Below are 57,671 nucleotides of genomic sequence, written 5' to 3'. Positions count from 1 at the left end.
GTCTGCGGGAAGATGATCCTTTTCAGGACCTGTCCGTGCGTCATTCCCAAGGAGTCAGCCGCTTCCCACTGGCCTCTCGGGATAGACAGGATTGCGCCACGGATGGATTCGGCCGAATAGGCACCGCTGTTCAGCGCGAAAGTCAGGATGGCAGCCGTCCACGCATCCAAGGTGATGTTCAGCTTCGGCAAACCGAAGAAGACGATGAACAATTGGATCAAAAGCGGTGTGCCGCGGAATACCCAAACGTAGAACCAAGCCAGCCCTTTCAACAACCTGCTTTTCGAAATCCGCATGACTGCAGTAAGGACTGCCAGTACAAGGGACAAAGCAAAGGAAATCAGCGCCAAGGGGATGGTGACGGTAAATCCTGCTTCCAGAATTGGCCATAGGGCGTTTTCGATTATGGATAATGTATGCTGCAAAATTTACTCACCGTTCCTTTTTATATTAAAAATTAAAAAACTATTCAATGTCCAAAAGCGCATCACCGCAAGTGGTTCACGAGATACCAAATTGTAACACGCATCCAACGATGATGGCTAGCTTCAAGGATTAACCATCCATAAATCAGATAAATCGTACCGATTGAGCTCTAATCTGCGCAATTGGTACGATTTCGTATATGTGAGACGGAACGAGCCCGTTCAGCTTTTCTTAGTTGTTCGCGCCGACGCTGATGTCTTCGCCTAGGTATTTTTCGAAGATTGCTTTAAAAGTGCCGTCTTCTGTGCGGGCTGCGATGATTTCATTCAGTTTAGTCTGGAAATCTGTGTTTTCCTTTTGCAGGATGATGCCGACTTTATCGTTTGTAGGCAGTTTTTCATCAATCAGACGCAAAGTGGAGTCTGGATATTCTTCAAAGTAAGTCAAGAAAGTGATGTAATCATTGATCGTTCCGTCAGCTCTTCCTGAAGTGATCAATTCAACTGCTTGATTGAAGCCGTCGACAGGGACGATTTCAGCACCCAGGTCACGGGCGTTCTGTGCGTAATTGCTTGTAGTTGATTGGGCTGATTTTTTGCCGCTGTAGTCATCCAAAGTTTGAATGTCGGAGTCTGCACTGACCGCCAATTGGCCATAGGACTCGAAATAAGCATCGGTGAAGTCGTAGACCGCTTGTCGTTCTTCGGTCACGCCGACGTTGTTGATGACGATATCGTATTTATTGACGTCCAATCCGGCAATCAGGGAATCCCATTTCGTTTCGACAAAGACAGGTTCCACACCTAAATCTTCCGCAATGACTTCTGCGATTTCCACTTCGAAACCGACTAAGTCTCCGGTTTCTGTATCATGATAGCTGAACGGAGGGTAAGTGCCTTCCACACCGATGCGCAATTGTTTGTTTTCTTCGATTGTCTTCAAGACATTTGCTGTTGCGGCAGTGCTGGATGCTGTAGAGGCACTGTCCGAACTTGAGTCGGTTGTTGTTGCGCCGCAAGCCGCCAAAGCCAAGCCGGCTGTACCCACGAATAAGATTTTTGATAGTAGTTTCTTCATTATATTCACTCCTGTTGTTTTTTTTTGAATAGTTGCCGGTCATTCGACCGAAAAAACGCCCCACATGGTTATTGCTGGTGATGGTAAACCGTAAACCGACATTCCTTACTTTTTGTCGCTCGAAGGCATGAGGAAATCTTATCACCAGCGTATGTAAGAAGCAAATAGTTAAAAACGAACAGTATTGATAGGTAAAACCGATCACCTAAGTATTATGCATCATGAAAATCATGCCGCGATTAAGATGCTTATCGGCCCCCACGAGAATCGTGTATAATATAAGAAAAAACAAGAGATTCGCTGATCAAGAGAGCGAAATGGAACCAGGGGGAATTTGTATGGGAGATGGATTGAAAAGGTTGATCCAAGCGGCGCAACAACTGGAGGAAGCGGATCTTATCATTCAAAATGGAACCATAGTGGATGTGTTTTCGCTTGAGACCTTTGAGGCTGACGTCGCGATCCGGGACGGTCGTATCGTCGGCATCGGTACCTACCCGAACGGAAAGCAAGTGGTGGATGCTACAGGCAAGTTCATTCTGCCGGGTTTTATCGATGGGCATATTCATATTGAATCGACGATGGTGACACCGTCGCAATTTTCACGGGCGCTCATCAAACACGGTATTACGACCGTTGTGACCGATCCTCATGAAATTGCGAACGTCGCAGGGACAATCGGAATCGACTTTATGCTCGAGGACGCCGCCAATGCCGACATGGATATTCTAATGAAGCTGCCTTCGTGTGTGCCGGCAACGCCCTTCGAGCAGAACGGCGCGACGCTGACTGCGGATGATCTCCGCCCTTATTTGACCCATCCGACCGTCATTGGCCTGGCGGAAGTGATGGATTATCCAGCTGTCTTGGATGCAGACCCGGACATGCTGGAAAAAATCCGCATGACGACAGAAGCTGGGATGATGGTCGATGGACATGCGGCCGGTTTGACTGATACTGCGCTGAATGTGTACAGCACAGCCGGAATCCGCAATGACCACGAGGCGGTGACGGCGGAAGAAGCAATGGCACGCGTACGCCGTGGCATACACGTATTGGTGCGCGAAGGTTCAGCCGCGAAAGATTTGCTGGCGTTGTTGCCGGCCATCAACGAAAGGAACAGCCGTCGTTTTTCATTCTGTACGGATGATAAGCATCTAGACGAGTTAGCCGAAGAGGGAACCATCAATTATGCCGCCCAGCTTGCGATCCAACAAGGCTTAGATCCGCTGATCGCGATCCAGATGGCTACGCTCAACAATGCGGTGTGTCACGGTATCCAGGACAAAGGCGCCATCGCACCAGGTTATGTTGCGGACATCTTGATTACGGACAGTTTAGAGAGGCTGAGCCCGGAAACGATCATCAAAGACGGGCGCGTGCTGAATTTGGATGAGCTGAGAAATGTCCATGCTGTTGTCCCGCAAGCTGTACGATCATCGCTTCATTTAAAGAAAGTAACAAAAGTCGACTTGCAGATTCCACTCTTGGAAGGCCAAAAAGCTTGGGTTATCGGCATTGTGCCGGGAAGCATCATTACACAGAAAAACGCAAGGGATGTGCAGACGGAAGACGGATTTTTTGTTGCGGATCCGCAAAATGATCAACTGAAGATGGTTGTGTGCGAGCGCCATCACCAAACCGGCAGCATCGGTGCTGGCATCGTCAGTGGTTTAGGTCTGAAACGGGGCGCAATCGCTTCGACAGTAGCCCATGATTCGCATAATCTGGTCGTGGCCGGAACCAACGATGAAGACATGCTGCTGGCGATCGAGGAAGCGGAACGGATGCAAGGCGGACTCGTCATCGTGGATGGCGGCAAAGTATTGGCTTCAGTCCCGCTGCGGGTCGGAGGTATTATGTCGGAAAAACCGTATGAAGAAGTGATTAAGGAATTGCATCAGTTGCACGGGCAGTTGGCTACGCTGGCGGAGGAAGGACAGAACATTTTCATGATTCTTTCGTTTCTGTGTCTCCCGGTCATTCCGCGGCTGAAATTGACGGATAAAGGATTGTTTGATGTGGATTCCTTCCAGCATATCGAAGTGGGGATTCCGATGTAAGGTCACTTACTTCAGTGCGGTCCGGAAAGGCGGTGGTCCTTTATGGCGATTTCATTTGGTGCATTCATTCAGTTGCTGCTGACGAGCCCGGCTATTGCGGTGACGGTGATCTTGACGTTGGGCGTGGTTTTGGTGAACGGGTGGACGGATGCGCCGAACGCCATCGCCACTTGCGTTTCGACACGAAGTATGACCCCGCGCAATGCCATCTTGATGGCGGCAGTGTTCAATTTTTTTGGTGTCTTTGCGATGACCGCAGTCAATGCGAAAGTTGCCCAGACGATGGCGAAGATGGTTGATTTTGGCGGAAATACGGAAGATGCGGTCGTGGCGCTGTGTGCGGCGCTCTTTGCGATTGTGGTATGGGCCACTGCCGCTTGGTATTTTGGCATTCCGACAAGTGAAAGCCATGCCTTGATTGCTGGGGTGTCTGGGGCTGCGATTGCGTTGCAAGGCGGTATCGATGGAATCAATGGTGCGGAATGGATCAAGGTGCTTTACGGTTTGGTGCTTTCCACCGTTCTTGGATTGTCTCTGGGATTCCTTGTCGTGAAACTGGTCGGCGCGCTGTTCAAGGACATCGAGCGGCAAAGCACGACAACTTTCTTCCGCAACAGCCAGATCGCCGGTGCGGCGGCGATGGCCTTCATGCATGGGGCCCAGGACGGCCAGAAGTTCATCGGGATTTTCCTGTTGGGCATCGCTTTGTCGCAAGGGAATGCCACGACTGATTTCATGATTCCTGTCTGGCTGATGCTGTTGTGTTCCACAGTCATGGCCTTAGGAACGGCAATCGGTGGTGGGAAAATCATCAAGACGGTAGGGGTCAATATGGTGAAGCTGGAGACCTATCAAGGATTCAGCGCTGATTTTGCCGGGGCCTTGAGCCTCTTGACGGCATCGCTCTTGGGGCTGCCGGTGAGCACGACCCACACGAAGACGACGACCATCATGGGAGTGGGCGCAGGCAGGCATCTGTCGAGCGTAAACTGGTTGACGGTCAAGGAAATGGTTTATACGTGGGTGTTGACCTTTCCAGGTTGCGGCCTTGTCGGTTATCTGATGGCAAAGCTGTTCATTCGGATATTCTAGGGGGTTTCGGTTATGTTCAAAAAGAAGACGGAAAAGTTGGATTATTTCGATGAGTTCATCAGGCTTGCCGAATGGGGTGTCCAATCGGCGGAATTCCTGAATCAGGTTTTGGCGGAATATCCGGTCGCTGACCTTAGCCAAAAGTTGGATGAGATGCATGAGATCGAGCACAATGCCGACCTCGCGAAATACAGGTTGATGCGCTATATGTACAACGATCTGTTGCCGCCTTTCGATAGGCAGGATGTGATTGCGTTGGTCACCAGTCTGGACCATGCCATCGACATGATTGAGGACGTCATGATCCATATTGAGATCTATCAACCGCAGAATATCACACCGGAAATCAATCAATTTCTGGATCTGGTCAAAAAATCAGCTGAAGAATTGCTAACGGCGGTGCGGCTACTGAAAACCTACAAAAAGTCACAAAAAGAGATCCATGCAGTCATCCACCGGATCAATGCCTGTGAGAAGGAAGGCGATCTTCTCTACATCCAATCCATGCGCGATCTCTATCAGAGCGATGCGGATGCTGTTAGCATCGTCATCCGGAGCAAAATCTATAAATCGTTGGAGGATTGCTGCGACGCCTTCAAGGACGTGACCAAATTCGTGGAAGAGATTGCGTTGAAGTACGCTTGATCTGTGGTGGTTGTCCGATAATGTGGAAGAATCGAACAATCAGAGCGAGTTGGTAGCGTGAATGCCCGCCATAACTGTTTTAAAGGGTTATTTCTGAGCGTAAAATCAAGTCCCATACATAAATAAATAGGGCGGCATCAAAACCAGAATAATACTTTCTGGTTTTGATGCCGCCTTATTTAGCTATATGGTCAAAAAGATGCCATCAACTATAATCTGTTGTCCATGTACCGAAATTATTGGTCTAAGGATGGATCCAGTTCTCCAGTGGAATAACGGATATGTCCGTCCCAGTTTCTTGCATGCATACTGATGCCGTTCATGTGATGGTCGTCTTCCGTGTGGTGACGGAGATGAGTGGCATGGCTACGTACATACTGACCGTGATTTTCATATGTCACCGTATCCATCATCGCTGCATCTACGGGAGTTGCGACAGCAAAGGTTGTCAAGGCAGTAAAAGAAATCAGGCCAATCATCAAATATTTTTTCTTCATGAATAAGTTCTTCCTTCCTATGTATACTGACTATAGTTTATGCGGCTGTTTCATTCTTGTTGATCGGACAAAAGAAATGATCAGCAACACGGGATCGCTTGATCCTTCTTCAGTATACTAAGGAAGTGTGTAGAACAGATGTAGTTAAAAAATAAAATATATGGATTCGCGATTAGTTGAATTTTGCGCAAGGGTATGACATAATATATTTGAAAATTAAATAACTTCTTTATCAAGAGAGATCGAGGGACTGGCCCGATGACATCTCAGCAACCGACCAATGCGCGAGCGCAATGGCACGGTGCTAAATCCTGCAGAGCAATCTGAGAGATAAGAAGAGCAAAGCGACATTCCCGACTCTTCTTGTTTAAAGAAGGGTTTTTTGTTTTCAAAAAAACAATTTGGAGGGAAACACGATGACAATGACAAAGGAACAATTCGAGCGCTGCGAAAGAAGTTGCAAAAGAATGGAAGCGGCAGGCGGCCCAAAAAGCCAAGCTGAGGCCATGCTCTATCATCAGTACAAGCAGCAAAAGGCTGCTGTTGCAGAAGCGCTTAAAATGGGTAAGGAGAACTATCAAGCGAAACTGCTGGCCAGAGTAGCGGAAGTGCATCGGCTTGAGGAAGAAATCGCCAATTTGCAGCAGCACCTTTACCTGGAGAAGGTACAAGTGGATAAGATGATGGAACTGGTGGCCCAGTTTTAAAGCAGTAAATGGGAGGAGAATGGACATGGAACTGAAGATGAAGCGTATCTACGAATCTACTGAGGAAACAGATGGCTTCAGGATCTTGGTTGATCGGTTGTGGCCGCGTGGAGTCAAGAAGGAGGCCGCGCAGTTGGATGCATGGCTGAAGGATAGCGCACCGTCCCCGGATTTGCGTAAATGGTTCGACCACGATCGGGAAAAATTTAACACCTTTAAGGAACAATATGAAGAGGAATTATTGACGAATCCGCCGACCGCTGCTGCCGCAGCAGAGATTCTGAAACAGTTGGAAGCGACCGATGTCACATTGGTCTATGCCGCGCGGGATCCGGAGATCAATCATGTCGTTGTGCTGCGGGATTTTTTGGAGAGCCAGATGAAATAGCACTGAAAAATAGATAATGCCTTTCCCAGATGCCTCACCTGTTAAACCGTAGCAAGAAAATCATGTAAAAACAAAGCAAGCCGCCTGCGATAAGGAATCATAGGCTGCTTGCTTTTCATTCTGATTTACGTTTCTGTACATAAATTTCTCCAAAAGAAATAGCCAAAGTTACCCAAACTCCGATATTGTCTAAACCTATGCCTGAAGCGGAATTTCCGCCTAGAGCGGTCAATAAAATCAACACAGAGAACAGATAGAATAATGAAAATATCTGTCCATTTATATTTTCCGCATTCTTGGGACGCCGGAAACGTTCGAACAATATGGACACAAGATACAAGCTTAATATGATTCCCGCATTCAATTCTATTGGAATCCAATCGGATAAGAACGAATCAGGGAAATAGTCATAAATCATCAAAAGTGTTAATAGAACATAAAAAATAAGATTACTATATTTTAAAAAATTCATATTTAGATACCTATTTTCTTTGATAGAGTCAATAGAAACGTGAATCCATTTTTTGTGAGAATTGCATAATTAATCATGAAATATTATTTTCTTGCGATGGTAAATACAAAATAGGTTAGTAGACACGACAAAACAAGCTCAAACAGAAAAATCAAAAAATAAAAAAGTATAATGCTGGAATCCTCAATAGTGGGAAGAGGTATCCTGTTGCCAAACAAAAACGAAACCACTTCATTAATGACGAACCAAAATACGAAAGTCAAACTGATTTTTGCAAATGATCTTAAAGAGTTTCTCAAAATACCTCAACTCCTTCAATTTTGGATGAATAGATAATAGGAATTGAAACGGCTAGCTTACAACACCGCACTTTATAGTTGCATATCTCAAGTAATTAAATTTCTTTCAACACCACGCGGTAATAATCATCGTCACCCTTGAATATCAGTTTGATCTGCAGTTCTCTTTCAGAAAGTTCCGGATCGACAAAAGTATTCGTTTCGTCGGATACTTTTTCTTTAATGTCGTCGAGGGAATCGTAATAGGCTACAATAAATGGCTCATGCTCCGCATCAAAATCCGCAAGTTGTTCCAAAAAGGCCGTTTCGTTGTCGATAACTTCCGTGCTCTCGCTGATTGAGGATTGAGTGACTTCGGGTTGGGGAGTTTCGTTTGATTCGTTCGAACAAGCCATAAGCAATAATGCAACCGGAAGAGCAAAATAGGCTTTCGTTTTCAAGTTGATTCCTCCTATTTTCGAATTGTTTCAATATTAAGTATAAACTAGTTATACTGAGAATAGAAATAATGTTAATAATAAGAAACAAAAAAGGCTGGAGTAATTTAGCGCTTCCTATCGGTTATCGCTTGACTTAACCTTAACTTTAAGGAGTATGCTCTTTCTACAAGAGCGTGCACGCTGCTTTTGAATTAAAAGCATAATGGAGGAAAAATAGATGGTACTAGCGAGAGCAAGAGCAGTCGACGGTCCGGACAAACCGTTCCGATTTGCTGAAATCAAGAGACGGGAATTGGATGAACAGGACGTTCTGATCGAAATCAAGTTTGCGGGTATCTGCCATTCGGATATCCATACAGCCCATGGTGAGTGGGGACATGTGCACTATCCGCTCGTTCCTGGGCATGAAATCGCGGGATTGGTCACCGCAGTCGGTCCTGGCGTAACGAAATATAAAATTGGGGATCGCGTTGGTGTCGGCTGCATGGTTGATTCCTGCGGAGAATGCGAAAATTGTTTGCGCGGGGAAGAGCAGTACTGCCTGAAAGGCAATGTCCCGACTTATGCCGGAGTCGATAAATACGGCGAACCGACACAGGGCGGCTACTCGACGCATATCGTCGTGACCGAAGATTTTGTTGTGCGCATTCCGGACAACATCGGTCTGGACGCCGCAGCGCCGCTGTTGTGCGCTGGCATCACAACCTACTCACCATTGAACCGTTGGCAGGCCGGCCCCGGCAAGAAAGTCGCCGTGATCGGACTGGGCGGATTGGGGCACATGGGCGTCAAAATCGCGCATGCGATGGGGGCTGAAGTCACCGTCCTTTCGCAAACGTTGAGCAAAAAAGAAGACGGACTGAAGTTCGGGGCGCAGCATTATTACGCCACCAAGGATCCGGAAACATTCAAGGAATTGGCCGGCAGCTTTGATTTGATCATCAATACGGTGAGTGCCGTGATCAATCTGGACGCTTACCTGGGCTTGTTGAAACTCGACGGCACGCTGGTGAACGTCGGGGCTCCAGGAGAACCGCTGTCAGTGAATGTGATGTCCTTGATCGGGCATCGCCGTTCCTTTGCAGGTTCCATGATCGGCGGCATCCGCGAAACCCAGGAAATGCTGGACTTCTGCGCCGAACACAGCATCGTTCCGAATATCGAAGTCATTTCAGCCGACCAGATCGACGAGGCCTATGAACGCGTCTTGGCTTCCGACGTCAGATACCGTTTCGTGATCGACACCAGCACAATCTGATGAAAAATTAGTTCTCTGATGTTCAATATTTTTGGGCGCAAGGGTATATGGAAGCTACAGAATAAATAGGTTTGTGCAAACAGGCTAAAAAAGAATGAAAAAGAATGCAAAGTTTATGGCGACTTTGCATTCTTTTGCGTTATACTTTTTGCAAAACCTAATATTTTCAGAGAACTATCATCAGGGGGGACACATTGAATGGAATTTATTTCTATAGTTGAAATAATCGGAACGATCGCCTTTGCGATGTCAGGGGCATTGACCGCGATCGAGAAGGATCTTGATTATTACGGGATCGGGATATTTGCGATCACGACTTCGGTAGGCGGCGGGATCGTCAGGGATCTGCTGATTGATCGCCCTTTGCCGGCATCATTGGAAAACCCGCTCTATGCACTCATCAGCTTGCTTTCCGCCGGCTTTGTCATTCTTTTCTATACGCACATCAACAAATTGGCGAAGAAACTGCAATTTTTTGATGCGATCGGTCTTGGGGCATTTACTGCTATCGGAGCGGAGGTGGCTGTGCGGCTGGGCTTTCAACAGTGGTACGTGGTGGTGACGTTGGCGGTATTGACCGGAACCGGTGGCGGACTTATCAGGGATGTGTTCGCTCGGGAGATTCCTTATATATTCCGCAAAGAGGTGTATGCGATGGCGTCCATCCTTGGGGCCATCCTGTACATTATCGTGTTTCGCTTAGCCGGAAGTCAAATGGCGTTATACAGCTGTTTTTTGGCAACCACTTTGATCAGGCTCTACTGTATGGAGAATGACGTGCACTTGCTGAAAGTCGGGAAGGTCACACTTGAATAGTCATCCGTTCCAAAGCTGTGTGCATTATTCGATACAATTACCCAAATATTTTTTTTACCTGGAAATAAGCTAATTGAATGTTAAACCGCAATGAAGGGCTTGACAATGCCTAACATTGCGGTTTTTTGTGTTAAATGAATCAAATTCCGCACGGGGTGAAAGCGCTGCAAAATCGCTTGACACTTCTTTGTTGTGGGGTTATAATTCATTTAGTTAATATTTAGTAAAAATAACAAGTAAAAATTTATCAAAAACAAGAAGGAGCGGATGAAGATGGAATTGACAGGGTTGAAGCAAAAATTTGAGGAATTATTCGACAAAAAGGATTACACAGCATTTTTTGCACCGGGACGGATCAATCTGATCGGCGAGCACACGGATTACAACGGCGGGAATGTCTTTCCTTGCGCCATCACATTGGGGACATACGCTATCGCGGCAAAAAATGATCTGAAGCAAGTCCGTCTTTACTCGGAAAACTTCCCAGAAGCCGGCGTCATCAGCTTCGATTTGGCCGATCTTGATCACAAAAAAGCTGACAGCTGGGCGAACTACCCGAAAGGCATGCTGCGCTATCTGAAGGAAGCCGGTCATGCCATTCCGGAAGGCATGGATATGGTCATTTTCGGAAATATCCCGAACGGCTCTGGTCTGTCCTCATCCGCATCCCTTGAACTGCTGATGGGTGTCGTTTTGGATAATCTGTTCGATTTGAACGTGGACCGCTTGGACCTCATCAAAACAGGCAAACGCGTGGAGAACGAGTTCATCGGCGTAAACAGCGGCATCATGGATCAGTTCGCTGTCGGCATGGGCGAGGAAAACAAAGCGATTTTGCTGGACTGCAATACGCTTGAATATGAAATGGTTCCTGTAGAATTGGGCAATCACGCAATCGTTATCATGAATACAAAAAAACGTCGCGAATTGGTCGACTCCAAGTACAACGAACGCCGCAGCGAATGCGAAGAAGCGTTGGCGAAGCTGCAGACAGTCGTCTCGGTCGGCAGCTTGGGCGAACTCGATGAAGAAACCTTCGAAAATGCGAAAGCAGTTCTGGAGAGCGATGTTTTGTACCGCCGTGCACGTCATGCGGTAACAGAGAACCAACGCACCTTGAAAGCCAAATCGGCCTTGCAGGCAGGCGAATTGGAGGCATTCGGCCAATTGATGAACCAGTCGCATATTTCTTTACGGGATGATTATGAAGTGACCGGCATCGAACTGGATACCTTGGTTCAAGCTGCATGGGACCAACCGGGTGTCTTGGGAGCGCGCATGACCGGAGCTGGATTCGGTGGCTGCGCAATCGCCATCGTCGAAAAAGATGCGATTCCGACCTTTATCGAAAATGTCGGTAAAACCTATGAAGCAGCGATCGGTTATCCGGCAGAATTCTACATCGCCGAAATCAGCGACGGCGCAAAACGGTTATAAGGAGCGGTTGGTATGACGATAAATGAGACAGCGTACATGATCGATCAAGCTGTTGTCGATTTCGTGGAAACGGGCATCGCAAACGGCGAAACGGAAGCGATGGACAGGATTGCGCAGCGCAATCTGCTGTTGGCCATGATCGGCAAGGAAGATTTGGACACAAAATTGGAGCCATCGCAAATTTTGCCGGAGCGCTTGGATCTGCTGGATCGCTTGGTGGATTGGGCGGTCGCAAACGGTAAAATCGCGGACTACCAATACGCGAGGGAGACGCTGGAGGCGCAGATCATGTCTTTGATCACGCCGATGCCTTCCGTCATCAATAAGCATTTCTGGGCAGTCTATGCAGAAAATCCGGAAGCGGCAACTGACTATTTTTACGAGCTCAGCCAAAACAATGATTACATCAAAACCCGCAGCATCGCCAAAAATATCGCGTTTCAGCACCGTACTGATTACGGGGAGCTGGAGATTACGATAAACTTGTCCAAACCGGAGAAGGATCCGAAGCAGATCGCTTTGGCGAAAAACGTACCCGCATCAGCTTATCCGGCTTGCCAACTCTGCATGGAAAACGAAGGCTATGCCGGGCGCATCGACCATCCGGCCCGCGCCAACCACCGCATCGTCCGCATGCCGTTGAACGGTGAAAAGTGGGGGCTGCAGTATTCGCCCTATGCTTACTATGAGGAGCACTGCATCTTTTTGGCCGAGGAGCACAAGCCGATGAAATTGGATAAGCATACTTTCGAGAAGTTGCTTGGGATCATCACGCAATTCCCGCACTATTTCGTCGGATCGAATGCGGACCTGCCGATCGTCGGTGGATCGATTCTATCGCACGATCATTATCAGGGCGGACGGCACACCTTCGCGATGGCGGAAGCGCCGGTTGAACAGCCATTTGAAATGGATCGATTCGCTTCGGTTCAGGCTGGCATCGTCAAATGGCCGATGTCCGTCATCCGGCTTGCCGGTAAGGACGTGCATGAATTGGCGGAGGCGGCATCCTTTATTCTGGATGCATGGCGGGGCTATTCGGATGAAGCGGCCGGCATCCTGCATGTCACCGAGGGCACTCCGCACAACACGATCACGCCGATTGCGCGCATGAAGGACGGCTTGTTCGAACTGGATCTGGTGCTGCGCAACAACCGGACTTCGCCGGAGTTCCCGGACGGTATTTTCCATCCGCATCCGGACGTGCAGAACATCAAGAAAGAGAATATCGGCCTGATCGAAGTGATGGGGCTGGCGATTTTGCCGCCGCGCTTGAAGGATGAATTGAGCGAAATCGAAAAGTATCTCAATGGAGAAACAGCAGAAATCGCTGCTTACCATCAGGAGTGGGTTGCAGGCTTGGTGGACAAAAAGGCGAGGACCGGTGCCGATGCGGCAGAAGTGGTGCAGGATGCGGTAAGCGAAGCCTTTTTGCGGGTGCTGGAGGATGCCGGTGTGTTCAAACGTACCCCCGAAGGCCAGCAAGCGTTTGGCCGTTTCGTCGAACAGTTGCGTTGATTTTTGAAAGGAAAGTGGAGGGGATAAAATGTCAGTATTAGTGACTGGAGGCGCCGGCTACATCGGCAGCCATACCGTAGTGGAATTATTGAAAGCAGGTCAGGAAGTCGTTATCGTCGACAACTATTCGAACAGCAAACCGGAAGTGTTGAACCGGATCGCAACGATCACCGGCAAAGCACCGACTTTCTATGAAGTGGATGTGTTGGACCGCGAAGCCTTGGACGCCGTTTTCGCAAAAGAGGAAATCGACTCGGTCATCCATTTCGCGGGCTACAAAGCAGTCGGAGAATCCGTGGCGAAACCGATCGAATATTACCACAACAACATCACGAGCTCTTTGGTATTGTGCGATGTGATGCGCAGCCACGGCGTGAAGAAGATCGTCTTCAGTTCTTCGGCGACGGTCTACGGCATGAACAACGTGTCACCGCTGACGGAAGACCTGCCGACAAGCGCAACGAACCCTTACGGCTACACAAAAGTGATGATCGAACAGATCCTGCAGGACGTGGCATTCGCCGATTCCGAGTGGAGCATCGCCTTGCTGCGCTACTTCAACCCGATCGGTGCGCATGAGTCCGGCCTGATCGGCGAAGACCCGACCGGCATTCCGAACAATCTGATGCCGTACATCACGCAGGTGGCGGTCGGTAAATTGCCGCGCCTGAGCGTATTCGGTGATGATTACGATACACCGGATGGCACAGGCGTGCGCGACTATATCCATGTCGTCGACTTGGCTTTAGGCCACATCAAGGCTTTGGACAAAATCAAGGAAACGGAAGGCGTTGGCATCTACAACCTAGGAACAGGCACCGGCTACAGCGTGCTGGACTTGGTGCATAACTTCCAGGATGCCAATGGTGTCGAGATCCCTTACGTAATTGTCGACAGACGCCCCGGTGATGTCGCGACTTGCTACGCGGATGCGACGAAAGCCAAAGAAGAACTCGGCTGGACCGCCCAGAAGACATTGGCGGACATGTGCCGCGATTCCTGGAATTGGCAAAAGAACAATCCGAACGGCTACGAATGAAAAAAGTGAAGGACAGCCCCCATTTTTCCGGGGCTGTCCTTCACTTTTTCAATTAGTTCGGTAATAGAGTGTTTGAGCGCCTGAAGGTTGTCCGATAATCGCGAAGAATCGGACAACCAGGCAGCGTTAGCACTTGGAGTTGTCCGATAACCGGAGAGAATCAGACAATCAGGTAGCATTAGCGCTTGGAGTTGTCCGATAACCGGAAAGAATCGGACAACCAGACAACGTATGACCTTGGAGTTGTCCGATAACCACGAAGAATCGGACAACCATTTTGGTTGTTATTTTTTTCGCACTTCCGAGGGCAAACAGTGGAATCTGTTCTTATAGCACGTATAGAAATAGGTCTTGTTCGAAAAGCCGACTTCGGTCAGGATCGTCTGGATCGGAATTTCGGTGGATTCGATGAGCAGGTTGGCCTTCAGCAGCCGCTTTTCGTTCAGCAGTTCCGTGAACGTCTGCCCGCTGCGCTTCTTGATCATGTTGCTCAAGTAGTTTTTGTTGAAGTTCAGCCGTTTGGATGCCGCGTCCAAGGTCAGGGTCGTGAATTCGGCATCGATCAGCTGGAGGACCTCGTAAAAGGGGTCTTTTTTGCTGAACGTTTCGCTGTACTCGTGCGGCAGGGAACGCGCCAATTCGTAAAGCAGAATCGGCAGGTAGCTGCTGATGATCTTTCCGGAAAAGACTTTCGGGAAGAAATATTCATCGGCCATGTTGTTGATGATCTGCTTGATGTGTTCGTTTTGTTCATTGCGGAACAGGATGAAATTCGCTGCGTGCGTGTCCAGCGGGTTGTTCGTCAGCAAAATTTTGTAGAGGATGCTGTCGTTGTGGTTCATGTTCATCAGCCAGTTGATCGAGATGCTTTTGTTGTTGAAAAGGATGTTCAAAAGCAGATCGTCCTTGCCGAGCGCTTCGATGGAATGTTCGCTGCCCGTGTCCATCAACAAAATATCGCCTTCCTTCAACAGATAAGGGACCCCGTTGATGATCTGGCGGCATTCGCCCTTCACGATGTAGTTGAGCTCGAGGAATTGGTGCGAATGCCCTGGGTAGGCGGCGTAGCGGTTGTGTTTGCTGATATAGATATCCTTGTTTTCGAAAAACAGATGCTCCTTGATCTTTGGCGCTCGAGTCGCCTCCCCTTCCAGTTCCGGCAGATCGGGCACAAATTTATGGCGCTTTTTTTGTTCCTTTTCGATGACAGATTCCTGCGATAACAGCGCAATCAGATCCATTCGAACACCTCCTGTATATTTGGTACTCACAACTCATTCAGTGACATTGTAGCATACATCCAGAAGTTGTTTAATAGTAATGTAAACAATTACAAGGCGGAGGTGTGAAACAAGTAAATGAAGTACTATACGATGATAGATATCGGAGCCTCCAGCGGGCGGATCATGCTGGCGGAAATAGATAATAAACAATTGGCGTTGCAGGAAGTGCACCGTTTCAAAAATGGCTTCAGCCGCATCGACGGATCCGACAGATGGGATATCGAAACCATTTTCGAAGAAATCCTGACTGGACTATCCAAACTGAAGGCACTCGGCGTGACGGAATGCCATCTCGGGATCGATACATGGGCGGTCGACTACTGCCTGATTGGAACGGACGGCCAATTGCTGCAGCTGCCGATCAGTTACCGGGACGAACGCACGAAAGATACGATGGAAAAAGTGGCGCAAGAGATCGACAAAGAGACAATCTACGCCAAAACGGGCATCCAGTTCCTGAACTTCAATACTTTGTATCAACTGTATGAAGAGGACAAGGACTTGTTGGCCAAGACGGACAAAATTTTGATGATACCGGATTATATGGCGTACCGCTTGACCGGGGAAATGGTCGGTGAAGTGACGAATGTGTCCTCTTCGCAGATGTTGAATCTCGAAACCGGGGAGTTCGATGCCGACCTGCTTGAACTTGTGGGCATCCCGAGAGAGAAGTTCCCGGAACTGGTTGTGCCAGGAACGAAAATCGGCGATGTGAAGGCTGATCTGACGGAAAGCTATGATTTGCCCAAAATCGAAGTGATCGCTGCAGCGACGCACGATACGGCATCCGCCATCGTCGGCGTGCCGGCGCTGGGCGGTAAATGGGCCTACCTCAGCAGCGGCACTTGGTCGTTGATCGGTGTCGAAAACGACGCACCGATAAATGACCGTCCCGCCTACGAAGCGAACTTCACGAATGAGTGGGGCGCTTACGGGACCTATCGTTTCCTGAAGAACATCACCGGCATGTGGTTCGTGCAGGAAATCGCGCGCAACCTGGATTACAGACATTCCTACGGGGAAATGGCGCAGATGGCTTATGCAGTCGAACCATTCCTGCAGTATGTCGATCTGAACGATCCGCGCTTCCTCAATCCGGCAAATATGATTGCGGAAATCCAATCCTATTGCCGTGAACGGGGCGAAATCGTTCCGGAAACGACCGGCGAATTGGTGATGTGCGTGTACAGCAATATGGCCTTGGCCTACGCGCATGAACTGAAGAAAGTCGAAGCACTAACGAAGGAAACGATAGATGTGTTGCACATCGTCGGCGGCGGAGCGAATGTTAAATTGCTGAATCAGTTGACTGCCGATGTCACCGGGAAGCTGGTCGTTGCCGGACCTACCGAAGGCACCGCAATCGGAAACTTGCTTGTGCAGATGATCGCAACCGGCGAATTTGCTGACCTGGCGGAAGCCAGAAAATGGCTGAGAAGTCAGATCCACGTTGAAGAATACCCGCCAAACCCGATCGCAGACCGGGAGCACCTAAAAAAATACGAAGAAAAGATTGGAGTATAGACAAATGACAAAACCTATTGAAGAAGCATACGCTTTAGCGAAACAAAAATACGCCGCCATCGGTGTGGATACGGATGCAGTACTTGAAAAATTAAGCCAAATCAAGGTTTCCTTGCAATGCTGGCAAGGGGACGACGTATTGGGATTCATGTTCCCCGATCAAGCCTTGACCGGCGGGATTTCCGTCAGCGGCAACTACCCTGGCAAAGCAACGACGCCAGCGCAATTGCGTGCCGATTTGGATAAAGCCTTAAGCCTGATCCCTGGTAATCATAAAGTTAATCTGCATGCCATCTACGTGGATACGGACGAAAAAATCGACTTGGATCAGATCGAACCGAAGCACTACGAAAAATGGGTAGAATGGGCAAAAGAAAAAGGCCTTGGACTGGATTTCAACCCTACTTGCTTCTCCCATCCAAAATCGACAGACGGCACATTGTCCAGCAATGACCCTGAAACACAAGCGTTCTGGATCGAACACGTGAAACGCAGCCGCAAAGTGGCCGCTTACTTCGGCGAAGAACTGAACCAAACTTGCGTGAACAACATCTGGATCCCGGATGGCTACAAAGACAATCCAATCGACAAAATGTCGCCGCGCGTACGCCTGCGTGATGCTTTGGATCAATGTTTGGAAGAAAAATTCGATGATGCGTACATGCTGGACGCAGTCGAAGGCAAACTCTTCGGCATCGGTGCAGAAAGCTTCACGACCGGTTCCAACGATTTCTACCTGTCCTACGCTTTGACAAGGGATATCCTGTGGACAATCGATGCGGGACATTTCCATCCAACCGAGGATGTATCCGATAAATTCACGGCCTTCCTGCCTTTCGGTAAAGGCTTGATGCTGCACGTGAGCCGTCCGATCCGTTGGGATTCCGATCACGTGGTCATCTTGGATGAAGCGACTACCCGCATCGGCGAAACATTGGTTCGCAACGATTTGTTGGACAAAACTTTCATCGGCATGGACTTCTTCGATGCAACGATCAACCGTGTCGCAGCCATGGTCATCGGCGCACGCAGCACATTGAAATCCTTGCTGTTGGGCATGTTGAGCCCGATCGAAACATTGAAGGCTGCCGAAAGCACAGGCGATTTCACAACCCGTTTGGCTGTCACGGAAGAAATGAAATCTTATCCATTCGGCGCTGTCTGGGAATTCTATTGCCAACAACAAAATGTACCAGCTGGTACGGAATGGCTGACTGAAGTGAAAAACTACGAACAAAAAATTCTTACGGAACGCAAATAAGGGGGAAATCATAAAAATGAAAAACATTTTAGAAGCACCATTCATCAAAGAAGTCATCCTGTTGACGGACGTCATGTACAAATTTGGCTGGCACGAAAGAAACAGCGGCAATTTGTCCTACTTGCTGAAAGAAGAGGAAATTACGGAATATCTGGATCTGAACGAAGTGAAACGCAACATTCCGATCGCTTTCGACGGAAAAGCTTTGGCCGGGAAATATTTCCTGGTCACCGGAACAGGGAAATTCTTCAAAAACGTCATCCATGATCCGGCTGATGTCTTGGGTATCCTGAAAGTAACTGCGGAAGGAAACAGCGTAGACCTGTTATGGGGATACGAAAATGGAGCGGCTCCTACAAGCGAATTGCCTGCTCATTTGATGTCGCACATTGCGCGCTTGTCAGTCGATCCTGAAAACCGTGTCGTTTACCACTGCCACGCCACCAACCTGTTGGCGATGTCCTTCTCTTGCGAGTTGGATGAAAGAAGCTTCACGCGCATCCTTTGGAAAATGTGCACCGAGTCATTGGTCGTGTTCCCAGAAGGTGTGGGCATCTTGCCTTGGCTGATGCCTGGAACGAACGAAATCGGCGAAGCGACTGCTGAAAAAATGAAGGAATACCGTCTGATCGTATGGCCACACCACGGTTTGTACGCAGCCGGAAAAGATTTGGAAGAGTGTTTCGGTTTGGTCGAAACGGCTGAAAAATCAGCGACTGTCTACACACTTGTTCAATCGCAAGGCGGCATCAGACAGGAAATCACTGACGAACAACTGAGCAATCTTGGCAAACGTTTCTCGGTAACCCCAAGAGCGGGCTACTTGAATATCTAATCCATCTGATTTTTAACAAAAGGAGATAATGGAAAATGGCAACTTTTTATGTACCAGCAATAAACCTTATCGGAAAAGGCTGCATCAAGGAATTGGGCAGCAATGTGAAGGAACTTGGCTACAAGAAAGCTTTGTTCGTAACGGATAACTTTTTGGCCAAAAGCGAAATGATCGACGTTGTTTTGGCAGAGTTGGACAATGCGGAAATCGACTATGTGATCTATGCGGATGTCGATCCGAACCCGACCTGCAAAAACGTAAACGAAGGCGTGGCGATGGCACAAGCGGAAAACTGCGACTTCATCATTTCCTTCGGCGGCGGCTCTCCTCAGGATGCAGCGAGCGCCATCAGCATCATCCTGACGAACGGCGGCAAACCGCAGGATTACGAAGGCTTGCACAAATCCGCTAAAGCCGGCTTGCCGGTTGTGGCGATCAATACGACTGCCGGAACATCTGCTGAAATCACGATCAACTACGTCATCACCGATGAAGACCGCAAAGTGAAGATGGTTATGGTCGACAAAAACAGCTTGGCGAAGATTTCCGTGAACGATCCTGAATTGATGTTGACGATGCCGAAATCATTGACTGCAGCAACCGGAATGGATGCTTTGACGCATGCGATCGAATCGATGGTAACGCCTGGCGCTTACGCTGTGACGGAAGTTTTGGCTTCCGGAGCGATCGAACTGATCCGCGAATACTTGCCGAAAGCTGTCGAAAACGGCACGGATCTCGATGCGCGCGACAAAATGGTCAATGCCATCTTCTTGGGTGGAATGGCCTTCAACAATGCCGGTCTGGGATATGTGCATTCGATGGCTCACCAATTGGGTGCCGTCTACCACTTGCCGCACGGCGTTTGCTGCGCGATGCTGTTGCCGATCGTGGAAGCTGAAAATGCCAAATTTGCGCCTGAACGTTTCCGCAAAGTAGCGAAAGCATTAGGCTTGGCAGTGACAGCTGACATATCCGATCAAGCCTGTGCAGATTACACGGTCGAAGAAATCAAACGTTTGTCCAAAGTCGTTGGTATTCCAACCTCATTGAATGAGTTGGGCATCAAGGAAGAGGAATTCGATTACGATTACCTGTCCAAAAATGCCATGATCGATGCCTGCGCACCAGGAAACCCATTCACGCCGACATTAGAAGAAACGATTGCGATGTACAAAAAGTTGTTCCAATAATCCACACCTGAGCTAAAATTACTAAGTTTTCAAAGAAATGCAGATAATCCGAATTTGTCCAAAACAAGATTGTCGACAATAAAGAAGAGCCGCCTCGATTTTTGAGGTGGCTCTTCTTTGCTGTGCCAAAAGACGGTTATAGAAATGGATGTCGGCTGTTGAGGATACCTTGAATAGCGAAAAGCCGACAGAAGTTTGATCTCTCGACAGTTCGCGATGTGAAATGCTCAAAACAGCCGACAAAACCCGGTCCAACTCCAGTCAACTAGGATCAGGCCGCACGATGTTATAGAGAAGAGCTATAACTGCATATATTTATTAAGTGTTATCCTATATCTGGATTCCGTGGCATACTGAAACCACCTTCTGATGAATGATGATCAGCAAACAGTACAACACTTAAAAGCATGATTGATAGTTTTGCAGCAGGAACCAAAAAATGAAATGGAGGAATCAAAATGAACAGTTCAGTAATCGGTTTTCCAAGGGTCGGTAAATTGCGCGAATTAAAGTTCGCATCCGAAAAATATTTCAAGCAGGAAATTTCAACAGAAGAGTTGGAGCAAGTCGCAAAGGGTTTGCGGGAGATGCACTGGAATCTGCAGCAGGCTGCCGGCATTAGCCACATCCCTTCGAATGATTTTTCATATTACGATAACGTGCTGGATCTGACGGTCCTGTTGAACGCGTTGCCTGAAAACTACAGACAGCTCGGTTTGAGCGAGCGCGACACTTATTTTGCGGCTGCGCGCGGATACCAGGGCGTAGCGGGCGACGCCAAAGCCTTGGCGATGAAGAAATGGTTCAACACCAACTATCATTATTTGGTTCCAGAACTGTCCGACAATACCGAAATTAAATTGGTGGGCGATAAGCCTTTTGTCGAGTACGAAGAAGCCAAAGCAATCGGTGTGCTGACGAAACCGGTCCTCATCGGCGGATTCACTTTCCTGAAGCTGGCCAAATACAAAGGCTCGAAAACAATAAATGATTTTGCCGACCAAGTGGCAGATGCCTATATCGCAATCCTCGATCGGTTCAACGAACAGGGTGTGGAGTGGGTGCAGTTCGATGAACCGAGCCTGGTCACCGATCTGACGCAAGAAGATGTAGCGCTGTTCACGGCCCTTTACGAAAAAGTCTTGGCGCATAAGGGTAACGTAAAAGTATTGCTGCAAACATACTTCGGCGATATCAGGGACAGCTATGAAGAAGTGGTCGGGCTCGATTTCGACGGCATCGGCCTTGATTTCATCGAAGGCAAACAGACTGTGGAACTTTTGGAAAGATATGGCTTTCCGGCTGATAAAACATTGTTTGCCGGTGTCCTGAATGGGAAAAACATCTGGAAGAGCGACTACAAAAAGGTCATCACGTTGGTCAATGGGTTGAAGAAATACAGCAACGACATCGTCATCAGCACTTCCTGTTCGTTGCTGCATGTTCCCTACACGCTGGAAAACGAAACGAGCTTGCCGGAAGAAGTTTCCCAGTATTTCGCTTTCGCGAAGGAAAGGCTGCAGGAAATCAAAGAGCTGACGGAGTTGATCGGCACATCCGGATCCGGATATGAAGAGCAGGCAGCTTATCTTGCGAATCAAAAAGTCTTTTCAGCGGACCGGGTCTACGAAGACAAGCACGTGCAAGCATCCGTAGCGAGCTTGACGGAAAGAGATTTTGTCAGAAACGTTCCGAGACAAAAACGGAGAGCGATCCAAAAAGAGAAACTGCAACTGGGTCTGTTGCCGACAACGACGATCGGTTCCTTCCCGCAGACGAGGGAAGTCAAGCAGAACCGCAGCAAGTACCGCAAAGGCGCGATCTCAAAAGCCGAATACGATGAAAACATCAAAGGCTTCATCAAAGAATGCATCGATCTGCAGGAGGAACTGGGGCTGGATGTGCTGGTCCACGGCGAATCCGAGCGCAACGACATGGTTGAATTCTTCGGCGAAAACCTGGCTGGATACGTGTTTACCGAAAAAGCTTGGGTACAGTCCTACGGAACAAGATGCGTCAAGCCGCCGATCATTTTCGGGGACATCCGACGCGAAAACCCGATCACCGTGTTCTATTCGGAATATGCGCAGAGTCTTTCCGACAAACCGGTCAAAGGGATGCTCACTGGTCCGGTGACAATCTTGAATTGGTCGTTCCCGCGTGAGGACATTTCGCTGAGGGAGATGGCTTTCCAGATCGGTCTGGCGATCCGCGAAGAGGTTCTCGATTTGGAGGAAGCGGGCATCAAAATCATCCAGATCGATGAAGCGGCTCTGAAGGAGAAGTTACCGATCCGTAGAGAAGAATGGGCGAGCGAGTACCTTGATTGGGCGATTCCGGCATTCCGCCTTTGCCACAGTGGCGTGAGGCCGGAGACGCAGGTGCATACGCATATGTGCTACAGCGAATTCGAGGAAATCGTAAAGGATATCGACAACATGGATGCGGACGTCATTTCTTTTGAAGCCTCCCGTTCCAAACTGACGATCATCGATGCCTTGAAGGCGAACCAGTTCGAAACGGAAGTCGGACCGGGTGTTTACGACATCCACTCGCCGCGCGTGCCGAGTGTCGAAGAGATGGTAGCGGTATTGAAGAACGCGCTGACGAAGATAGACGAGGAAAATCTATGGATCAATCCAGATTGCGGACTGAAAACAAGAGGCATCAAGGAAACAAGAGAAAGCCTGGCCAATCTTGTGGCGGCGGCGAAAATCATCAAAGACGCAGTTTTGGTCTAAAAAAGAGGTGAAGGCTGATGAAAATCGAATCCAAATTCCAAAAGAAAAAACCGGTGCTTTCCTTCGAAATTTTTCCACCGAAGCGCGATAAAGCGATCCAGAACATCGATGAAACGCTTGCGATCCTGAGTGAACTGAATCCTGATTTCATCAGCGTCACTTTTGGTGCTGGTGGAAGCCACACGGACAATCAGACTGTTGAATTGGCCAAACGCATCAAGCAACAATACGGAATCGATCCGCTGGTGCATCTGACTTGCTTGAATTCTTCGAAATTCGAAATCTGCGAATTGCTGGAGGAACTGAAAGAGGCCGAAATCGATAGCATTCTTGCCTTGCGCGGGGATAAAAATCCGGCCGTGGAAGAAAAGCAGGACTTCCGGTACGCCAGCGATCTGGTCAAATTCATCCGGCAATACGGTGATTTTTCCATCAGTGGCGCCTGTTATCCGGAATGCCACACGGAATCGAAGAACAAAATCGAGGATATCGCCTATCTGAAAGAGAAGGTGGACAGTGGGGTGCAGCATCTGATTTCCCAACTCTTTTTCGACAACAATGCCTTCTATTCCTTTCAGGAACACATCCAGATCGCAGGTATGCACGTTCCGGTCGAGGCGGGCATCATGCCAGTCATCAATAAGGCGCAAATCGAAAGGATGGTGACGCTCTGCGGCGCCTCCTTGCCGGAAAAGTTTTCCAGAGTGATGCACAAATACGAAGACAACAAAGAGGCACTTTTCGATGCCGGCATGGCCTACGCGATCAATCAGATTGTCGATCTGCTGGCGCATGATGTGGATGGCATCCACATCTACACGATGAACAATCCGATCGTCGCAAAAAGGATCTGCGACGGAATCAAGAATCTGATTTGAACGTGAACTTCGTTTGGACGTCGCTTACCGGAGAAGGTGGTTTCCTCCGGTGAGCGCCCCTCTCAACGGAGTTGCGGTCCCCGGTAACAGCTGTTCTCCTGCGAGCGAATGTTTGCCGGAGCTAAGTGCGGGGACGGAGGCTGATCTCCGTCGAACGAAGGCTTGACGGAGGTGAGCGTTTTGCGCACGTGCCAGCTCCTGCGAAGCCAACCCTGGTCGGAGAAGGTGCTTTCCTCCGGTGAGCGCCCGTCTCAACGGAGTTGAGGTCCCCGGTAATAGCTGTTCTCCTGCGAGCGAATGTTTGCCGGAGCTAAGTGCGGGGACGGAGGCTGATCTCCGTCGAACGAGGGCTCGACGGAGGTGAGAGTTTTGCGCACGCGTCAGCTCCGACGAAGCCAACCCTGGTCGGAGAAGGTGCTTTCCTCCGGTGAGCGCCCGTCTCAACGGAGTTGAGGTCCCCGGTAACAGCTGTTCTCCTGCGAGCGAATGTTGGCCGGAGCTGAGTGCGCGGACGGAGGCTGTCCTCCGTCGAACGATGGGCTAGTCGAAGGTGAGAGTTTTGCGCACGCGTTAGCTCCGGCGAATCCAACCCTGGTAGGAGAAGGTAGTTTCCTCCGGTGAGCGCCCCACTCAACGGAGTTGCGGTTCCCGGTAATAGCTGTTCTCCTGCGAGCGAATGTTTGCCGGAGCTAAGTGCGGGGACGGAGGCTGATCTCCGTCGAACGAGGGCTCGACGGAGGTGAGCGTTTTGCGCACGCGTCAGCTCCGGCGAAGCCAACCCTGGTCGGAGAAGGTGGTTTCCTCCGTCGAACGAGGGCTTGACGGAGGTGAGCGTTTTGCGCACGTGCCAGCTCCTGCGAAGCCTCCGTTCCCCGGAGCAAAACGTTTCATCCCGCCGCATTCATCAGTTGTGTCATAAAAAGAGAGCTCCCGCCATTTCCGGCGGGAGCTCTCTTGTCTGTCATTTGCTTTGCGTGTTTTGTTTAGTTTGGAAACGCGGTCTTTGTGCGGCTTTTTGGCCGCCTCTTGGACCTTGTTGGTTTTTGACACGAGTTCCGTTATTGCGCGCGGCAATCGGTTTTTTCGGCTGTGGTGCAGCTGCCTTAGTGCCTTCTTTCAACAGGAAAGGCTGATCTGTTACGACCGGAACTTTTCTCTTGATAAGTTTTTCGATGTCTCGCAACAACGATGCTTCGGTTTCATCACAGAATGAGATAGCTTTTCCGCCGCGTCCTGCGCGTCCAGTCCGTCCGATACGGTGAACATAGGTTTCCGGAACTTCAGGCAGATCAAACAAGATGACATGCGAGAGCTCAGGCACATCGATACCACGGGCTGCGATATCTGTCGCTACAAGAACGCTGGTTTTTTTGGTCTTGAAGTTTTCCAAAGCACGCTGACGCGCAGTCTGGGATTTATTGCCGTGGATCGCTTCAGCTGAAAGTCCAGCCTGCAAAAGCTTTTTGACGATCTTGTTGGCGCCGTGCTTCGTTCTTGAGAAGACAAGCGAGCGTTCCACTGTATCTTCCTTCAACAGGTGGATAAGCAAGTCAGTTTTGTCGGTCTTGGCTACAGGATAAACGCTCTGGTGGATGACTTCTACAGTCGAGGAAACCGGAGTCACTTCCACTTTCACCGGATTTGACAAAATAGTCCCCGCAAGTTTTTCGATTTCAGTCGGCATAGTGGCTGAAAAGAACATGCTTTGGCGTTTCTTAGGCAATTCGCGGATGATGCGGCGTACATCATGGAGCATCCCCATATCCAACATCATATCCGCTTCATCCAGGACAAAGAAATCGACTTGGTTCAGTTTGATGTAGCCTTGTCCGATAAGGTCCAACAGTCTGCCTGGCGTCGCGACCAGGATATCCGTTCCGCGTTTTAGCGCGGTTGTCTGTGGATTCTGGGAAACACCACCGAAAATGACTTGGATCTTCAATGGAAGGTATTTTGCGTAAATTTGGAAGCTTTCCCCGATTTGCAGGGCAAGCTCACGGGTAGGGGCAAGGATCAGCGCTTTGATGGCGCCTTTTCCAGCGGTTTCTTGTTCCGTTAGGTTCTGAAGAATCGGTAGGGCAAAGGCAGCGGTCTTACCGGTACCAGTTTGGGCGCAACCCAACAAATCCTTGTTGTTCATCAGATGCGGAATGGCATCTTCCTGGATGGGCGTCGCTTTCGTGTAGCCTGCCTCTTTCAGTGCGCGCAGCAGGTTTTGATTCAATTCTAGTTCTTTAAATAACAAATGGTTCTCCTTCAGCATGTTCTACATGCATTTGATTTTAGTGGGTATGTTTCGGGCCAGGCCAGTTTGGGAAAGAGAGTCGGACTCTCGTTTGCCAAATTCCTCACCGCGAAACGTTATATAGGTTCTCTGAGCAACAGCGTGACTCGCCTACTATATCACAAATGAAAGCAAAAGTCATAGCATTCCGCTTTTGGGTGGAATAATGAGTGGGTTAACAAGGCGAGGAAGCGTTGAGGCATCCGAAATAGCCCGCAAAAAAAACCGCACCGAAATGGATTCGTTCATCCATTTCGGTGCGGTCTTGTTTTTGTTGTAATTTGTTCTTCGAACATCATGCAGTCAATTCATGACTGACTAGTCCTGGATTTCATCCAATTTCTTCAGATGCTTTTCGGCAATCTTTTTCACTTTGTCGACGCGGTTCGTGTATTTTTCGATATCGCTGAGGTAATCGGTCGTCATCCAAGCCGTCACGATTTCAAGCGCCAATGCCGATCCGATGATCTTTCCGCCGAGGCAGAGAACATTCGTGTCGGAGTGGGAACGCGCCAGTTTCGCGCAGAAAGGATCTTGGCAGACAGCCGCATAGACGCCGTAGATTTTGTTGGCGATCAGGGCACTGCCGTAACCGACGCCATCGACAAAGATGCCGCGGTCGGCTTTTCCTTCTGCCACAGCCAGTGAGGCAGGATAAACATAATCGCACAGGTCACAAGGTTCTTCGTTGTAAGGTCCGAAGTCGAGCACTTCATGGCCTTCTTGTTCGAGTAAAGCTTTGACTTCTTCTTTCAATGCGAAGCCGGCATGGTCGCTGGAAACGGCAATTTTCATCTAAATCCCTCCATTATCTATCATTAACCAAAAGTATAAGCCAAACGGCGAGAGGAGTACAGACTGAGTTTACAGATCAATCCAGAACAAACCTGTGATTTGAACAGTAGCCACTTTGATTCTGCCATTGTTCGGGATGCCTCAATTATGTAAGATGAAGATGTAAACTAGGATTCTTCGAATGGAGTAGACAAATGGGCGAAATAAAAGGACTGGTATTTGATTTGGACGGTGTCATCACTGATACAGCTGAACGGCATTACTTGGCATGGAAAAGGATAGCGCATCGATTGGGCATCGCGATCGACCGCGAATGGAACGAACGCCTCAAAGGCATCAGCAGAACGGAATCTTTGGAACTTATTTTGGCTGAGAATCCGACACTTCTCCTTGATTCGGAAGAAAAAGCACAGCTTTTGAAAGAAAAAAATGCGCATTACTTGGAGTTGATCGCGGAAATCACAGCAGCGGACATCCTGCCGGGTATTCCGGAACTCCTGGAAGAGGCAAAGAATGCAGGCTACCGCATGGCGATCGCCTCCGCCAGCAAAAATGCGCCGCTCATTCTGGAAAGACTGGGTCTATCGGCTATGTTCGATGCCGTCGTCGATCCGGAATCGCTGAAACAGAACAAACCGCATCCAGAGATTTTTGAAAAGGCTGCTCAGGCTTTGGGTCTGGAAACACAGGAATGCATCGGTTTCGAAGACTCATTGGCTGGTATTGAAGGGATCAAAAGGGCGGGTATGCCCGCTGTAGCCATCGCCATCCCTATCTTTGCTGAGTGGCTTCCAGATATCGAAGTGGCGGCTACAAAAGACTTGAAATTGAAAGAAATTGTACGCGAAGTGACGATGAAGGAGCGTGTTGAAGGATGATCGATTTGAAGGGGAATCCTTTTTATCTGAAGGATGAGCAAATAGCATGGGTAAACCGGATGTTGGCAAGCTTGACGTTGGATGAAAAAGTGGGGCAGCTATTCTGCCCAATCGGCATGTCCACGGACGAAAAGGCACTGTTTGACTTGGCTGTGAACAAAAAAATTGGAGGCTTGCTGTTCCGTCCTGGAAAAGGCGAAGAAGTGCAGCAAGCCCACCGCTATCTGCAGCACCAAGCTAAGGTTCCGATGCTGATCGCAGCCAACCTAGAAGCGGGCGGTACGGGAAGCGCTATTGACGGTACGCGCATTGGCAATCCGATGTTGTTGGCGGCTGGTCAGGATGCCGAATTTGGGCACCATCTTGGTGAAGTATGCGCCAAAGAAGGTTCGGCGGTAGGCGTGAACTGGGCCTTCGCGCCGGTCGTGGATATCGACTACAATTTTCATAATCCGATCACGAATGTGCGCACGTACGGCAGCGATCCCGAAACCGTCCTCAACTATGCAAAAGGTTTTGTTGAAGCCGTGCAGCAAAATGGAGTAGCGGCTTCGATCAAGCATTTTCCTGGGGATGGCATCGATTTCCGTGATCAGCATCTGGTGACGACAGTCAACACTTTGCCGCTTGAAGAATGGCGGAGTACCTATGGTAAAGTCTATTCGGGTCTCATCGAAGCAGGCTCATTATCGGTGATGATCGGCCATATCGCTTTGCCGGCGGTCCAGAAATCAGAAGAAGATGCTTTTCTGCCGGCCACCTTATCTCCTGTTATCATGCAGGGACTGTTGCGCGAGGAACTCGGATTCAATGGCGTCATCACAAGTGATGCGACGCCGATGGTCGGTTTTTGCGCGGCGATGGAGCGGCGTTTGGCCGTTCCGACAGCAATCGCTGCCGGTTGTGATATCTTCCTGTTCAACAAAGACTTGGAGGAGGATATCCGCTTCATGAAGGAAGGGATTGAAAATGGCATTCTGAAGTTGGAACGCATCGATGAAGCCGTCACCCGTATTCTGGCGATGAAAGCAGCATTGAAGTTGCCTGAAAAACAGGCGGAAGCACGGTTGGTTCCTCCAAAAGAAGACTTGGCTGTCCTGAAGGGGGAAAAACACGTCGAGTGGGCGAAGCAAGCAGCCGATAATGGCATAACGCTCGTCAAAGATACAGCCGGTAACCTACCGCTACGGCCGGACGCGACGCCTCGTCTGTTACTGCAACTGCTCGGGCCTTACGAGGAATCGAATACCCAAATCTTTTCCAAGGTGCTGCCGCTGTTGGAGAAGGAAGGCTTCCAGGTGACGTTGTATCAGCCGGAAGATTTCACGACCGGATTCGAATCCGTTTCCCAGTTCCGTTCCAAATATGATGCCGTCCTCTATCTGGCCAATGTCGAAAACCGCAGCAACGCCACAACGACAAGAATCAACTGGTACACCTTCTTCGGTCTAGGGAACAATATCCCATGGTTCGTCGACGAGGTGCCGACCATATTCGCGAGCCTGGGCAATCCCTACCATCTGATGGATGTGCCGATGGTGAAGACCTACATCAATGCCTATGATAATCATGAGGCGGTAATTGAAGCGTTTGTCGCCAAACTTATCGGCAAGAGTGATTTCAAGGGCGTGAGTCCGATTGATCCATATTGTGGGTTGATGGATGCCCGCAGATAGATTTTATGCACCCAACCCGATGAGTCCGGTTGGGTTTTTCTGTATAATGGTGGAGGAGACAATGAGAGAGGGTGAGCCGCAAAATGTTTGAACTGGACCGTATTTTAAAGGAAGAAACCAAAGTTGAAAAAGAGCAACGGAAATCCGGGTTTAATGTGACGGATCCGGACATTCTAGATGAATTAATTTTGAGTGGGAATAAGTTCCGCTTGAATGGCAATTTCCTACTGAGTGAGGAAATGTTCTTCAAAAAAGGGGACGTCCATATCCGTAAGCACAATCGTTATTCGGATATGCCCTTGCACCACCATCAGTTTTTGGAATTGAACTATATGTATTCCGGTTCCTGCACCCAAGAAGTGAGCGGTGAAAAAATTGTCCTCAATGAAGGTGACATCATCATGCTAGACCGGGGCAGTTCGCATTCCTTCCAGGCGTTGGGCGAAAACGACATCCTCATCAATGTTCTGTTGAAAGTGGAGACGATCAACACCAAAATTCTTCAGCAACTTGTGAGGAAACGTGGGGTATTGACTGAGTTTCTGGTACTGGCAAGTCAACGCACTCATGAAGAGGATCAGTTTTTGGTATTCCGGACGGGAGAAAATGCAAAAGTCCAGACTTTCATGCAGTACATCCTGGAGGAATACTACGGCGGAACTGAACCGAATACCGAAGTGATCCACCTCTACCTGCCATTGTTGTTCATGGAACTGGCGCGCACGTTCGAAGAGGAAACGAAAGGGCAACAAGGCCACCAGAATCAGGTTGTCACGGAAGCGTTGGCCATCATCGAAAAAGACTATCGCACGCTTTCTTTGGAAATGTTGGCGCAGCAATTGGGTTTCAACAAGAATTATTTAGGGAATCTGATCAAGAAAGAGACGGGGGACACTTTCAAGCAGTTGCTGCAGCGCCAACGCATGCTGCACGCGCATCATCTCCTGGTCTTTTCAAATTATTCGATGGAGGAAATATCCGAGGAAATCGGCTACTTGGACACGAGCTATTTCTTCCGCTCATTTAAAAAAATGCATGGCAAGACGCCGGGGCAGATCCGTGAGGAAGCTTGGCAGAGGGACCTGTAGTTTGACCACTTTGTTCTGTTTGCACGACATTGTAAGCCTTTGCCGAAAGCGGTTTAATAAGGGGGTAAACAAAACAGAACAAAGGAGAGAATAATTATGGCAACTGAAACAAGAATTTTGGATCAAACAGACGAAAACAAGCTGCCGATTAGCGAGAAGTTGACGTTCGGCTTCGGGAATCTGGCGGCCAACCTGATGCTGACAACGGCCAGTTCCTTCATCACTTATTACTATACCGATGTGGTCGGGTTGAGCGCAGTCATCGTCGGCAACATCCTCTTGTGGGCACGACTTTTTGATGGCGCTTCCGACTTGGCAATGGGTGCGATCGTCGACAAGACCCGTTCGAAACACGGAAAGGCCAGACCTTGGATTTTATGGATGGCGATCCCTTATGCATTGGCAATGATACTCTTATTCACTTCTCCGGATTTCCTGGGATCGACTGGCAAAGCCGTCTATGCTTTCGTGACTTATGTGATTGCTTTGGCTGGTGTATACACAGCGACGATGGTTCCCTATAACGCAATGATCGGTACTACGACATCGAACCCAGTCGATCGCGGCAACCTATCGACATCACGCACCTTAGCTGGATTCGTGGGGGCGATGGGAGTGACTGCAGCGGTTTTGCCGATCGTAAACTTCTTCGGTGGCGATAAACAGGCTTGGACATGGATGGCCGCTCTATTCGGGGGTATCTCGACAGTGCTGTTGCTGATTCTGTTCAAAAATTCTAAGGAACGCGTCATCGAGACTGCTGTTGCTGTCGAAAAAGTTCCTTTGAAAAAGAATCTTAAGGCGCTGTTGCAGAATAAATACTGGGTCATCATGATTCTATATATGCTAATGAGTTTCATCAGCTCTGGTTTGGGTGGCATCAACATTTTTTATGCCCAATGGATTTTGGGAGATCCTGCAAAAGTGGCAGTAATCGGTATTCTTTCTTTTATGCCGATTGCGGTAGGTGCAGTGTTTATGCCTGTTCTGTTGAGCAAATTCAGCAAAAAAACGATCACCTTGATCGGAGGCATCGTAATGATGATAGGTCTGTTGATCATCGCGGTGTTCCCGGAAAACTTTACGATGATTATGGTTGGTTTGATCATCCGCGGACTCGGTATCGCGCCGGGAGCTGTCGCAGGCTTCGCTATGTTGGGTGACGTTGCCGATTACGGTGAATGGAAAACGGGCATCCGCAGCGAAGGTTTGATTTTCTCGGCAGGAACTTTTGCCGAAAAAGTCGGCTCCGGAGTGGGCGGGCTGATTCTGGGTGTCGTTTTAGGACTTGGCGGCTATGTGTCGCAAGGGGCAACGCAATCAACAGAAGCTTTATTCGCGATCAAGGCAATCTTCGCCTATCTGCCACTCGCTTTCACAGCAATCTGCATTTTGTTGATTCTGTTCTATGACTTGGACAAAAAACTTCCTGCAATTGCGGAAGACTTGAAAGCGAAACGAGTGAACGGATAATGTTACAGGCTGGGACAAAAACCCAGCCTGAAATTATATATCCGAATATTATTTGCGCAAACGTGCGCCAAAAGGCAGGCCCTGGCTCCACTTCACGAAAAATGCTCAGATGGTCTGCGACCATCTTGCGCTTATTCGCTCCAGTGGTCCGGGCCTAAACGCCTTTTGTCCCACTCTCATTTTTTAAGACAGGAGCACACACAATGAATATATATAATCTGAAAACCAATTACCTAATGAATCCTATCGGCTTTTTGATGGACACGGTGGCTTTATCGTGGATAATCGAGGCGCCGTTTGAGGAGGAATTGCAGGGAACCCGTGTCCTCATCGCACTGGATGAGAACTTTGAAGAGGTCATCCATGACAGCGGAATGCAAGCTGATTTGGATCCGCTGTGCTATCAGCCGGAAATCAAGCTGCAGCCGCGCATGCTCTACTTCTGGAAAGTGATTGCGAAGAATGCTGATGGAGATGAGTCCTATTCCGAGATCCAATTTTTCGAGACAGGTAAGGAAGAGGAACACTGGACCGGGAATTGGATCGAACCTGCCCGACAATTGCAAAGGATGCCGCTTGTGCGCAAACTGTTCCGCCTGCCTGCAAAACCTATCCGTAAGGCACGCGTTTATGCGACAGGACTGGGTATTTATGAACTGTATCTGAACGGAGAAAAAATCGGTGACGAATATTTGGCTCCCGGCTTCCATTCTTATGATTTTTGGCAGCAATACCAGACGTACGATGTCACAGAAGCCCTTCAAGCAGGTGGAAATGCGATCGGCTTCATGCTGGGGGACGGCTGGTTCAAAGGCCGCTTCGGATTCGACGGTGGATATGAAGATCTGTACGGGGATCAGTTCCGCCTGATCGCGGAATGCATCGTTACTTATGAGGACGGAACGGAAGAAATCATCGCCAGCGATGATACGTGGGAAGTCGCTGAGGGGCCGCTCGTCTCCAGTAGCATATACGACGGGGAAGTGTATGACGCGAACCTGGAAATCGACGGTTGGAACAAATACAGCGAATCAGAATCAGCTGTTTGCTGGGAACGGATGCAACTGAGCGATACGGATACCGAAGAACTTCAGGCACGGTTGAGTGTTCCGGTTAAAATCGTGGATGCCTTCGTGCCAGAACTGATTATTACCCCTGCAGGAGAGCAAGTATTGGACTTCAAACAGAACATGACCGGATGGATCACGTTCTCCGCGGATGTGCCGGATGGAACCGTCATCACCTATGAAGTCGGCGAAGTGCTGCAGGAAGACAACTTCTACCGCGATAATCTACGCACGGCGGAAGCGAAATTCACCTACATCAGCAATGGTAAAGCGGCCGAAGTGCGTCCGTACTTTACATTTTACGGCTTCCGCTACGCCAAAATAACCGGTGTCGATCTCCTGGAACAGGATCTAGGCTTCAAAGGATACGTGCTCCAGAGCGAACTGGAAGAGACGAGCGGCATGATCACAGCCAATCCGGATGTGAACCAATTGCTGAAGAATGCGCTTTGGGGGCAAAAAGGTAATTTCCTGGATGTGCCGACGGATTGTCCTCAAAGGGATGAGCGCATGGGCTGGACTGGTGATGCGCAGATCTTTGCCCGCACAGCGAGCTATAATATGTACACTCCGGCTTTCTACAAAAAATTCATGCACGATCTCCGTTTGGAGCAAAAAGCGCTCAATGGATCCGTTCCATTTGTTGTTCCACAGATCAAGCCGGAAGGAGATGCCGGATTCGTTACCGGATCCGGCGCAGCCGCCTGGTCGGATGCGGCGACAGTCATTCCTTGGGTGCTTTACGAACAATACGGCGATCGTTCGTTGCTGAAGGAACACTATCCGACCATGAAAGATTGGGTGGACTATATCGTTCGCGAAGATACGAAATCCGGAGACAAACGCCTCTGGACAAGCGGGTTCCAGTTCGGTGATTGGTTGGCGTTGGACGGGGATAATCCGCACTCACCGATGGGCGGCACCGACACTGCTCTGGTTGCATCCGTGTACTACTATCATTCGGCTTCCTTGCTGGCACGAGCCGCGGAGGTTTTGGGCAATACGCATGATGCGTTGGCATACACCCAATTGGCCTTGGAAGTGAAACAAGCCATCCAAAATGAATACCTGACTACTACGGGACGCTTGGCGGTAACGACCCAGACAGCCTACATCCTCTTCCACTATTTCGATCTTTGCCCAGAACCATTCAAAGAGCGGATGACGAAAGACTTCTATGACAAAGTCATTTCCAGCGGTGTCCACCTTCAGACCGGGTTCGTCGGGACACCGTATTTTGCGGAAGCTTTGAGTAAGAACGGCATGAACGAACTGGCGTATGGTTTATTGCTGAATGAGGACTATCCGAGCTGGTTGTTTGCGGTGAAAATGGGTGCGACCACCATTTGGGAACGCTGGAATTCAATTTTGCCGGACGGGAAAATCTCCGGGACGGACATGAACTCCTTGAACCACTATGCTTATGGCTCGATCGTGGAGTGGCTGTACCGTTGCGTGCTGGGCATCCAGGCGGACAGCAACCAACCAGGATACAAACACTTCTTCCTGGCACCGCAACCGAGTGCGCAGTTGGGCAAAGCGGAAGGGTACTATCAATCGGTATCCGGACGCATCGAAAGTGCGTGGGAAATTTTAGCGGACGGACAATTGGATTTCGCTTTCCGCGTGCCTTTCGGGACGATGGCAACCATCACCCTGCCGGATCTGACGCTTGAAGAAGCACAGAAAACAGAGTGGCTGCAGTCTGCGGTCGCTTTAGAGGATAGCGCAAAAGTCACAGTCAAAGCAGGTGAATACCGCGTCACGTACATGCCGACACGGAACTATTGCCCTGAAGTCACAACCGAGTTGTCTTTCCGGGAATTACTGGAATACACCCCAGCCCGGAAAGTGATCTTCGAGCAGTTACCGATGATGCGCAACAACGACATCGCCTTGCGGTATCTGGATATGCCGTTGGAGACTTTCAAGGAGTTGCCGATTGTTTCCAATTTTGTCAGCGAACAAGTCTTGGAGCAGATGAATGCATCGTTTACCTGATGGAGATAATGACTTAAGAATGAGGCGGCATCCGTCGCGAAAACTGCGACCTGTTCTATATTCAATATGTGGACGGTGAATTCAAAACCGAAATCGTCGACAAAGGCTGCGGGCCGTCCAATATCATGGTGGTGAACGAAGCAAATCGTGACATTATCGTTGCCGCGAACCACACCGGTAATGAAGCGGCGGTCTATATAGTGGAAGATTGATGCGACGGTGAATGGTAATCTGACGTGAGTTCAGGTCACCTGATCTTTCTCCTCCGATGAATGGAGGCTTCGTCGGAGTTCGGCCAACATTATTAGATGTGATCTCCGGGGAGGCGAACTTCGCAGGCGGTGCAGTCGGATCTGAAGCGTGTCCTCCGGCAGGCAGCTGCCTCGCCGGAGTTGGAGGCCCGACAAGAGCGAGTTCCTCAGACTAACGGCCACCGCTAATTTTTTTCATTAATACCATACAATCAAAAAAGAATATCCGGCCTTGAAACTCAAGGTAGGACATTCTTTTTTGCAATTATTGGTGAAGTTCCTCGTAAAACTCATCAGCAACGGGTTCCAACCATTCCGGTATTCCTGCGGTGATGGCGATGTGTTCGAACCAGCTGTCCTTAGCGGCACCGTGCCAATGCTTCACACCGTCATGCGTAACGATGACATCCCCAGGCTTCAATGCTTGGGCAGGCTTGCCGTCTTCCTGATACCAGCCCTCTCCGCCGGTGACCAACAGGATTTGATAGCCGTCGTGGTGGATGTGCCAATTGTTGCGGCAACCGGGTTCAAAGGTCACATTGCCGACGCCGACAGCCACTTCGGGATCAGCCACCAGTGCATTAAAATAACTTTGGCCGATAAAATACTGCGCGTAAGCTGTGTTTTCATCTCCAATCGGGAAAATGACGCCTTTTTTTACTTCTTCGTTTTTTGCCATATTTTTTTCCTCCTGAAAATTAATCTGTGTAAATTTCTTTGGCGATGTTGAAAGCGGACCATGCTTTCGGCCAACCGACATAGAACGCGAGCTGCGTGATGATTTCCACAAGTTCCTCTTTGGTCACGCCATTTTCCTTGGCTTTGTTCAAGTGAAACGGAAGCTGTTCAAAGTTTCCGCCTGTAATCAACGCTGTGATGGTGACGATAGAACGATCGCGCGATGCGAATTCCTTTTCCCGTGACCAGACTTGCCCGAACAGAACATCGTCATTCAATTCAGCAAATTTTGGTGCAAAATCACCCAATAAATCTCTTCCTGCCGTTACTTTTGCCATAAAATCATCTCCTTAGGAATGTTAGTTTCAGCATACTCCTTAGAGTGCACTTTAAGTCAAGCGCGAGTTCAGGATTCTTTTCTTTTCTCAAAATATTCTGCTGTTGTATCTTTGGAAAAAGCAGATGGGAGCAGATGGAATTTGGCAGAGTGCTCAGCGTATTAGATGATTGGTTATCCAAAAGTAGGACATAATGTAGATATTGAGGAGTGGATATATGTTTACATTGGGAAGAAGTATGGATTTTAGTTATAAGACAAATCAAATGATAGTACTAGCATCAGCAGTAGTGGCTGCTATAGGATGGTGGTTGACCGGAAATGCTTTATCGGGGGTTTATATAGGCTTTAGCGTATTTTTAACGTGGGCACTCGTCAGAGAACTGGATCCAAACCATGAGTATGCGGCATTTTTGGCTTCTGCCTTTTCGCTTGTAAATTTATTTTATTATCAAAATACTCAGCTTTTGGTCGTTGTTTGGATTCTGTTGCTGATGAGAATCTTAAATGGAATTACCGGAAAAGCGCTGACAACGTTTGATATATTTTCAGTCTTGGGACTTACTGCCTACCTATCATTCGATAACGGAAATAGCATCTATTTGCTGATATTTGTTTTAGCTATGGGATTTAGCCTGAAAACGGGAGAAAAAATGAGAGCAGCAGGGATAGCTAGTGTGATCAGTGCAGGGCTTGTTGCAGTAGATTGGTTTTTTATGAACAAGTTATCCCTCGGGAGCTTAGCTTATTCAAATGCTGTAACGCTACTTGTAGTTTCTGTAGTTGGTCTATCGCTTATATTATTTTGGTTTTTGTCAAAAGCTGAAACCAAAGATGATAAAGGCAACAGCGTAAACAGATCCAAACTGTCAGCAAGCCAAGTTTTGTATAGTGCGGCGTTTCTGTTGCTGTTTTTCTTTGGGGGTGTATCGTTGAATAATTTAGTTATCTACTTGTCGGCTGCATCAGGTGCACTCCTGTATTTTATCGGAAATAAGATTCTGAGAAAAATGCGTACAAATTAATAAAATAGAAATTCGGGCTTCATGTAAGAGCTTCTATTCGATTGCTTGTCATATATTAGTGTATAATGAGATTATTATAGCTTAGTGATGGAACGAGCTGAATTTTTTTGTTTTTTTAGATGGTAGGATGCATAAAAATTTGAAAGAGGTGGCCTATGGATAAGAAAAGAATTGTCATTTATACGCTATTATTTATAGCAACATTAGCGATAGCGACACAAGGATTCACGAATACTGGTTTGGACGGACTGCTTGTCCCGTTACTTTTTACCTTTGCCTATTTTACGATCATCTTTATTATCGCAACAATCATTAAAAACAATTCCATTGTCGATATTGGTTGGGGGATGGGATTTGTTGTAGGGAGCTGGCTGACACTGCTTGTGACTGAAAATCCCACCGTTTTATCGTATGCCATTGTTGGATTTATTACGGTGTGGGGACTTAGATTATCTTTGCGCTTATTGAAAAGAAATTACGGGAAGCCTGAAGATTTCAGGTACGCACAGTGGCGGAAAGAGTGGGGCGATAAAGTAGTCATCACCGCCTTTTTCAGAGTGTTTGTGGTTCAGGGTATCATCAACTTTATCGTTGGATCTGCCAGCTATGTGGTCATCAAATACAACAAATTCAGTTTTGAGTCAGCTCACCGCTATTTTGTTTATGCCGCACTTTTCATTGCGTTGGTAGGATTGTTCTTTGAAGTAGTCGGGGATGAGCAATTAAGACAACACATCAACAAAAAAACACGCACACTTCTGCAAACAGGCTTATGGTCAATCACACGTCATCCAAACTATCTCGGTGAAATCCTGATTTGGATCGGATTGTATGCAAGTGGTATTACGCTGTTCTTCACGGATTCCATCAACCCTTATTATTATCTGTTATTAATCATCTCGCCTATTTTAATGAGTACGGTATTAATCAAAATATCAACGCCATTACTGGAGAAAAATATGGAGAAATATGATGGATGGGAAGAATACACCAAAAGAGTTCCAATGCTTTTTCCTTTCACTAAAAAATAGTGCTATAGTATCCGTAATAAATGGAGGTAGGATTGCATGTCCTATTCAATCGGAGAGTTTTCGAAAATGATCGGTCTACCTGTGTCGACGCTGCGCTACTATGAAAATGAAGGGCTGTTGAAACCGGATCGCGATGAGAACAACCTGCGCGTCTATACAGATCAGGATTTAAGATGGGTGACTTTTCTTCTGCATCTGAAAGGCACAGGCATGTCGATGGCGGAACTGAAGCAGTACACCATTTGGCGTGCTGAAGGGGATGCGACGATGCTCGAGCGGATGGAACTCTTGGAAAAGCGACGACGCTTGTTGGAAAAAGATATCCAAGCATTGATGCACAATCTTGAGGTGATCGAAAACAAGATCGATTTCTACGAGGAGCGCCTTGCAGGCAATAAAGATAGTATGATTTCCCAGGTTGAGGCAGAAAAGGAAAAAAGTACGAAATAAACCCGCCAATTGGTGGGTTTATTTTTATCCCTTGACTTAACGTCAAGGTTAAGGTGTACGCTCTGATTGTATCAGAGAGGGGAAATGAATGATGGAACATCTTAATCAACAGCTATTCACCGGGGAGCGGGCTCTATTCAGACGAAAACTTTCAACATCGCCGGACTGCAAACAGCGGCAATCGTCATTCCGAATCCTGAAATCAGAAAACAAGTGGACAGAGGAATCAACACGGATGAAGTGGCGGAACCGAATACTTTCGCGATCCAAGCGGCTGAAGCGGCTTTCGACGAAGGGGAAGAATGGCTGGAGGAACTGCGGGAATATCTGGAACCGAACCGGGAATTCCTGATCGGTTCTTTGAAGGAACTTGTTCCCGAAGTCCAAGTCATCGAGGCTGAAGCAACCTATCTGGCTTGGATCGATTGCGCGGCGATAACGGAGGACACGAAGGCGCTGTGCGCGTTCATCAGGGAGAAAACCGGACTCTATCTTTCCGCAGGGGATATCTTCGGCGGCAACGGTTCGCGCTTTGTCCGCTGGAATTATGCCTGCCCGAGGGTGCTTCTGGAAGACGGTATACAACGGTTTGTTGAAGGAGTAGCGTTGTACCAAAAGGACAGATGCCGTTGAGGACAACTGTTCCTATAGACACCTGAACCCGCAATCGTCAGCAAACTGCTTTTCTCCGGTGAACGCAGGCTTCGCCGGAGTTCGGCCCACATTCTGGGTGTGTTCTCCTGCGAGAATTTCTTTATCGGTGTTGAGGTCAAATGTTGCCGGTGTCCTCCGGCTAGTGGATTGCTCACCGGAGGAAAGGGCGCAAGAACTGCAAGGTGCGGCGCCATGCAGGGTGCGTCCTTGTCCTGTTTCGGTTTTACGGCCGGAGCTTGATGTGAGATACTTGAACCGAAGCGATTGCAGCCCCGCTGTGCTGAAAAAACGGCTTTGTAATCGGAAGACGACTCGGCAGGATTAAAGCCGAATCAAGGGATAGGAGAGTATTGACTATGGAGTTGCGGGTTCTGAATTATTTTTTGACAGTGGTTTATGAAGAGAACATCACTAGTGCCGCTGAAAAGTTGCACATCACCCAGCCGACCTTGTCGCGCCAATTGATGCAGTTGGAAGAGGAATTAGGCATTTCTTTGTTCCGGCGCGGCAAAAAGCAAATCACGTTGACCAGCGAAGGGTTGCTGCTGAAAAGACGGGCGGAGGAAATCCTCGATCTGACCAGCAGGACCGAACTGGAGCTGAAGGAGCAGAAAACGCTCATGAACGGCGAAATCGCCATCGGTGGGGGAGAAACGCAGTCCATGCGCGTTTTGGCTGATTTCATCAAGACCTTCAGCACGGAATATCCGCAAGTGACCTACAAATTGTACAGTGCCGATGCCGATGACATCAAGGATCGGGTCAACAAAGGGCTGTTGGACATCTGCCTGCTGACGGAGCCGGTCGATGTCGATAAATATGATTTCATCCGGATTCCCCAGAAAGAACGCTGGGGTGTCATCATGCGGAAGGACAGTCCGCTGGCGCAGGAGCGCTCCGTTGCACCTGAGGATCTGTTGGCTTATCCGATCCTGATTCCGGGGAGAGCATTGGTCCAGAACGAACTTGACAATTGGTTCGGCGACGCCTATGGGGCCGTGCATATCATTGGGCGCTACAATCTGATCTACAATGCAGCCATTCTGGTGGAAGCGGGCGTCGGGGTTGCGTTGTGCTTGGAAAAACTTGTCCCGGTCCGTGAGGAAACCGAGCTCTGCTTCCGGACCTTGGCGCCTGCCTTGGAGACAGGCGTGGTCATCGCCTGGAAAAAGAATCAGATTTTCCCGCCGGCAGTTGCTAAATTCATCGAGCTTCTTAAGAATGCCTTCAGGGCATGATTAATCATGCGAAAAAACTATTATCTTTTTCTACAGTTGCGTTTTAAACTGGTATTAAGAACCTGAATAATTCATACCTTTTATAAAGGGCTAAATTTTATCAATCATCTGTTTCATTTTATGGTCAATGGCTCTTTTTCTCAAAAATATTCTTCTAAATGGTCTAATTTCTTTTTGCTAACGGATTAAATTCAAATAAGACCTCATTTTGGGCGCACTCATCCTAGCAGATGGTTAACGAACTTTTTAAATTACCCAATTAACGTACTTAACACTGCAGTACCTGAATGTTTTGTAGAATCCGATAAAATACTTTCTGGTAAACATGGTAACTGCTTAATTTCAAGTAGTTTCTTCTTCCAGAATGAACCATCTTTCCAGCTATTTTAAAGAAAAATAAGCGGATAGTAGAAACCTGATACCCTTTCGTTTCATTGGTAAAACATAATGTTCGCATGAAGTTTACAATATTATAAGCCAATAGGCTTACGATCATACGAGCATGATTTTCTATAAAACTTGGGCTGTCTGTTTTGTCAAAGTAAAACCCGTTTTTTGCTTCCTTAATGTAATTTTCCATCGTTCCTCTTTTTGAATACGTTTGGAAAATCATTTCTGGAGAGACATCTTTTGAGAAATTGGTAATGATGAATTCATGTCTAAAAAGCAATTCACCAGCTTCTCTAGTTGATTTTATGCAAATTCTTCTGAATTTTTTCCACGCCTTTGCTTGATAAGTGGCGTTATAGTAATGAACTTCTTTCTTATCCCAATCGTGATTATCCTTAATAGTAATGAATTGCTCAGCGATTCTGCACAGATTACGATTGGTTTTTAAGCGGATAGTATACAGACTATCGTATTCTTCACAAAGTTCATACAAATTGGGCGTTGCGAATCCACTATCTGCACGTACCATAATAGTGCTTACGGGTGTCACAGATTGATAATGCTCAAATAATGGTCGAGTAAATGCTGCGACACCATTCGAGGTGTAGACATTTCCAGAACGAAGTTCTGCTTTAAGAAAGTCACCAGTAAGACCATCAAAGGCAACGAGCGGATGATAACCGGTTGTCTGGTAATGCGCATTATAATCGGTCATTTCTTGATTTCCAAAGGTATCGCTGTGGGTGGAATCTAAATCGAAAATCATTTCATTCGTATTTCTTATCCTACGTGCTTTATCAATCAAAATTTGGTTAACCTTTTGAAGTTGAATGATATTTTCTGTTGTCATCCGATCCCAGAAGCGAGAAATAGATGACTGTGAAGCCAACCGTTTTTTGTTTAAAACAGCTTGAAAGATAGGATCAGTTGCTAATATATTGGCAGAAGAATCCGTAGGATAGCCTGCAATTAACTGTAAGATGATTTGTTCCAGAATGGATTCATTTTCATGAATATGATACAGTCGGTCATCTTGAATCTGGATGTTTTTACGTAAGATTCGGCTAAACTTAAATTTGTCCATGAATTCTTTTACTAATATTAAGCCGGTATCTGAGGATAAATTTCCACCAGAGTGAGATACTGTAACGTTTGAATTGAAAAGTAGACGATTTTCGTGTAAAGTTGCCATTGAGAGAACCCCTTTCTTTGGTTAGGTTTAGTCACTTTAACCATAGCAGATTGGAGATATTCTTTGGCGAAAGTGTTCAATCTTATTCATCGAAAACTGTTCAATTTAGTTTAGCACTGACAGGTGCGGATGAACGAAACAAAATAGACTGTTATAACAAGGTTTTTGAAGCTTTTTTGAAAAATTATGAATTATTCAGGTAAAGTCAATATAGTTCAAAAATAGTCATTTTTATCTACTTAGTTGTGCAAGTCCTGTTATTTCATTGACGGTTAAAAACATTGATGGTAAGCGGGTTAATTGTTACGACACTTTTAGTAGGATGTAGTTCACGAGGTAGTAATGCAGATTCTAATTATAGTGATAAGGTGAGCAATGAATCGAGTCCAACATCAACGGAATTGACAAAAGAAGATGTCACGATTAAGTTTTCATGGTGGGGAGCAGACAATCGGCATGAGGCGATGAAAGAAGTAGTTCGACTTTATCAAGAATCGAATCCTAATGTCACTGTTGAAATTGAATATGGTGCTTGGGATGGCTGGCAAACAAAAGTATTAACACAACTTTCTGGAAAAACAGAGCCTGATGTCATGCAAGTCAATTATAACTGGTTATTTTCTTATGGTAGAGGAAAAAATGTCTTTTATAATTTAGATGAAGTGAAAGATTTTATTAATCTATCAAATTGGGATGAAAATTATTTAAATGCGATGCAAGTAGATGGTGAACAGACTGCTGTCCCTCACGGAATGACGGGTCGTGTTAATCTAATGAATGAAAAGCTATTTAGCGAAAATAGTTTAGAGTTACCTGTTACTTATGATGAGTTAATTGAAGCTGGAAAAGTTATTTCAAAAGATAATACAGCTACGGGGGCAGAAAATAAGTATGCCTTTACGAATATGGGCGAAGTATCAAAAGATTTATTTATCGCACAAATGCTCTTTAACAAAACTGGAAAGGTAATGCAGACAGACGGTACAGTAAACTATACTGTTGAAGAAGCTGGTGCAATGCCGACTTTTGCGCAAGATCCATCAATTGAGAATGAATCCAATCCTGAATGGGTAAATGTGCGCACAGGTGGAATTTACGAATGGGCAAATTCATTAGGTAAATGGGTAGGATCTTATCAAAGTGGTCAGTCAAGTGAAGATCTAGTTGTAGGCGGGTATTTCCAAGAATCAGCCGATGTTAAACCAAATGTCTACGTAAAACCTAACTTTGGTTATGCAGTATCACGCAATAGTAAAAACCCAGAAGTAGCTGCTGATTTTATTAACTTTATGTTTACGAATGAAGAAGCAGTCAAAGCTGCAGGGGATACATTAGGTGTTTCAAGTAATACGGTTACTTATGAATTCCAAGATAAAAATGACTTAATTGAAGGTTCCGTAAAACAAGGATATGAAGTCTTAGATCAATACGAGCAGACAGTAATCGATCCATATTTTGAAGATGAAAATGTTCGAAATGAACGTTATACAGCTATTGAGGCATTCAGATCAGGGAAATCAACGGCCGCTGAAGCTGCGAAACAATATGTTGAAAAACAACAATCTGCATTAGATAAATATTATAAAGAATAAGCATTACACTGAGGCATTGGGAATTGTCAATTGATATTATTCGGACGTTAATAGGGATGTTTCTTATTGGATTGTTGTATTTCTTCATTCAATATCCTTTTATGAAAAATGGACAAACGATAGGCAAAGGATTCTATCGACTAAAAATCGTCTCAACAGACAAATTTCGGAAGGATATCTCAGTAGCAGTGGTGTTTCAAAGAGAGATTTTATGTAAACTGATGAGTTGTTATTTTATTTGTATCCCTTTACTGGCAGCGAAAGTCGGTGGGCATGAAGAAGCAACGTATACAAAAATTGTCCAAGTTTGATTTAAAAAAATTAGGGAAGGCTAAAGGAAAGAAAAGTGAATCCTTTCCTTTAGCTTTTTATGCGAGGAGAAAAAATGGAAAAGATAACAGTTTTTTTAGAGAGTATACTAAAGCAATCAACTCCTAGTCAACCCGTTTGGAATCAAGAAGCCATTTTAGAAAAAAACCAGCTTCTTGGAGCTGCATAGATGGTTGTATGCTGATTTCTGTTTTATTTATGTATGAAAGTACGAAGAATGAAACGTATTTTGATTTTTTAAAACAATTTATTGATTACTACATTGATGATGAGGGGAATATTTTAGGCTATGATCTTGATGCGATGAATTCAGACTCTATCAATGAAGGTAAAGTATTATTTACATTATACAAAAAAACGAAAGACGAAAAATACCGTAAAGCAATGGATCATTTGTATGCTCAAATTCAACAGCAACCGAGGACAAATTCAGGAAGTTTTTGGCATAAAAAGATTTATCCCAATCAAATCTGGTTAGATGGATTGTATATGATACAACCTTTTTACTTAGAATATGAACGACTGTTTAACAATGGACGTAATTTACCGGATATTACGCAACAATTTGCGAACGTTAATCAAAAAATGCGAGATGAAAAAACAGGATTGTATTTCCATGGCTATGACGAGACAAGGCAAGCTTTTTGGGCGGATCCTCACACTGGTTGCAGTTCATCATTTTGGACGCGTTCATTAGGATGGTATGCAATGGCGCTCGTAGATACAATTGATCTATTAAAAGAGGATTATCCTGAAGAAAAAGAGCTTTTAATGATTGATTTGAACGAATTAATTGAAGCTTTGTTGGTCTATGAAGACATCGAAACGTCTCTTTTTTATCAAGTAACGGATCAAGCTGGCCGTGTAGGAAACTACCTTGAAACAAGTGGTTCTAGTGCGATTGCTTATACATTAATGAAAGGCGCAAGAATCGGAGTTTTACCAAAAAGTTTTTATTATAAAGGAGAAGAAATTTTAAGAAAAATTAGTGAAATGAAATTAATTGTGACAGATGAAACCTATGTTTTAAAAGATATTTGTTTAGTTGCTGGATTAGGTGGAATGCCTGGTAAAGGGAGTTACAAATTACGGGATGGTTCCTATGAATATTATATTTCTGAGCCCATCGTAGAAAATGATGCGAAGGGAATTGCACCGTTAATTTATGCCTACACCGAATACTTAAAAAATAATAACTGATCCGGATTAAAAGGAACGAATTTGATGAGACTATCGTTGAGTTCGTTCCTTTTGTGATTTAACGTTAAAATAATGGAACAAATGCGTATTTATTATTTTTGATATTCATTGATAAGCCTCGCCTATTTCACGCCTATTCCATTAGAAGGTAATAGGCGTTTTTAGAGCCAAAGAAAAACCCTCTTGGAATGGGAACACTTTTTAGACAAATTTTTTAAGGTGTCTTTTCCACCTGTTTGTTATCCGATTGTCCTTGACCGTGATCCTTCACAAATGTGAAACAGTCTCAATGGGATTAAGCTGTAGAAAGTTTAATCGCTCATCGAACATTAGCATATTTGTGCTTACCCTCAAGGCAAGCTTCGCCAATCTCTTCTTTATAAGCTCTTGGTGTCTTATAACCTAAAGAGGCATGCAGGCGCCAGTTATTCCACCAATTGACATAGTCAAATAGTTCTGTTCTAAAAGTGTTTGAATAGACAAATTCAACTTTAAATGATTTGTAAGTCTATTCTGCCACTACGTTATCATAAGGACAACCTTTCTTACTCAATGAACGCTGAATATCAAACGTTTTTAATAACTGATCAATCAATTGGTTATCAAATTATTTTCCTCTATCTGTATGAAATAACTCTATTTTATTTAATGCGTATGGAATACGTTGAAAAGCTTCCTTTACGAGCTCAGCTGATTTATTGGGGCCACTACTGAAACAGATGATTTCTCGATTATATAAATCGAGTATTAGGCAAACATAGTGCCATTTATTTACTACTCTGACATAAGTTATATACGTTACGACTTTTTCAAGTGGTTTACTCGCTTCAAATTCTCTATTTAAAATATTTGTTACTTTCGATTCATTGACACCAGGGGTGTAGTGGTGATACTTCCCCTCGGTATGTTTTTTATATTGTCACACACCTTATTTTTTTCTGTCTATATAAGTGAAACGTGTCCAAGGACTATGAAGACATTCTTGGAAAACGCCTTCATTATATAGCGTGAGGTTCTCATGATCACAAGTTTTTTTATTAAACCTTGATGTCCTTGGCTCAATTTCTCCATAATATCAAAGACTAAAATTTCATTTTTTTAGCAAGATGTGACTCTTGTCGAGTAGTTCGATAACCTAATTATTTATCCAAATTTAATAAAAGAATTTTATAGCGCATTTTTCCGATATCGTAATGGAGTGGTAGCCATAATCTGGTGGAATTTCTTGCAAAAATAGGCAGCATCAGTAAAACCACACTCTGTAGCTACAACATAAATTGGCATATTAGTCTGGAGTAACAGTTCCTTAGCCTTTTCGATACGGAAACGATTAAGGTATTCTCCAAATGTTACGCCTAGTTCCTTTTTGAATAGACGGCTTAGATATTGCGGATGGATATATAATAATCCGGCAACTTCTTTTTGTTGCAGTTCTCGAAAATAATTTTGTTCGATATAAGAGATGGCCTTTTGAATATTTTCATTTGCAGTCTCTGTTTTCTTAGGGCTAGGTACTGATTTTGGCAAGGCAGCTAATAATTTATTTACCGTTGCAATAATTTGCGAACTACGAGCTGGTTTGACTAGATAATCGACTACCTGACTGGTCAAGGCTTGGTGGGCATGGTCAAAATCAGAATAGGCGGTCAAAACAGCTGTTCGAATCGCAGGAAACATTTGAATGGCCCGCTCTTGAACTGTCAGTCCATCAATCACAGGAATACCAATATCTAGAAACAATAAATCAGGCTGCCACTTTTCGATTTCTTTTAGTGCGGTCAATCCATCTGAAGGCTCTGCCACGATGTCGATATTTGGGAAATTTTGACTGATGATATGTCTTAAAGCTTGTTTTTCTAAAGGCTCATCTTCAACGATAATCAAGCGCAAGTTCATTTTCAAACCTCTTTTCCTTAATGTGACGTTTATCGGTAACTTTTGGGAAAATCATCTCAACAATGGTGCTGAAATCTTGATCGCTATAGATTCGTAGGCCGTAATCTGGGCCAAAAGCATCTTTTAATCGTAGGTGAGAATTTACTACGCCGAGGCCAGTAGCGCCGTATGAATCACTATTCAATAGTTTTTGTCTTTGCTCAGGAGGAATTCCAACGCCAGTATCGCAGATGCGGATACGAATCTTCTTTCCTAAATCATCTACGGAGATTAGTAATTGTCCTCCTTTTACCAGAGGTTCCAAGCCATGGATGATGGCGTTCTCCACCAATGGTTGCAAGATCATCATGGGAATTAAAGCCATCTTGGTAGATTCCTCAGCATTAATCTGATAATTAAGACGATCTTGATAGCGAATTTTCTGTAAAGCTAAATATCGTTGAAGATTGTCTAGCTCTTTTTCTAATACTGGAAATTCTTCCGTTTGCCGCAAATTGTAGCGGAGTAGGTCGGATAAATTATAAATCATTTCTTCTGTATCTGGTGCGGATTCAAACATGGACATTCGAGCGATAGAGTTCAAGGTGTTGAAGAGAAAATGTGGATTAATTTGAGCTTCTAATGTTTTTAATTCGGCATATTTCGCGCGACGCTCGTATGATAATCGTTCTTGCCCTTCGCAAACTAGCTTTTGTTGGGCGATGTATTTTAATCCCATCTCTTTAGAATAGTTTGCAATTGTCTCGTACAAATCTACACATCGTTTTAAATAGTCATGATCCACCATGTAAATCTTCCGAATGGCTTCTTGCAGTGATTCTTCAGAGATACCATATTTATGGCTTAAATTTTTAATATCAAAGAGCGCGTCTTTTTTTTGCCCATCGATCAACACCTGTCCACCCAGCACTGCGCCAATCAATCTATCGCCTACAATAATTGGTACACAGCAATCCTTCAACCCTAAATGACAATCATAAATGATGGAACGTTTTTCTTTAAAAGCGATTTTCTCAGCACACTTATCACATAACTCACATTCTTCACGACCTTTTTCCGTAGAACGGATTAATTTACAAAAAGGACTGAAGTTATTCAAAGCAGTGATAGGACGACCTTCTATATCCGTTGTTACTACTGAAATTTTAACCAAATCTGAGAGCTTACGTTGTACTTCTAGAAGATGTTGAATATCGACAACATCTTGTAATGATAGATTTTCTATGTCCATAATACCCTCCATTGTTCTTTGTTTATTATTAAGTATATCACAAATATAGAAGATGTTGAATATCGAAAACATCTTGTAATGACAGATTTTCTATATCCATAGTACTCTCCATTGCTCTTTGTTCGTTGTTAAATGTATCACAAAAGAGGTTATTTTTATTATATTTTTTTTATTTTGTCCTGTTTCAAGAAGTTTTTTTTCCAATTTTTTATCACCTGTGCAAAACAAATGTAATCCCTTGCATGTTATTCTTAGTGTGTAATTTATTTAGCAAATATGGAGGTGCAACAATGGGACAAGAAGCATTAGGAATGATTGAAACAAGAGGCTATGTTGCGGCAGTAGAAGGTGCCGATGCCATGGTCAAGGCAGCCAATGTGCAATTGGTAGGACAAAAACAGATAGGATCTGGCTTGGTGACCATGCTTGTTCGTGGTGATGTAGGCGCAGTCAAGGCGGCTGTAGATGCAGGAGCTGCTGCAGCTAACAATGTTGGCGAAGTGGTTTCAACACACGTGATCCCTCGTCCACATACGGATATTGAAAAAATTTTAGCACAATAAAAATCATTAGGAGGATTTCTTAAATGGATGCATCAATCTTAGAAAAAGTATTAGCCGAAGCACAAAAACGGGTTGCAGATAATACCAGTTCAACTACTCCTTGCAGTAATGAAGTCGTAACTGGAAGTGGTCACACGATTACCGAATTCGTGGGAACTGCAATGGGAGACACGATTGGGCTGGTCATCGCCAATCTGGATCCTCAATTGCACGATTTTTTAGAAATTGACAAAAAATACCGTTCCATTGGTTTCTTATCCTCACGTACTGGTGGTGCGCCACATATTATGTCAGCGGATGAAGCAGTGAAAGCGACAAACACTGAAATCGTAAAAATCGAGATGGCTCGAGATACGAAAGGTGGCGCTGGTCACGGAGCTACCATTATCTTTGCAGCGGAAGATGTATCTGATGCTCGTCGTGCTGTTGAGATTACTTTGGAAGCTGTAGAACGTAATTTTGGAAATGTGTACAGCAACGATGCGGGTCATATTGAATTACATTACACTGCTCGGGCTAGCCAAGCTTTGGAGGTCGGCTTTACGGCACCTGTTGGCAAATCTTTTGGAATTATCGTTGGCGCACCGGCGGCAATCGGTTTAGTAATGGCAGATACTGCTGTGAAGACAGCTAATGTAGATGTAGTAACATTCGCAAGCCCTGATAAAGGAACTGCCCGTTCTAACGAAATCATCGTTTCTATCACTGGAGACTCCGGGGCAGTGAAACAATCATTATTAAGTGCACAAGATGTAGGTTTGGCAGCTTTGGAAACTTTAGGTGGTAAAGCTGCTTCATCATCAACACCTACCCTTGTTTAAGAAGGGAAGACATCATAAGTGACGGAGACCCTAAATAGAAATCAACTTGAAACCCTGGTGAAAGAGTTAATGACACGTATGGGATCAACACCCACAGAAGAAGACCAAGAGTTAGGCATATCGGTGGGGATCTCCAATCGACATATTCATCTTTGTCAAGAGGATGTCGAAGCGCTTTTTGGTTCAGGGTATCAGCTGACAATTAAAAAATGGTTGAAACAGCCTGGACAATACGCAACGGCAGAAACAGTCACCATCGTAGGACCTAAAGGAAGTCTGGCTAACGTTCGCGTTTTAGGCCCGACTCGAGAAAAATCACAATTAGAAATTTCGAAAACCGACAGTTTTGCTCTGGGAGTGAAAGCACCCATCAATGAGTCTGGCGATTTAACTCACGCTGGTGCCGTTTGCGTTCTAGGCCCTAAAGGCATGGTGACCTTAAAGCAAAATGTGATCGTTGCTAAGCGCCACATTCATATGAGTCCAATGGATGCAGCGAAATTTAATGTAGTTAATAAACAACTGGTGGCGATTAAAACTTCTGGAGAGCGGGAAATGATTTTCATGGATACAGTGATACGCGTCGATGACAATTTTCGTTTGGAGTGCCACTTGGATACCGATGAAGCCAATGCTGCCAGTTTAAAAAATGGCAGTAAAGTTACTATCATCGACAATTTGTGAGGTGAAGTATCTTGTCTAAAGAACTAATCGAGGCGATTTATCAAATTTTAGCGGAACGGCAAGCCGCGGTTTTAAAAAATGTTTTAGTAATTGTCTTTGGCTGTAATCACAATGAAGATCAAATCATGCATCTGCTAAAAAATCAGCGAGAAGATTGCCACTTCACCATATTGTTCTCAGCTAAACGTTGCTTTGTCTCTGAGACGAGCAGTTGGGAGCAGATAGGTGAGAAAGAGGATGCCTTTCAGTTGTTACAAGCAGGGAGGCTGAAAGAGTTTGATACCGTCTTGGTACCATTTATGACCCGTAACTCATTGGCAAAAACAGTTTATGGAATGGCAGATTCTGGTGAATTAACTGTCTTACAGCATGCTTTCTTAATGGGGAAAGAAGTGATTATTTCCAACCACGGATTTCGTTTAGACACCGATCATGCCGTATACAATGGATTGGATAAAAATCCATTTATTTTCCAACAAGTCCAAGAACACGAGGAGTTGCTGAAAAAAATGGGTGCAAAAGTCGGTGATCTACAAACCTTTAAAGGATTGTTGGAAGCGAGCATTGGTAAGGCAACAAAAGTGGTAACTTGGGAAAAATCACAAGGAGATAAACGGATCATCACGCAACAAGATCTAAAAAAAAATCCTGATATGACTATTCCTGAAGGTGCTATCTTGACAGATTTAGCCAAAGAGCAAATCAAAAAAAATAAAGCATAATAAAGCACACTATACTAGAGGGGGATTTAGATGACTGAATTCGATAAGGATTTGCAGTCGATCCAAGAGGCTCGGTTGGTGATTGCAGCGGCGAAAAAAGCTCAGCAGCAGTTAGCAGAAATGAGCCAGAAACAAATCGATCAAATCGTAGATAATATTGCCAAACGGGCGTATGAACAAGCTGCCTATTTAGCAGAATTAGCTCATAAAGAAACCGGTTTCGGAAAAACCGAAGATAAAATCATAAAGAATAAGTTTGCCAGTAAGACAGTTTTAGACTCCATCAAGGATATGAAGACGGTAGGCATACTCAAAGATGACAAGGTCAATCAGGTAATGGAAGTGGCAGTGCCTATGGGGGTTGTAGCCGGACTAATTCCTTCAACAAATCCAACTTCTACTACTATCTACAAAGCAATAATTGCCATTAAAGCTGGTAATAGTATTGTCTTTTCCCCGCACCCAGGTGCCAAAGGAGCAATTCTAGAAACAGTGAAAATCATTAAAAGCGCAGCTATTGAAGCTGGAGCACCAGAAGGCACCATTGGTACTTTAAGCATTTTGACGATGCAAGGAACTTCAACATTGATGAAGCATCCAGATATCGCAGTGATCTTAGCTACTGGTGGAGAAGCAATGGTGAAAGCTGCCTATAGTTCCGGTAATCCTGCAATCGGGGTTGGTCCGGGTAACGGTCCAGCCTTTATTGAACGAACTGCAGATCCCGCGACAGCAGTTGCCATGATTATTGATAGTAAGACCTTTGATAATGGCGTAATTTGTGCATCAGAACAGTCTGTAGTAGTGGAAACTGTTAATGCCGATGCAGTCATTAGTGAATTCAAACGGCAAGGAGGCTACTTTTTAACAGCGGACGAAAGTGAAAAGCTTGCTAAATTTATCCTGCGGGCGAATGGCACCATGAATCCGCAAATTGTCGGGAAGACAGCAGTGAAAATCGCTGAGATGGCTGGGTTTTATGTACCAGAGAGTACGACAGTATTGTTGTCACGACAAACAGATGCTAGTAAGTCTAATCCTTATGCTCGGGAAAAACTTTGTCCAATTTTAGCTTTTTATGTAGAAGAAAGCTGGTTGGCTGCTTGTGAACGTTGTATTGAAATTTTACACATCGAAGGGGCAGGTCATACCTTATGTATCCATTCCCGTGATGAGGCAGTCATTAAAGAATTTATTTTACGTAAGCCAGTTTCACGGCTGTTGGTGAATGCACCAGGAGCACTTGGAGGAATTGGCGGGGCTACTAATATTGCACCCGCTTTGACTTTAGGCTGCGGTGCTGTTGGGGGTAGTTCAACCTCTGACAATATTACGCCAATGAATCTCTTAAATATCAGAAAAGCAGCTTATGGAGTTCGCAGTCTTGCGGATATTCGGCAGCTGTTCAATGATGATTCAGCTGCACCTGTCACGCCAGCGTGTCGTAGTGGGGTCAATGCGGTAGATACTACAAATGTTATTCAAGATGAAAATGTTAGACGTCTGATCCAACTAGCTTTAGAAAAACTACAACAGGGGTAAGGGGGCTACTGATGAAAAATTTTAAAATTAAGCCTACCGTTGTCTTCGACACAACAATTCAAGAATACTTTGCCACTTTGACCTCTAAAAGTGTCTTTGTGGTGGCAGACCCTATGATGGAAAAGTTGGGCATTGTAGATCAAATAAAAAAATCCTTAGACAGTAGGCACATACCTGTTACTGTTTTCAGTGAAATCACCCCGGATCCAAAGGTTGAGACCATTGCTAAAGGCTTGGCCATCATGAACGGAATCCAGCCAGAGCATTTGGTAGCCATCGGTGGCGGTTCAGCTATTGATGCTGCTAAAGGAATACTTTTGGGGAATTATAAATTATCCACTGATTATGAAGCACCAATATTGATTGCGATTCCTTCCACTAGCGGAACTGGTAGTGAAGTGACATCTTTTACGGTAATCACCAATGGAGAGGAAAAGACAGCCTTTGTCGATGAACGTCTGATTCCAAATATAGCTTTACTGGATGTGGAGTTAGTGAAATCAGTGCCAGTCAGTGTCACTATCGATACCGGTATGGATGTGTTGACGCATGCTATAGAAGCATATGTCTCCACTGATGCTAATAGCTTTACCGACGCATTAGCGGAAAAAGCTGTTCAAATGGTTTTTGAGAATTTACCAAAGCTCTATCGCGATCCTAATGACTCAACTGCACGCCGCTTGATGCACGATGCATCTACGATGGCTGGCATGGCATTTACTAATGCTTCTCTGGGAATCAATCACAGTATTGCCCATGCTATTGGCGGGGTGTTCCATTTGTCTCATGGCCGAATCAATGCCGTGATTATGGCAAGGGTCATTCAGTATAATGCATCTGGTTGCCAACAAGCTGCTGCTCGTTATCAGCGCTTAGCCAAGTTAATTGGGTTACCTGCCCAAGATGCTATGTCTGGGGTGGCAGAATTGTGTTTAGCGATTCAAGTATTAAATCAGGAGTTTTGCCTACCTACTAATTTCAGAGAATTTGGTGTGGAGGAGGCAGCTTTTGTGGAAAAAGCCGATCAGATTGCTTATACGGCTTTAGCCGACGCTTGTACTCTAACTAATCCTCGAAAACCAGATCATGAAAGTCTTAAAGACTTGTACTTAAGTATGGGGTAAGCCCATAGAGGTAGCTGAATTGCGCCAATCAGTTGTGGTTGACACCATAATTTAATACGCAAAGTCTGTCTTATTGCAGACTTGCATATTCAACAACCGTAAAAAATAAAAGGAAGTGTTGAAATGTCGAAAAAATTGACAGGCGAATGTCTCGCCGAGTTTTTAGGCACAATGTTATTCGTACTTATTGGGATTGGTTCAGTAGCCGTTCTCGTAGCCACACAAACGGAAGTGAGCTACTGGGAATTAGCCATCGTCTGGGGCTTAGCGGTTTCACTAGGGGTATTTATTTCAGCTTTTGTTTCAGGTGGGCATGTAAATCCAGCCGTAACTATCGGTCTGGCAGCTTGGAAGAAATTTCCGTGGGCAAAAGTTGTACCATATGTGGTGTCTCAAATATTGGGGGCTTTTGCAGCAGCAGCAGTTGCTTATGGCTTGTTTGCCAGTAACATCAAAGTTTTCGAAGAGGCCAATAATATCCTACGAGGAACTGCTGAAAGTACGGCTTCTGCAGGGATTTTCGCGACATTCCCAGGTGCAAACGTATCATTGCTTAATGGATTTTTCGTGGAATTTGTTATCACGGGAATCTTGATGCTCGTTGTTCTTTCTGTCACCGATAGTACTAATGGTGCGGCCCCAACAGGTGGCTTGGCCATAGTCATGATTGGATTAACAGTAGCAGTTTGCGGATTAGCTTTCGGTACTTTGACTGGATTTGCTATGAACCCAGCGCGGGATTTTGGTCCACGACTGTTCACTATGATTGCAGGTTGGGGTACCGCATCATTGGGAACTAATCTTTATGGACTGATTGTTCCAATCTTTGGTCCAATCTTCGGCGCGATTTTCGTCGGAGGAATTTATGAGAAATTAATCAAACCTTACTACGCAGTTGAAGAAGAACCCGCAACAAACGTTGCTGAAGTTGAAATTTATGAAAACGAGGAGGAAAGACAATGACAAATATAAGTCCACGTATTGAAAAATTGATTGACCATTTATTCGCAGGAGACCCGGTAATCGAAGCCGAGCGTGCCGTCTTGGTGACAGAATCGTATCAGCAATCCGAAAATCAGCCAATTATTATCCGGCGGGCGAAAGCTTTGAAGTATATCCTGAATAAAATGACTGTAGTGATTCGTCCAGATGAATTAATTGTAGGGAACTTAACTACATCACCACGAGGAACACAAATCTTTCCAGAATTCTCCAACAAATGGTTGGAAGAAGAGTTCGACCGTATCGAAAAACGTAACGGCGATATTTTCCGAATCAGCGAAGAGACTAAGCGTGAATTATCTCAATCATTCAAATATTGGGATGGGAAAACTACCAATGAATTAGCCACTGAATTGATGGCCGCTGAAACTATCACCGCCATGGATGCTGGTGTCTTCACTGTAGGAAATTATTACTTTAATGGTGTTGGCCACATCTCTGTGGATTATAAGAAAGTTCTGACTATCGGCTTAGATGGTATCCGAAAAGAAGCCCAAGTAGAATTGGACGGTCTAGATTTAGGAGACCCAAATGCTATAGAGAAAAGCCATTTCTTGGAAGCAGTCTTGATTTCTGTGGAAGCCGTGATTACTTATGCACATCGCCTAGCTGATAAAGCCGAGCAAGAAGCGAGCGGTTGTTTTGATCCAAAACGTCAACAAGAATTGCAGACGATTGCAGTAAACTTGCGACGAGTACCAGAATATCCAGCACAAAACTTGTATGAAGCTCTGCAGTCTTTCTGGATCATTCAAGCCGTGATTCAAATCGAATCTAATGGTCATTCGATCTCACCAATGCGTTTTGATCAATATGTTTATCCATTCTGGCAATCAGATGTAGAAGGCGGAAAAATCTCTGAAGACTTCGCTCAAGAATTGCTTGACTGTCTATGGGTGAAATTCAATGATGTCAACAAAATTCGTGATGAGGCTTCAACTAAAGCATTCGGGGGCTACCCAATGTTTCAAAATCTGATAGTTGGTGGACAAGATTCTCGCGGTCTAGATTCGACTAATCCATTATCTTTTGCCTGCTTGGAAGCGACACGTCATACAAAATTACCACAACCATCCATTTCTATCCGAGTATGGAATAAATCACCAGAAGTCTTGTTGCACAAAGCCGGCGAAATTTCACGGATGGGTCTTGGGATGCCAGCTTATTACAGTGATGAGGTCATTATTCCAGCTTTGGAAAACCGCGGCATTTGCTTAGAAGACGCTCGTGATTATGGCATTATCGGCTGTGTGGAACCACAAGTTGGCGGGAAAACAGAAGGTTGGCATGATGCAGCATTCTTCAATATTCCAAAAGTCTTGGAATTAACCTTGAACAATGGATATTGTGGAACGACAAAAGTGGGCTTACAAACAGGTCGAGCAGAAGACTTCACCAGCTATGAACAATTGGAAGCAGCCTTCAAGCAACAATTGGCTTACTTCGTGAAATTACTGATCAATGCTGACAACGCTGTGGATGTGGCTCATGGCAAACGCACACCATTGCCATTCTTATCTTCTATGGTAGCAGACTGTATTAGTAAAGGAAAATCACTACAAGAAGGTGGCGCGAAATATAATTTTACTGGACCTCAAGGTGTCGGTATTGCCAACTGTGGGGATGCATTATTAGCTATTAAGAAAATTGTTTTTGAAAAGAATGAATTGACTTTACCAGAACTTACCAATGTATTGGCAAGCAACTTCGGCCGAGGAACAGCCGTTACGCCAGCTGCCCCAAGTATCGATGCGAGCGACTTGTCGCAAATGAGCAGTGATCAATTGGTTAACCTATTGCAAAACTTATTGGCAGATAACAAAGTTACAGCATCAGCAGCTACCACTGCCATTGCCAATAAAGACGGGGAATATGTACGTCAATTATTGATTAATGGAGTACCAAAATTTGGGAATGATAATGACGAGATTGACTACTTAGTTCGTGACGTTGCTTTGTCTTATTGTCAAGAAGTTCAAAAATATACGAACCCTCGTGGCGGGACGTTCCAACCAGGACTATACCCAGTATCAGCCAATGTATCAATGGGGCTTGGAACCGGCGCTTCCGCAGATGGTCGTTTTGCTGGCGAACCTTTAGCCGATGGTGTATCACCAACTTCTGGTCGGGATACGAATGGTCCAACAGCAGCAATGAACTCTGTTGCGAAATTAGATCACCATATCGCTTCTAACGGAACATTATTGAACCAAAAATTCCATCCATCAGCAGTTGCTGGGGAAGAAGGCTTGCGTAATTTATCAGCCTTGGTTCGCGGATACTTTGAACAAAAAGGAATGCACGTGCAGTTTAACGTAATCAGCCGTGAAATCTTGCAAGATGCGCAAAAGAACCCAGAAAAATACAAAAACTTAGTTGTACGGGTAGCGGGTTACAGTGCCCACTTTGTTTCCTTGGATAAAACTATCCAAGAAGATATCATCTCACGGACAGAACAAACTTTTTAAATAATGCCTGCTGAATAAATCCCTATTTTTAGCTTACGGCTTCATTAGAGGTTCAATTCTAGGGGAGCTCATCCATTGGATGAAAGTCAAAAAAATGCG

Annotated in this window: 49 protein-coding genes, 1 pseudogene and 1 riboswitch (1 of these 51 running past the window's edge); of the genes and pseudogenes, 37 read left to right on the top strand and 13 right to left on the bottom strand. The window is 45.9% G+C overall.

Annotated features, from left to right (window positions below; translation table 11 throughout):
- Both ACTCCX_RS03545 and ACTCCX_RS03540 read right to left on the bottom strand, forming a co-directional pair.
- On the bottom strand, positions 1-425 hold the 5' portion of the coding sequence (locus ACTCCX_RS03545) for an amino acid ABC transporter permease (protein WP_463274763.1). Its footprint begins 244 nt before the window's first position; the window shows 425 of its 669 coding nt (coding positions 1-425); its start codon is at positions 423-425; its stop codon lies beyond the left edge, outside the window.
- A 232-nt stretch (positions 426-657) separates the two neighbouring features.
- Complete coding sequence (locus ACTCCX_RS03540) at positions 658-1,503, bottom strand: transporter substrate-binding domain-containing protein (protein ID WP_288927502.1); 846 nt, start codon at positions 1,501-1,503, stop codon at positions 658-660.
- Between the two features lie 221 nt (positions 1,504-1,724).
- Between ACTCCX_RS03540 and ade the strand changes: the two genes are divergently transcribed.
- Genes ade through ACTCCX_RS03525 form a run of 3 tightly spaced genes read left to right on the top strand, consistent with a single transcriptional unit; the run spans position 1,725 to position 5,303 of the window.
- Positions 1,725-3,566: an adenine deaminase gene (ade, locus tag ACTCCX_RS03535; protein ID WP_463274762.1), complete on the top strand. Its 1,842-nt coding sequence runs from the start codon at positions 1,725-1,727 to the stop codon at positions 3,564-3,566.
- Between the two features lie 42 nt (positions 3,567-3,608).
- Entirely contained in the window at positions 3,609-4,658 is a 1,050-nt protein-coding gene (locus ACTCCX_RS03530) for an anion permease (RefSeq protein WP_463274761.1), read from the top strand.
- Positions 4,659-4,670: 12 nt separating this feature from the next.
- Positions 4,671-5,303, top strand: coding sequence for a DUF47 domain-containing protein (locus ACTCCX_RS03525; RefSeq protein WP_463274760.1), 633 nt, complete (start codon positions 4,671-4,673; stop codon positions 5,301-5,303).
- Between the two features lie 236 nt (positions 5,304-5,539).
- Here the strand turns inward: ACTCCX_RS03525 and ACTCCX_RS03520 are convergent, their stop codons facing one another.
- Entirely contained in the window at positions 5,540-5,800 is a 261-nt protein-coding gene (locus ACTCCX_RS03520; protein ID WP_463274759.1) for a hypothetical protein, read from the bottom strand.
- Positions 5,801-6,026: 226 nt separating this feature from the next.
- Positions 6,027-6,137, top strand: a riboswitch (SAM riboswitch).
- 79 nt (positions 6,138-6,216) lie between these two features.
- Between ACTCCX_RS03520 and ACTCCX_RS03515 the strand changes: the two genes are divergently transcribed.
- Together ACTCCX_RS03515 and ACTCCX_RS03510 are read left to right on the top strand one after the other, a co-directional pair.
- The gene (locus ACTCCX_RS03515; protein WP_463274758.1) at positions 6,217-6,507 is read left to right on the top strand and encodes a hypothetical protein; all 291 of its coding nucleotides are present in this window, start codon (positions 6,217-6,219) and stop codon (positions 6,505-6,507) included.
- A 25-nt stretch (positions 6,508-6,532) separates the two neighbouring features.
- On the top strand, positions 6,533-6,895 hold the full coding sequence (locus ACTCCX_RS03510) for a DUF488 domain-containing protein (RefSeq protein WP_463274757.1): 363 nt from the start codon (positions 6,533-6,535) through the stop codon (positions 6,893-6,895).
- A gap of 866 nt (positions 6,896-7,761) precedes the next feature.
- Here ACTCCX_RS03510 and ACTCCX_RS03505 read toward each other — a convergent pair.
- On the bottom strand, positions 7,762-8,106 hold the full coding sequence (locus tag ACTCCX_RS03505) for a hypothetical protein (protein ID WP_463274756.1): 345 nt from the start codon (positions 8,104-8,106) through the stop codon (positions 7,762-7,764).
- Positions 8,107-8,323: 217 nt separating this feature from the next.
- Here ACTCCX_RS03505 and ACTCCX_RS03500 point away from each other — a divergent pair, with 217 nt between their 5' ends.
- The 5 genes from ACTCCX_RS03500 to galE all read left to right on the top strand — a co-directional run bounded on the left by ACTCCX_RS03500 (position 8,324) and on the right by galE (position 14,174).
- The gene (locus tag ACTCCX_RS03500; RefSeq protein ID WP_276647262.1) at positions 8,324-9,364 is read left to right on the top strand and encodes an NAD(P)-dependent alcohol dehydrogenase; all 1,041 of its coding nucleotides are present in this window, start codon (positions 8,324-8,326) and stop codon (positions 9,362-9,364) included.
- 198 nt (positions 9,365-9,562) lie between these two features.
- Complete coding sequence (locus ACTCCX_RS03495) at positions 9,563-10,180, top strand: trimeric intracellular cation channel family protein (RefSeq protein WP_119092209.1); 618 nt, start codon at positions 9,563-9,565, stop codon at positions 10,178-10,180.
- 273 nt (positions 10,181-10,453) lie between these two features.
- Positions 10,454-11,617: a galactokinase gene (locus tag ACTCCX_RS03490; RefSeq protein ID WP_086989159.1), complete on the top strand. Its 1,164-nt coding sequence runs from the start codon at positions 10,454-10,456 to the stop codon at positions 11,615-11,617.
- A gap of 12 nt (positions 11,618-11,629) precedes the next feature.
- A complete protein-coding gene (gene galT, locus ACTCCX_RS03485; protein WP_463274755.1) occupies positions 11,630-13,135 on the top strand; it encodes a UDP-glucose--hexose-1-phosphate uridylyltransferase in 1,506 nt (501 codons plus the stop codon).
- Between the two features lie 28 nt (positions 13,136-13,163).
- Positions 13,164-14,174, top strand: coding sequence for a UDP-glucose 4-epimerase GalE (galE, locus tag ACTCCX_RS03480; RefSeq protein ID WP_068562277.1), 1,011 nt, complete (start codon positions 13,164-13,166; stop codon positions 14,172-14,174).
- 284 nt (positions 14,175-14,458) lie between these two features.
- Here galE and ACTCCX_RS03475 read toward each other — a convergent pair whose 3' ends face one another.
- Positions 14,459-15,415, bottom strand: a complete 957-nt coding sequence (locus tag ACTCCX_RS03475; RefSeq protein ID WP_463274754.1) for a helix-turn-helix domain-containing protein — start codon at positions 15,413-15,415, stop codon at positions 14,459-14,461.
- A 117-nt stretch (positions 15,416-15,532) separates the two neighbouring features.
- On the opposite strand from ACTCCX_RS03475, the gene rhaB reads away from it, so the two are divergent.
- The 6 genes from rhaB (at position 15,533) to metF (ending at position 23,889) form a co-directional block, all read left to right on the top strand.
- On the top strand, positions 15,533-16,981 hold the full coding sequence (rhaB, locus tag ACTCCX_RS03470; RefSeq protein ID WP_463274753.1) for a rhamnulokinase: 1,449 nt from the start codon (positions 15,533-15,535) through the stop codon (positions 16,979-16,981).
- Between the two features lie 4 nt (positions 16,982-16,985).
- Positions 16,986-18,242 (top strand): L-rhamnose isomerase, encoded by a 1,257-nt coding sequence (locus ACTCCX_RS03465; protein ID WP_463274752.1) that lies wholly within the window; start codon positions 16,986-16,988, stop codon positions 18,240-18,242.
- A 10-nt stretch (positions 18,243-18,252) separates the two neighbouring features.
- Positions 18,253-19,077 carry a rhamnulose-1-phosphate aldolase gene (gene rhaD / locus ACTCCX_RS03460; protein ID WP_463274779.1) on the top strand — a complete coding sequence of 275 codons (825 nt, stop codon included), beginning with the start codon at positions 18,253-18,255 and terminating at the stop codon, positions 19,075-19,077.
- A gap of 35 nt (positions 19,078-19,112) precedes the next feature.
- Positions 19,113-20,270 carry an iron-containing alcohol dehydrogenase gene (locus ACTCCX_RS03455; RefSeq protein WP_463274751.1) on the top strand — a complete coding sequence of 386 codons (1,158 nt, stop codon included), beginning with the start codon at positions 19,113-19,115 and terminating at the stop codon, positions 20,268-20,270.
- Positions 20,271-20,728: 458 nt separating this feature from the next.
- Entirely contained in the window at positions 20,729-23,011 is a 2,283-nt protein-coding gene (gene metE / locus ACTCCX_RS03450; protein WP_272161154.1) for a 5-methyltetrahydropteroyltriglutamate--homocysteine S-methyltransferase, read from the top strand.
- A gap of 17 nt (positions 23,012-23,028) precedes the next feature.
- The gene (gene metF, locus ACTCCX_RS03445; protein ID WP_272161155.1) at positions 23,029-23,889 is read left to right on the top strand and encodes a methylenetetrahydrofolate reductase [NAD(P)H]; all 861 of its coding nucleotides are present in this window, start codon (positions 23,029-23,031) and stop codon (positions 23,887-23,889) included.
- 961 nt (positions 23,890-24,850) lie between these two features.
- On the opposite strand, the gene ACTCCX_RS03440 is transcribed toward metF, so the two are convergent.
- Both ACTCCX_RS03440 and ACTCCX_RS03435 read right to left on the bottom strand, forming a co-directional pair.
- Positions 24,851-26,134: a DEAD/DEAH box helicase gene (locus ACTCCX_RS03440; RefSeq protein WP_463274750.1), complete on the bottom strand. Its 1,284-nt coding sequence runs from the start codon at positions 26,132-26,134 to the stop codon at positions 24,851-24,853.
- A gap of 357 nt (positions 26,135-26,491) precedes the next feature.
- Positions 26,492-26,968: an RpiB/LacA/LacB family sugar-phosphate isomerase gene (locus tag ACTCCX_RS03435; protein WP_463274749.1), complete on the bottom strand. Its 477-nt coding sequence runs from the start codon at positions 26,966-26,968 to the stop codon at positions 26,492-26,494.
- A 194-nt stretch (positions 26,969-27,162) separates the two neighbouring features.
- Here ACTCCX_RS03435 and pgmB point away from each other — a divergent pair, with 194 nt between their 5' ends.
- The 5 genes from pgmB to ACTCCX_RS03410 all read left to right on the top strand — a co-directional run bounded on the left by pgmB (position 27,163) and on the right by ACTCCX_RS03410 (position 35,151).
- Positions 27,163-27,846: a beta-phosphoglucomutase gene (pgmB, locus tag ACTCCX_RS03430; RefSeq protein ID WP_463274748.1), complete on the top strand. Its 684-nt coding sequence runs from the start codon at positions 27,163-27,165 to the stop codon at positions 27,844-27,846.
- Positions 27,843-29,522: a glycoside hydrolase family 3 protein gene (locus ACTCCX_RS03425; RefSeq protein WP_463274747.1), complete on the top strand. Its 1,680-nt coding sequence runs from the start codon at positions 27,843-27,845 to the stop codon at positions 29,520-29,522. The genes pgmB and ACTCCX_RS03425 overlap by 4 nt, the downstream gene beginning before the upstream one ends.
- Before the next feature lie 83 nt (positions 29,523-29,605).
- Entirely contained in the window at positions 29,606-30,610 is a 1,005-nt protein-coding gene (locus tag ACTCCX_RS03420; protein WP_463274746.1) for an AraC family transcriptional regulator, read from the top strand.
- A gap of 96 nt (positions 30,611-30,706) precedes the next feature.
- Entirely contained in the window at positions 30,707-32,083 is a 1,377-nt protein-coding gene (locus ACTCCX_RS03415) for an MFS transporter (protein WP_463274745.1), read from the top strand.
- A 203-nt stretch (positions 32,084-32,286) separates the two neighbouring features.
- The gene (locus ACTCCX_RS03410; RefSeq protein WP_463274744.1) at positions 32,287-35,151 is read left to right on the top strand and encodes an alpha-L-rhamnosidase; all 2,865 of its coding nucleotides are present in this window, start codon (positions 32,287-32,289) and stop codon (positions 35,149-35,151) included.
- A 516-nt stretch (positions 35,152-35,667) separates the two neighbouring features.
- Here the strand turns inward: ACTCCX_RS03410 and ACTCCX_RS03405 are convergent.
- Both ACTCCX_RS03405 and ACTCCX_RS03400 read right to left on the bottom strand, forming a co-directional pair.
- Complete coding sequence (locus tag ACTCCX_RS03405) at positions 35,668-36,081, bottom strand: cupin domain-containing protein (RefSeq protein ID WP_463274743.1); 414 nt, start codon at positions 36,079-36,081, stop codon at positions 35,668-35,670.
- Positions 36,082-36,100: 19 nt separating this feature from the next.
- Positions 36,101-36,418, bottom strand: a complete 318-nt coding sequence (locus ACTCCX_RS03400) for a carboxymuconolactone decarboxylase family protein (protein ID WP_272161168.1) — start codon at positions 36,416-36,418, stop codon at positions 36,101-36,103.
- A 217-nt stretch (positions 36,419-36,635) separates the two neighbouring features.
- On the opposite strand from ACTCCX_RS03400, the gene ACTCCX_RS03395 reads away from it, so the two are divergent.
- From ACTCCX_RS03395 to ACTCCX_RS03375, 5 genes are all read left to right on the top strand, one after another.
- On the top strand, positions 36,636-37,442 hold the full coding sequence (locus ACTCCX_RS03395) for a hypothetical protein (protein WP_463274742.1): 807 nt from the start codon (positions 36,636-36,638) through the stop codon (positions 37,440-37,442).
- 155 nt (positions 37,443-37,597) lie between these two features.
- Positions 37,598-38,473 (top strand): DUF1295 domain-containing protein, encoded by an 876-nt coding sequence (locus tag ACTCCX_RS03390; protein ID WP_463274741.1) that lies wholly within the window; start codon positions 37,598-37,600, stop codon positions 38,471-38,473.
- Between the two features lie 36 nt (positions 38,474-38,509).
- Positions 38,510-38,923 (top strand): MerR family transcriptional regulator, encoded by a 414-nt coding sequence (locus ACTCCX_RS03385; protein ID WP_463274740.1) that lies wholly within the window; start codon positions 38,510-38,512, stop codon positions 38,921-38,923.
- Between the two features lie 114 nt (positions 38,924-39,037).
- Positions 39,038-39,556 carry an aminotransferase class I/II-fold pyridoxal phosphate-dependent enzyme gene (locus tag ACTCCX_RS03380; RefSeq protein WP_463274778.1) on the top strand — a complete coding sequence of 173 codons (519 nt, stop codon included), beginning with the start codon at positions 39,038-39,040 and terminating at the stop codon, positions 39,554-39,556.
- 377 nt (positions 39,557-39,933) lie between these two features.
- Positions 39,934-40,815: a LysR family transcriptional regulator gene (locus ACTCCX_RS03375; protein WP_463274739.1), complete on the top strand. Its 882-nt coding sequence runs from the start codon at positions 39,934-39,936 to the stop codon at positions 40,813-40,815.
- A gap of 268 nt (positions 40,816-41,083) precedes the next feature.
- Here ACTCCX_RS03375 and ACTCCX_RS03370 read toward each other — a convergent pair whose 3' ends face one another.
- Positions 41,084-42,397 (bottom strand): IS1380 family transposase, encoded by a 1,314-nt coding sequence (locus ACTCCX_RS03370; protein ID WP_463274738.1) that lies wholly within the window; start codon positions 42,395-42,397, stop codon positions 41,084-41,086.
- A gap of 284 nt (positions 42,398-42,681) precedes the next feature.
- On the opposite strand from ACTCCX_RS03370, the gene ACTCCX_RS03365 reads away from it, so the two are divergent.
- From ACTCCX_RS03365 to ACTCCX_RS03355, 3 genes are all read left to right on the top strand, one after another.
- Entirely contained in the window at positions 42,682-43,989 is a 1,308-nt protein-coding gene (locus tag ACTCCX_RS03365) for an ABC transporter substrate-binding protein (RefSeq protein WP_463274777.1), read from the top strand.
- A gap of 23 nt (positions 43,990-44,012) precedes the next feature.
- Entirely contained in the window at positions 44,013-44,300 is a 288-nt protein-coding gene (locus ACTCCX_RS03360; RefSeq protein WP_463274737.1) for an RDD family protein, read from the top strand.
- Between the two features lie 196 nt (positions 44,301-44,496).
- Positions 44,497-45,519, top strand: coding sequence for a glycoside hydrolase family 88/105 protein (locus tag ACTCCX_RS03355; protein WP_463274736.1), 1,023 nt, complete (start codon positions 44,497-44,499; stop codon positions 45,517-45,519).
- A gap of 319 nt (positions 45,520-45,838) precedes the next feature.
- Here ACTCCX_RS03355 and ACTCCX_RS03350 read toward each other — a convergent pair.
- The 3 genes and pseudogenes from ACTCCX_RS03350 to ACTCCX_RS03340 all read right to left on the bottom strand — a co-directional run.
- Positions 45,839-46,387: pseudogene (locus ACTCCX_RS03350) on the bottom strand (DDE-type integrase/transposase/recombinase); the annotation flags it as partial.
- Positions 46,388-46,686: 299 nt separating this feature from the next.
- Complete coding sequence (locus ACTCCX_RS03345; protein WP_463274735.1) at positions 46,687-47,415, bottom strand: response regulator transcription factor; 729 nt, start codon at positions 47,413-47,415, stop codon at positions 46,687-46,689.
- Positions 47,390-48,646 (bottom strand): sensor histidine kinase, encoded by a 1,257-nt coding sequence (locus ACTCCX_RS03340; RefSeq protein WP_463274734.1) that lies wholly within the window; start codon positions 48,644-48,646, stop codon positions 47,390-47,392. Before ACTCCX_RS03340 ends, ACTCCX_RS03345 begins: the two co-directional genes overlap by 26 nt.
- A 290-nt stretch (positions 48,647-48,936) precedes the next feature.
- On the opposite strand from ACTCCX_RS03340, the gene ACTCCX_RS03335 reads away from it, so the two are divergent.
- The 8 genes from ACTCCX_RS03335 (at position 48,937) to ACTCCX_RS03300 (ending at position 57,572) form a co-directional block, all read left to right on the top strand.
- Entirely contained in the window at positions 48,937-49,209 is a 273-nt protein-coding gene (locus ACTCCX_RS03335) for a BMC domain-containing protein (RefSeq protein ID WP_463274733.1), read from the top strand.
- Positions 49,210-49,232: 23 nt separating this feature from the next.
- Entirely contained in the window at positions 49,233-50,030 is a 798-nt protein-coding gene (gene pduB, locus ACTCCX_RS03330) for a propanediol utilization microcompartment protein PduB (RefSeq protein WP_463274732.1), read from the top strand.
- 18 nt (positions 50,031-50,048) lie between these two features.
- Positions 50,049-50,714: a phosphate propanoyltransferase gene (locus ACTCCX_RS03325; protein WP_463274731.1), complete on the top strand. Its 666-nt coding sequence runs from the start codon at positions 50,049-50,051 to the stop codon at positions 50,712-50,714.
- An 11-nt stretch (positions 50,715-50,725) separates the two neighbouring features.
- Positions 50,726-51,436, top strand: a complete 711-nt coding sequence (locus tag ACTCCX_RS03320; RefSeq protein ID WP_463274730.1) for a hypothetical protein — start codon at positions 50,726-50,728, stop codon at positions 51,434-51,436.
- Between the two features lie 30 nt (positions 51,437-51,466).
- Positions 51,467-52,978: an acetaldehyde dehydrogenase (acetylating) gene (locus ACTCCX_RS03315; protein ID WP_463274729.1), complete on the top strand. Its 1,512-nt coding sequence runs from the start codon at positions 51,467-51,469 to the stop codon at positions 52,976-52,978.
- Positions 52,979-52,989: 11 nt separating this feature from the next.
- Entirely contained in the window at positions 52,990-54,102 is a 1,113-nt protein-coding gene (locus ACTCCX_RS03310) for a 1-propanol dehydrogenase PduQ (protein ID WP_463274728.1), read from the top strand.
- Between the two features lie 123 nt (positions 54,103-54,225).
- Positions 54,226-55,065, top strand: coding sequence for an MIP/aquaporin family protein (locus ACTCCX_RS03305; RefSeq protein WP_463274727.1), 840 nt, complete (start codon positions 54,226-54,228; stop codon positions 55,063-55,065).
- Positions 55,062-57,572 (top strand): glycyl radical protein, encoded by a 2,511-nt coding sequence (locus ACTCCX_RS03300; RefSeq protein ID WP_463274726.1) that lies wholly within the window; start codon positions 55,062-55,064, stop codon positions 57,570-57,572. The genes ACTCCX_RS03305 and ACTCCX_RS03300 overlap by 4 nt, the downstream gene beginning before the upstream one ends.
- The last annotated feature ends 99 nt before the right edge of the window (positions 57,573-57,671 follow it).

Source organism: Trichococcus sp. (assembly GCF_055118575.1).
This window is presented reverse-complemented; position numbering and strand designations above follow the sequence as displayed.

Bases quoted from the DNA above. Each gene is read 5' to 3' on its own strand.
- ACTCCX_RS03540 (WP_288927502.1), bottom strand. From the start codon at position 1,503: ATGAAGAAACTACTATCAAAAATCTTATTCGTGGGTACAGCCGGCTTG.
- ade (WP_463274762.1), top strand. From the start codon at position 1,725: ATGAAAATCATGCCGCGATTAAGATGCTTATCGGCCCCCACGAGAATC.
- ACTCCX_RS03530 (WP_463274761.1), top strand. From the start codon at position 3,609: ATGGCGATTTCATTTGGTGCATTCATTCAGTTGCTGCTGACGAGCCCG.
- ACTCCX_RS03525 (WP_463274760.1), top strand. From the start codon at position 4,671: ATGTTCAAAAAGAAGACGGAAAAGTTGGATTATTTCGATGAGTTCATC.
- ACTCCX_RS03520 (WP_463274759.1), bottom strand. From the start codon at position 5,800: ATGAAGAAAAAATATTTGATGATTGGCCTGATTTCTTTTACTGCCTTG.
- ACTCCX_RS03515 (WP_463274758.1), top strand. From the start codon at position 6,217: ATGACAATGACAAAGGAACAATTCGAGCGCTGCGAAAGAAGTTGCAAA.
- ACTCCX_RS03510 (WP_463274757.1), top strand. From the start codon at position 6,533: ATGGAACTGAAGATGAAGCGTATCTACGAATCTACTGAGGAAACAGAT.
- ACTCCX_RS03500 (WP_276647262.1), top strand. From the start codon at position 8,324: ATGGTACTAGCGAGAGCAAGAGCAGTCGACGGTCCGGACAAACCGTTC.
- ACTCCX_RS03495 (WP_119092209.1), top strand. From the start codon at position 9,563: ATGGAATTTATTTCTATAGTTGAAATAATCGGAACGATCGCCTTTGCG.
- ACTCCX_RS03490 (WP_086989159.1), top strand. From the start codon at position 10,454: ATGGAATTGACAGGGTTGAAGCAAAAATTTGAGGAATTATTCGACAAA.
- galT (WP_463274755.1), top strand. From the start codon at position 11,630: ATGACGATAAATGAGACAGCGTACATGATCGATCAAGCTGTTGTCGAT.
- galE (WP_068562277.1), top strand. From the start codon at position 13,164: ATGTCAGTATTAGTGACTGGAGGCGCCGGCTACATCGGCAGCCATACC.
- ACTCCX_RS03475 (WP_463274754.1), bottom strand. From the start codon at position 15,415: ATGGATCTGATTGCGCTGTTATCGCAGGAATCTGTCATCGAAAAGGAA.
- rhaB (WP_463274753.1), top strand. From the start codon at position 15,533: ATGAAGTACTATACGATGATAGATATCGGAGCCTCCAGCGGGCGGATC.
- ACTCCX_RS03465 (WP_463274752.1), top strand. From the start codon at position 16,986: ATGACAAAACCTATTGAAGAAGCATACGCTTTAGCGAAACAAAAATAC.
- ACTCCX_RS03455 (WP_463274751.1), top strand. From the start codon at position 19,113: ATGGCAACTTTTTATGTACCAGCAATAAACCTTATCGGAAAAGGCTGC.
- metE (WP_272161154.1), top strand. From the start codon at position 20,729: ATGAACAGTTCAGTAATCGGTTTTCCAAGGGTCGGTAAATTGCGCGAA.
- metF (WP_272161155.1), top strand. From the start codon at position 23,029: ATGAAAATCGAATCCAAATTCCAAAAGAAAAAACCGGTGCTTTCCTTC.
- ACTCCX_RS03435 (WP_463274749.1), bottom strand. From the start codon at position 26,968: ATGAAAATTGCCGTTTCCAGCGACCATGCCGGCTTCGCATTGAAAGAA.
- pgmB (WP_463274748.1), top strand. From the start codon at position 27,163: ATGGGCGAAATAAAAGGACTGGTATTTGATTTGGACGGTGTCATCACT.
- ACTCCX_RS03425 (WP_463274747.1), top strand. From the start codon at position 27,843: ATGATCGATTTGAAGGGGAATCCTTTTTATCTGAAGGATGAGCAAATA.
- ACTCCX_RS03420 (WP_463274746.1), top strand. From the start codon at position 29,606: ATGTTTGAACTGGACCGTATTTTAAAGGAAGAAACCAAAGTTGAAAAA.
- ACTCCX_RS03415 (WP_463274745.1), top strand. From the start codon at position 30,707: ATGGCAACTGAAACAAGAATTTTGGATCAAACAGACGAAAACAAGCTG.
- ACTCCX_RS03410 (WP_463274744.1), top strand. From the start codon at position 32,287: ATGAATATATATAATCTGAAAACCAATTACCTAATGAATCCTATCGGC.
- ACTCCX_RS03405 (WP_463274743.1), bottom strand. From the start codon at position 36,081: ATGGCAAAAAACGAAGAAGTAAAAAAAGGCGTCATTTTCCCGATTGGA.
- ACTCCX_RS03400 (WP_272161168.1), bottom strand. From the start codon at position 36,418: ATGGCAAAAGTAACGGCAGGAAGAGATTTATTGGGTGATTTTGCACCA.
- ACTCCX_RS03395 (WP_463274742.1), top strand. From the start codon at position 36,636: ATGTTTACATTGGGAAGAAGTATGGATTTTAGTTATAAGACAAATCAA.
- ACTCCX_RS03390 (WP_463274741.1), top strand. From the start codon at position 37,598: ATGGATAAGAAAAGAATTGTCATTTATACGCTATTATTTATAGCAACA.
- ACTCCX_RS03385 (WP_463274740.1), top strand. From the start codon at position 38,510: ATGTCCTATTCAATCGGAGAGTTTTCGAAAATGATCGGTCTACCTGTG.
- ACTCCX_RS03375 (WP_463274739.1), top strand. From the start codon at position 39,934: ATGGAGTTGCGGGTTCTGAATTATTTTTTGACAGTGGTTTATGAAGAG.
- ACTCCX_RS03370 (WP_463274738.1), bottom strand. From the start codon at position 42,397: ATGGCAACTTTACACGAAAATCGTCTACTTTTCAATTCAAACGTTACA.
- ACTCCX_RS03365 (WP_463274777.1), top strand. From the start codon at position 42,682: ATGGTAAGCGGGTTAATTGTTACGACACTTTTAGTAGGATGTAGTTCA.
- ACTCCX_RS03355 (WP_463274736.1), top strand. From the start codon at position 44,497: ATGCTGATTTCTGTTTTATTTATGTATGAAAGTACGAAGAATGAAACG.
- ACTCCX_RS03345 (WP_463274735.1), bottom strand. From the start codon at position 47,415: ATGAACTTGCGCTTGATTATCGTTGAAGATGAGCCTTTAGAAAAACAA.
- ACTCCX_RS03340 (WP_463274734.1), bottom strand. From the start codon at position 48,646: ATGGACATAGAAAATCTATCATTACAAGATGTTGTCGATATTCAACAT.
- ACTCCX_RS03335 (WP_463274733.1), top strand. From the start codon at position 48,937: ATGGGACAAGAAGCATTAGGAATGATTGAAACAAGAGGCTATGTTGCG.
- pduB (WP_463274732.1), top strand. From the start codon at position 49,233: ATGGATGCATCAATCTTAGAAAAAGTATTAGCCGAAGCACAAAAACGG.
- ACTCCX_RS03315 (WP_463274729.1), top strand. From the start codon at position 51,467: ATGACTGAATTCGATAAGGATTTGCAGTCGATCCAAGAGGCTCGGTTG.
- ACTCCX_RS03310 (WP_463274728.1), top strand. From the start codon at position 52,990: ATGAAAAATTTTAAAATTAAGCCTACCGTTGTCTTCGACACAACAATT.
- ACTCCX_RS03305 (WP_463274727.1), top strand. From the start codon at position 54,226: ATGTCGAAAAAATTGACAGGCGAATGTCTCGCCGAGTTTTTAGGCACA.
- ACTCCX_RS03300 (WP_463274726.1), top strand. From the start codon at position 55,062: ATGACAAATATAAGTCCACGTATTGAAAAATTGATTGACCATTTATTC.